Source organism: Streptomyces sp. A0642 (assembly GCF_004795105.1).
Taxonomy (GTDB): Bacteria; Actinomycetota; Actinomycetes; order Streptomycetales; family Streptomycetaceae; genus Streptomyces.
Window position 1 is genome coordinate 1 of record NZ_SSBL01000001.1, and the last position, 57671, is coordinate 57671.

Sequence of the window (57671 nt, forward strand, 5' to 3'; positions counted from 1 at the left end):
GGTGGGTGGCCAGGTCGTGGCCGGCGACGTGGAGGTCGCCGGCGTCGGGGGTGACGAGGGTGGAGAGGATCTTCACGGCGGTGGTCTTGCCGGCCCCGTTGGGACCGAGCAGCGCGAACACGGTCCCGGTCGGCACCGCGAGGTCGATGCCGTCGAGGACCGTCTTGTCCCCGTAGGCCTTGCGCAGCCCCTTGGCGGTGATGGCGAGGGAGTGCGGAGTCGTTGTCGTCATGCCGAGGAGGTTGCGGCAGACCGCATTCAGCGCGGTTTCACCACGGTTTCAGTGCCTTGAAACCGGGCGGGCGCGGCTTTCCTCCGACAGACGGAGGAGGCTTTCCCTCAGGGGCCCGTCGCACGCGTGCACGCAGGGGCCCGCCGTGCGCGCGTATGCAGGGGCCCGCCGTGCGCGTGCACGCATGTCCGCCGTCCCCGCGGAGGGCCGGCATGGAACTGCCACTCGGCCTTGGGTGGGAAGACCTGGCCGTCACCGGTGCCGATGGCCGCGCTTCGCCTTCGCCGCGCGCGCTCGGGCATGCCCTGACATGACCCCTCAGCGGCGATGTACTAGAGTTATCTCGACATCGAGATATATGCCGAAGGCGCACAGAGGGCCATCGCGTAGTAAGGGTTACCTAACTAACCCCTACCTTAGCGGATGACCGGGTCGCCGACGGCGGCACCACGCGGCGCCCGCCGAAGTGAGGCGCGGCGCGGAGTTACGCGCACATTGATGAAGGAGACTGTCGTGTCGGCGAACAGCTTCGACGCCCGCAGCACGCTGCGCGTGGGCGACGAGTCGTACGAGATCTTCAAGCTGGACAAGGTCGAGGGCTCCGCGCGCCTCCCTTACAGCCTGAAGGTGCTGCTGGAGAACCTGCTCCGCACGGAGGACGGCGCGAACATCACCGCCGACCACATCCGGGCGCTCGGCGGCTGGGACTCCCAGGCCCAGCCCAGCCAGGAGATCCAGTTCACGCCGGCTCGCGTGATCATGCAGGACTTCACCGGTGTGCCGTGTGTCGTGGACCTCGCCACCATGCGTGAGGCCGTCAAGGAGCTCGGCGGCGACCCGGCGAAGATCAACCCGCTCGCCCCCGCCGAGCTGGTCATCGACCACTCCGTCATCGCCGACAAGTTCGGTACCAACGACGCGTTCGCGCAGAACGTCGAGCTGGAGTACGGCCGGAACAAGGAGCGCTACCAGTTCCTGCGCTGGGGCCAGACCGCCTTCGACGAGTTCAAGGTCGTCCCCCCGGGCACCGGCATCGTCCACCAGGTCAACATCGAGCACCTGGCCCGCACGGTCATGGTCCGTAACGGCCAGGCGTACCCCGACACCCTCGTCGGCACCGACTCGCACACCACCATGGTCAACGGCCTCGGTGTGCTGGGCTGGGGCGTCGGCGGCATCGAGGCCGAGGCCGCGATGCTCGGCCAGCCGGTCTCCATGCTCATCCCGCGCGTCGTCGGCTTCAAGCTGACCGGCGAGCTCCCGGCCGGCACCACCGCCACCGACCTCGTGCTGACCATCACCGAGATGCTCCGCAAGCACGGCGTCGTCGGCAAGTTCGTCGAGTTCTACGGTGAGGGCGTCGCCGCCACCTCCCTCGCGAACCGCGCCACCATCGGCAACATGTCGCCGGAGTTCGGCTCCACCGCCGCGATCTTCCCGATCGACGACGAGACGCTGAAGTACCTCCGCCTGACCGGCCGTGACGCCCAGCAGGTCGCGCTCGTCGAGGCGTACGCCAAGGAGCAGGGCCTCTGGCTCGACCCGGCCGCCGAGCCGGACTTCTCCGAGAAGCTGGAGCTCGACCTCTCCACGGTCGTCCCCTCCATCGCCGGCCCGAAGCGCCCGCAGGACCGCATCGTCCTCGCGAACGCCAAGGCCAAGTTCGCCGAGGACGTGCGCAACTACGTCACGGACGACATGGAGGCGAGCAAGGAGTCCTTCCCGGCCTCCGACTCCCCGGCCGTGTCCCCCAACGGCGTTCCGTCCAACCCGGTCACCGTGACCGCCCCCGACGGCACCACGTACGAGCTGGACCACGGCGCGGTCACCGTCGCCGCGATCACCTCCTGCACCAACACCTCGAACCCGTACGTCATGGTCGCCGCGGCGCTCGTGGCGAAGAAGGCCGTCGAGAAGGGCCTGACCCGCAAGCCGTGGGTCAAGACCACCCTCGCCCCGGGCTCGAAGGTCGTCACCGACTACTTCGACAAGGCGGGCCTGACCCCGTACCTCGACAAGGTCGGCTTCAACCTCGTCGGTTACGGCTGCACCACCTGCATCGGCAACTCCGGCCCCCTGCCGGAAGAGGTCTCCAAGGCGGTCAACGACCACGACCTGGCCGTGACCTCGGTGCTCTCCGGCAACCGTAACTTCGAGGGCCGGATCAATCCCGACGTCAAGATGAACTACCTGGCGTCCCCGCCGCTGGTCGTCGCGTACGCCATCGCCGGTTCGATGAAGGTCGACATCACCAAGGACGCCCTCGGTGTCGACCAGGACGGCAAGCCCGTCTTCCTCGCCGACATCTGGCCCACCGAGGCCGAGGTGAACGACGTCGTCGCCAACTCCATCGGCGAGGACATGTTCAACAAGTCCTACCAGGACGTCTTCGCGGGCGACGCCCAGTGGCAGGCGCTCTCGATCCCCACCGGCGACACCTTCGAGTGGGACTCCGAGTCGACGTACGTCCGCAAGCCCCCTTACTTCGAGGGCATGACGATGGAGACCACCCCGGTCTCCGACATCACGGGCGCCCGCGTCCTCGCGAAGCTGGGCGACTCGGTCACCACCGACCACATCTCCCCGGCCGGTGCGATCAAGGCCGACACCCCGGCCGGCAAGTACCTCACGGAGCACGGCATCGAGCGCCGTGACTTCAACTCCTACGGCTCGCGCCGTGGCAACCACGAGGTCATGATCCGCGGCACGTTCGCCAACATCCGCCTGCGCAACCAGATCGCGCCGGGCACCGAGGGCGGCTTCACCCGCGACTTCACCCAGGCCGACGGCCCGGTGTCGTTCATCTACGACGCCTCGCAGAACTACCAGGCGGCGGGCACCCCGCTCGTCATCCTGGCGGGCAAGGAGTACGGCTCCGGCTCCTCCCGCGACTGGGCGGCCAAGGGCACCGCGCTCCTGGGCGTCAAGGCCGTCATCGCCGAGTCCTACGAGCGCATCCACCGCTCGAACCTCATCGGCATGGGCGTCCTCCCGCTCCAGTTCCCCGAGGGCCAGACCGCCGAGACCCTGGGCCTGACCGGCGAGGAGACCTTCTCCTTCACCGGCGTGACCAAGCTGAACGACGGCACCACCCCGCGCACGGTCAAGGTCACCACCGACACCGGTGTGGAGTTCGACGGCGTCGTCCGCATCGACACCCCCGGTGAGGCGGACTACTACCGCAACGGCGGCATCCTGCAGTACGTGCTCCGCAGCCTGATCCGCAAGTAGGCATCAGCGGCAGTACGGCGAGAGGGCCGCACCCCCGGCGACGGGGGTGCGGCCCTCTCTCATGCTGCGGGAGTGACTACCGGGCTCAGAAGAGCAGGCGGTAGGTGTTCCAGCCACTCGCGCCGATCTTCACACGGCCCTTGTACGGCGAGGCCGCGTTGCCGGTGCCCGAGTAGCGGTACAGAGCACCGGTCGTGTCACGGGCGATCAGGTCGGCCTTGCCGTCGTAGTCGAGGTCACCCGTCGACACGAGGAGGTTGTACGTGTTCCAGCCGGCACCGATCTTGGTGCGCGAGGCGAACGGGGCCTTGTAGTTGCCGGTGCCCTTGTAGAGCCACAGCACGCCGGCCTTGTCGCGGGCGACGAGGTCGCTCTTGCCGTCGCCGCTCAGGTCGCCGTTGCCCGCGATCTGGTTGTAGGCGTTCCAGCCGGCGCCGACCTTGTAGCGGCCCGTCAGCTTGCCCGTGCCGAGGCCCAGGTAGATGTAGAGCGTGCCGCCGCTGTCACGGGCGAGCAGGTCACCCGCACCGGCACCGCCGAAGTTTCCGGCGGAGACCAGCTTGTTGTAGATGTTCCAGCCACCGCCGATGCGCGTGCTCTGGACCTCCCACGGGAGGTAGTACAGCGAACCGGAGTAGTCACGCGCCCACAGACCGTCGGTCGCGCTGTCCGTGCCGTTGTTGACCTGGAACATGTCCTTGATGTCGGACCAGTCGTCATCGCTGTTCGAATCGCGGGCCTCGAAGCCGCCCGTGCCGTTCTGCGTGTAGCCCCAGGACTTGCCGGCCTTGTCGATGCCGTACAGAGCCGAGGACACGGTGGCGGCGGCAGCGGTCGCCGCGGCGGCCGGCTGCTGCGCCGCGTTGTCGGCGCTCGGCGCCACCGGGCTCGGGGAGTCGGCGGCGACGGCGGAGGTGCCCGTGCCGACGAGTGCGGCGGTGAGTGCCGCTGCTGCCACGCGGGCGGCTATGCGTCTGTGCTTACGGCCAGAGGTTTTGGCCACGAAGTACTCCATGGATCTAGACGAAGGGTGGCCCGCCCGTCCCCAGGAGGGAGGGCAGGCCACGGGTTTCATCTGAATCGTGTCATGACTTCGGGCGGGAATCCCTCACTTTTGATCAGAAGATGAGACGGTACGTGTTCCAGCCACCGTTGCCGATCTTCACGCGGCTCCCGTAGGGGGCCGCGGCATTGCCGGTTCCGGCGTACAGGTACAGTGCGCCGTCGGCGTCCCGGCCGATGAGGTCGGTCCTGCCGTCCAGGTTGATGTCGCCCGGGGCGAAGACGGTGTTGTACGTGTTCCAGCCGGCACCGATCTTGGTGCGCGAGGCGAACGGGGCCTTGTAGTTGCCGGTGCCCTTGTAGAGCCACAGCACGCCGGCCTTGTCGCGGGCGACGATGTCGTTCTTCCCGTCGCCGGTCAGGTCGCCGTTGCCCGCGATCTGGGTGTACGCGTTCCAGCCGCCGCCGACGGTGTACCGCTTGGTGACGGTGCCGTCGCCGTAGCCCAGGTACAGGTACAGGTACCCCGAGGCGTCGCGGCCGAGGAGGTCGCCGGCCTCGCCGCCGCCGACGTTGCCCGCGGAGACGAGCTTGTTGTAGATGCCCCAGCCGTGGCCGACGTTCTCGAGCGGGAGGTTCCCCTCGGCGGCGTAGGACAGCACGCCCGCCGCGTTGGTCTGCCAGCGGCCGTCGGCGAGGTTGTCGGCGTCGTTGTCCACCCGGCCGAGGAACGTGACGTCCTTCAAGCCGGTGTCGTACGCGGCACGGGGCTGCAGGCCGCCCTCGCCGTTCGGTGCGTAGTAGTACGAGGCGCCCGTGCTGTCCACGCCGGCGATGCCGTACATGGGCGCGTCGCCCACCTCCGCGGCGAAGGCGGAGGCGCCGGTGCCGACGAGGGCCGCGGTTATCGCCGCGACGGCGAGGCGGGTGGTCGCCCGCCGGGACAGACGGCCGGAGATCTTGGCCACGTGTGTGCTCCATGGGTGGTGGTGAGAGGCGTGACGCGCCGCGGGATACGGGGACACGCCACGGAATTGAGGGTGATCCTTTCACGAGTCCCTCACCGCTCCAAGGTTTTGACGGAAAGGGGCGAAGGTCACATCTCCGTCCGGCCGCCCGGGTGTTGCGGCGGGATCCGGCTCAGGACCGGGCGGAGAAAGCGGATGACGCGCTGCGCATCTCACCGGCTGTGGTGAGCCGGTGGATACCGTGCAGTTGCGTCATCACGTCCCGCAGCGACCGGCAGTCCCGCGGCCCCGGCCCCGGCGCCGGCCGTGCGACGCGGTGGCCGTCCTCCAGGGCGTCCGCCAGCACCGACAGGGCCGTCGTCACCCGTTCCACCTCGCCGGACGAGGGCCGCGGCACCCCGTTGCCGACCCGCAGCGCGCACGCGGTCGCCGCGTCGACGACCAGCTCGGCGGCCACCGTCACGGCCGACCAGTCGTGGCGCCGCCCGCCGAACGGCCCCGGCAGCTCGGCCGCGACGGTCTCCGCCGCGGCCCGGGCCTCGGCCAGCGCCCGGTACGCGGCGCTGCGCAGCGCCAGCCCCCGCGCGTCGTCCCGCTGACGGCCCCCTGCGCCGCCCGGCAGACGGCTCTCCCCGGCGGGGCCCGGCGCGGCCAGCACATGGCGCAGATACCGCTCCGTGCAGCGCAGGGTGACGGCGAACCGGTGGCCGACCCGTACCCGGGGGTCGGCCACCCGCGGAAGATGCCCGACGAGCAGCACGATGACGCACGCCAGGAACGTCTCCAGCAGCCGGGACGCCGCGGCCTCGGTGTCCCCCGCGGTGTGCACGAACGACAGCACCAGCACGGTGATCACCGCGGTCTGGAACGCGAAGTGGCGGGTGGACAGGGGCACCAGGCCCCCGGCCACGACCACCGCCGCCACGACGAGCGGCGGGCCGAGGCCGCCGGCCGCGGCCATGAGCGCGACGAAGACGAGGACGCCGGCCACGGTCCCGGCGAACCGGTTCACCACCCGCGAGAACAACGGACCCATGTCCGGCTTCACCAGGAACGCCGCGGTGGCCGGCAGCCAGTACCAGTGGTCCTCGTGCAGCAGCAGGGCGACGGCCGCCGTGACCGAGACGCAGAGCGCCACGCGCAGGCCGTACTCACGCCCGGCGGGTGTGAAGAGTCCCGGGCGGAACCCCGCCCTCGTGCCGGTCGCCGGAGGGCGTGCGGGGTCCTGCGGAGCGGGTGAGCCGGCCGTCGTCCGGTCGAAGACCACCGCGGCCTCCAGCACCGCCCGGTCGAAGGCCAGGCGTTCGACGGTGTCCGGCCGGGGGCTCGGCAGGGGCCCCGCCGGTCCGCCGGAACGGACCGCCGCGGCCAGCCGGCGGGGGCCCTCGGCCACGGCGTCCGGGACGGGCCGGCCCTCCCACTGGAGCGCGATGCTCGCCCCGCACAACGCGACCCCCGCGCCGAAGCGTTCGGCGAGGACGTGAGCCGCTCCGCCGGACCGGCGCGGCCACGGAAGCAGCCGCATCAGCCGCAGCGCCTCGTCGGCCTGCTGCTGCGCGGCGACGAGCGCACGCCGCGCGGACGGCGCGCCCGGCCCGCCGAGTGCGCCCAGCGCGTCCGCGAGTGCGTCGAACACGGCGGCGACGGCCTCGCGTTCGCCGCTCCACCGCGTCGAGTCCCGCGACCGCGGGGCGCGCAGCAGGAGCCGCAGGACCACCAGCCAGCCCGCACCGGTCAGGAAGCACAGCGCCTTCAGCCACGCGGGCCCGGCGAGCGGCATCCCCATGCCGATCGTGGTGGCGACCAGCATCTGCAGCGCGGCCGCCGACCAGACGGCACTCCTCGCGCTCAGCGCTCCGGAGACCCAGCCCACCAGGAAGAGCGCGGGGACCGCCGCCCACCGCCCGGCCGACTCCGCGACCCCCGCGCCGGCGAGCAGCCCGAGCGATCCGGCCGCGGCCGGCAGCCCTATGTGGACGAGCCCCTTGCGGCGGGTGCCCGGACGGTCGTTGACCCCCGCGAGCATCGCCCCGAGGGCGGCGAGGACGCCCGGCCCCGGCTGCCCGGCGGCGATCCCGGCCGCGAGCAGGGGGCCCGCGCCGAGCGCCCCGCGCACCATCGCCGTCCGGGGCACGGGAGCGCGGCGCAGCCGGGTCACGTGGGCGAGCCAGGCGGGCGCACGGCGCCGCGGCCTCGTGCTGCGGGCGGGAATGGCCGGAACGTGCACCGCGGACCTCCTCGTTCACCGGCCGGACCAGGGGGTCCGGGGGGATGGAGCGGGCAACGGCGGCCGCGTACGGCCAACGTAACCGGGCGATGTGGCGGGGCCGCTGCGACGGTGTTTCAGGTGTGTGATCACTTGGGGAACGGGCGGCCGGGGAGGGGTCTCACCGGTCGATGAACTGGTGGTCGCTGACGATGAGGCCCGTTGGGTCGAGCACGAGGAAGTCGGAGCCCGCGGACACGGCCGCACCTGTCGCGGTGTCCGCCATCTCCCAGGTGAACCGGACGGCCCCGTGATGTCCGTCGGCGCCGGGTACCGCCCGGAAGTGATGCTTGCCGGGGGCGACCCACTGGGCGTGGGCGTCTCTCACCCGCTCCAGCATGTCCGCGCGGCCACGGACTTCGCGCGTCGGCGTGAAGTGCACGCACGCGGGGGCGAACAATCCGTCGACCAGGGCGCGGCGCAGGTCCGGGTCGGGCTCGTTCCACATCGCGATGTACCGGTGGGCGAGGGCGTCCAGGGCTTCGGTGCCGACGGTGCTCATGCGGGGGCTCCTTCTCGGGCGGACGGTTCGAGGGCGCTGGGCTTCCCGGCTCCGCGGGGGAGCAGCTGTACGAGCGCGGTGAGGACGAGGGCGACGACGATCAGGTGGATCAGCCCGTGCCGGAACGCGAGGGGGACCCCGTCGCCGACGCTGCCGTAGTAGACGATGCCGACCGCCCCCACCCCCAGGGCGCCGCCCACCTGTTGCACCGTGGTGAGCGCGCTCGCGGCTGAGCCGGCGTGCTTCTGGGCGACCCCGGCCAGCACGGTGGTCATGATCGGTCCCAGGGCCAGCCCCATGCCGATGCCGTCGACGATGAGCGCCGGCACGAGCCAGCCGACGGCGGCGCCCTGTCCCGCCATGACCAGCAGCGCGGCCAGGCCGACGGCTCGGGTGAGCCCGCCGATCGCGATCACCTGCCGGCCGAGACGGGCCGCCAGGCGGGGGGCGAGGAGCGAGGCGGCCAGATAGCCGGCCCCGATGGGGACGAAGGCGAAGCCGGCCTCCAGGGCGTCGAGGCCGCGGCCCTGCTGGACGTACAGCGCGAAGATCAGGAAGTAGGCCGCCATGCCCATGGTGAACGCGAGATAGGTGAACAGACCCGCGACGAAAGCACGTTGCCGGAAGAGGGCCGGGTCGATCAGGGGCGAGTGGGGGAGCCGCCGCCGGCCGAAGACGGTGAAGAGTGCCGCGGAGGCGGCGAACGACACCCAGGTCCAGGCGGGCCAGCCCTGTTCGCGGCCCTCGATCAGCGGCAGCAGGGTGGCGGCGAGGGCCGACGTGATCAGAGCGGCACCGGGCAGGTCGAGGCGCGCCGCGTCCGCGGCCCTGCTCTCCGGGACCATCCGCCGGGCGACCGCCAGGACGGTGATGCCGATCGGCACATTGAGCAGGAAACAGGCCCGCCAGCCGAGCCCGAACAGATCGGCGTGGATGAGGACCCCGCCGATCAGCTGCCCGAACACCGCCGCGAGCCCCATCGTCAGGGCGTAGGCGTTGACGGCCCTGCTCCGCGCCGGGCCCGAGTAGGCGGTGCGGATGATGGCGAGGACCTGGGGCGAGAGCAGGGCTGCCGCGGCGCCCTGGGCGACCCGCGCCACGACCAGTGCGGTGGCCGTCGGTGCCAGTCCGCAGGCGACCGAGGCGAGCGTGAACAGGGCCGTCCCGAGCGAGAACATCCGGCGGCGGCCGTGGACGTCCCCGAGCCGCCCGCCGAGGATCAGCCCCGATCCGTAGGCCAGGGCGTATCCGGCGACGACCCACTCGGTGGCGGTCGGGCCCGCGTGCAGATCGCGCTGGGTGGAGGGGATGGCCACATTGACGATGAAGAAGTCGAGAACCGTGATGAACACGCCGGCCAGCACGGTCGGCAGAGTTCCGGAACGGGGCATGGCTGCTCCTTGGAAGCAGGGGAGACGCAGGGCGGACAGAGCAATGGATAGAACAGTCGGTCTACGAAGCGCTGCGCTCAGTAGATAGACTGGTTGTTCTACAGTCAAGCCCGTGCCAGAATCGGGGATGTGACGACGACGAGCCCTGGCCCCCGCGAACGGCAGACGACGAGACCCGGCCCCCGCGAACGGCTGGTCGAGGCCGCCCGCGACCTCACCTACACCCATGGCGTGCACGTCGGCGTGGACGCGATCCTCAAACGGGCGGACGTCGCCCGGCGCTCCCTCTACCAGCACTTCGGCGGCAAGGACGGGCTGGTCGCCGAGGTGCTGCGCAGCCACCCGGCCCGCGCCCGCTACATCGAGGTGATGGACGACGCCGGTGACGACCCGCGGGCGCGCGTCCTCGCGGTCTTCGACGAGTTGGAGGTGATCACCCGGCGCCCGGGCTTCCACGGCTGCCGGTACACCTCGGCGGACGTCGCCCTCACGGATCCGGCGCACCCCGCCCACGCGGAGGTCCGGGCCTTCAAGGACGGCCTGCACGAGCTGTTCGCCGCGGAGCTGACCCGCCACGGGCACCCCGACCCGGAGTGCGGCGCCGACCAGCTCCTGGTGCTCATCGACGGCACCCTGGCCCACGCGGTCACCCGCCCCGACGCGCATCCGGCACTCGCGGCCCGGGGCATCGCCGAGATGGTGCTCGACCGGGCGGAGCGCCCCCGGGACTGACCGCGGTTCCGTGCCGGGGCCGGCCGCGTCCGTGCCGGCGCAGGACGGCCGTGCCGCGAAACCGCAGCTCGGCCCGGGGCGGAGGCGTGACACGGGCGGGCGAGGCCCTACGCTCGGAGATCTGATGACCACGATCCGTCCCCCCTCGCCCGGCGCCAAGTCCGGTACCGAGTCCGTGCGCCGCCACAACCTCGGCCTCGTCCTGCGGGCCGTTCTCGAGGAGGGCGAGGCGACCCGCGCCCGCGTGGCGGCCCGCGTCGGGCTGACCCGGGCCGCGGTGTCCTCGCTCGTCGAGGAGCTGCTGGCGCTCGACCACCTGACCGAGTCGGGCAAGACGTTCAGCGGCAGCGCCGGACGCCCCGGCACCGTGCTGAAGGTGTCGGACACCGGACCGGCCGGACTCGGCGTCGAGATCAACATCGACTACGTCTCGGTGTGCGCGGCCGGGCTCACCGGCACCGACCGGGTCCGGGTCACCGAACACATCGACAACCGCGGCATCCCGCCGGCCGAGGTGCTCGCCCACGCGGCCCGGCTCACCAACCGGGTCATCACCTCCACCGGCGAGCAGGGGCTGCGGGCCGTCGGCGTCGAACTGGCGCTGCCCGGACTCGTCTCCGGCGGAATGGTCCGCCAGGCGCCGAACCTGGGCTGGTACCGGGTCGCGGCCGAAGGCATCTTCGGCCAGGCGCTCAGCACCCTGCGGCCGGCCGGCCGGGCGCTGGCGGTCAGCTCCGACAACGAGGCCAATCTGGCGGCCCTGGCCGAGCTGTGGTTCGGCGGCCTCGGCGACGCCGGCTGCTTCCTCTACCTCACCGGCGAGATCGGCGTCGGCGGTGCACTGGTGCTCCAGGGCGAGTTGCTGCGCGGGGCCCACGGTTTCGCCGGCGAGGTCGGGCATGTCGTCGTCGACCCCGAGGGACCGCTGTGCGGGTGCGGCGCGCGGGGCTGTCTTGAGCAGTACGCGGGTCAGGCGGCCCTGCTGCGGGCCGCCGGCATCGACCCGGCGGCGGGCGTGCGCGGTCTCGGCGAACTGGAGAGGCGGGCGAGAGAGGGCGACCCGGAGACGCTGGAGGTGCTGCGGGCGGCCGGTGACCGGATGGGCGTGGTGCTGGCCGGAGCGGTCAATCTCTTCGACCTGGACACGGTCGTGCTCGGCGGCATCTACCGGGACCTGACGCCGTGGCTCGAAGAGGCGGCCCAGGCGCAGCTCGCGGACCGGGTGGTGTCGGGCCGTTGGCGCGGCGACGGCCGGGGGCTGCGGGCCTCCTCGCTCTCCGGCGACGCGGCCCGGGGCGCCGCGGCGCGCGTGGTGCGCGAGGTCCTGGACGACCCGGCGGCGTACGCCGCGCGCTGAGGACGGGGCCGTACGACAGCCGCCCCCGTGCGCGGTCCGGCGGACGGGGGCGGCTGGGTGACCGGACTACTTCCGGTGCGCCGCGATCAGCTCCTGGTACCACCGGTAGCTGTCCTTCGGCGTGCGCTCCAGCGTGTCGTAGTCGACCCGGATGATTCCGAACCGCTTCGCGTACCCGAGCGCCCACTCGAAGTTGTCCAGCAGCGACCAGACGTAGTAGCCGCGCACGTCCACGCCCGCGTCCATCGCCGTCCGCAGCGCCGTCAGGTGTGTCTGCAGGTACGCGACCCGGTCCGCGTCGTGCACCGAACCGTCCGCCTCCACGGTGTCGAACTCCGCCGAGCCGTTCTCCGTGATGTGCACCGGCGGCAGCGCGTCCCCGTACGTCTGCTTCAGCGCGGTCAGCAGGTCCGTGAAGGTCTCCGGCACGACGGGCCAGTTCATGGCCGTCTTGCGGACGCCCCGGTACTCGCCCTCGCTGTACCGGTTGTCGGTGGCGACGCGCAGCGCCGGGTCGGCCTCGCGGTGCGGGGCGGCGGCGACCACGATGGGGCGGTAGTAGTTGATGCCCAGGAAGTCCATCGGCTGGGAGATCAGCTCCAGGTCGCCCTCGCGCCGGAAGTCCTGCCCGGTGATGAGCTCGCCCCAGGTCTCCTCCTCGGTGGCCGGGTAGCGGCCCGCGAGGATCGGCTCGGTCCACACCAGGTTGTGCTGGGTGTCCGCGCGGACGACCGCGGCGAGGTCGGCGTCCGACTCGGTCGCCGGGACGTTCCGGTCCAGGTTGAGTGTGATGCCCGCCTCGCGGACCCCCGCCGCCCGCAGCGCCTTCATCGCCAGGCCGTGGCCGACGAGCAGGTGGTGCGCGGCGGCCAGGGCCCCGCGCCCCTCCTTCGCGCCCGGCGCGTGCCGGCCGACCGAATAGCCGAGGAAGGCGCTGCACCACGGTTCGTTCAGCGTGATCCAGCGCGGCACCCGGTCGCCCAGGTGGTCCGCCATGATCGCCGTGTACTCCCCGAACCGCTCAGCGGTCTCGCGCACCCGCCAGCCGCCCTTGTCCTCCAGGGCCTGCGGCAGGTCCCAGTGGTAGAGGGTGGCGGCCGGCTCGATGCCCGCTTCGAGGAGCTCGTCGACCAGCCGGGAGTAGAAGTCCAGGCCCTTGGGGTTGACCGCACCGCTGCCCTCGGGCTGGATGCGCGACCAGGCTATGGAGAAGCGGTACGAGTCCACGCCGAGGTCGCGCAGCAGGGCCACGTCCTCGGGGTAGCGGTGGTAGTGGTCGCACGCCACGTCACCCGTGTCACCGCCGTCGGTCTTCCCCGGCGTGTGGCTGTAGGTGTCCCAGATGGACGGCCCGCGGCCGTCTTCATCCACCGCGCCCTCGATCTGGTACGAGGCCGTGGCCGCGCCGAAGACGAAACCGGGCGGGAAGACCGGGAACTCACTCATGGAAACCCTTACTTGACCGAGCCGCCGGTGATCCCGGCGGCGATGTATTTCTGGGACAGGACGAGCAGGACCGCGGCCGGCACGGCCGAGAGGACCGAGGCGGCCATGACCGACCCCCAGTCGCCGACGTGGGCGCCGATGTACTGGTAGATGCCCAGTGTGATCGGCTTGACGTCGTCCGTGGTGTTCAGGGTCAGCGCGAACATGAAGTCGCTCCATGCGTACAGGAACGAGAACAGGCCTGCCGTGATCAGGGAGTTGCGGCTCATCGGCAGGACGACCTGGACGAACGTACGCACGCGTCCGGCGCCGTCGACCTCGGCCGCCTCGATGACCTCGCGCGGGATGGACACCATGAACGAGCGCATCAGCACGATGGCGAACGGAATGCCCAGCGAGGCGTCCGCGAGCATCAGGCCGAAGTAGGAGTTGACCAGGCCGAGGTCCACGTACGCGCTGTACAGGGCGTTCGCGATGACGATGCCCGGCACCATCTGGGTGATGAGCGTGCCGAAGACGATCGTCTTGCTGCCGCGCAGCTTGAACTGCGCCAGCCCGTACGCCGCCGGCGCGGAGATCGCCAGGCAGATGGCCACGGCGCCGAGCGCCACGGCCAGCGAGGTCAGCAGGTTGCCGCCCTGTTCGGTGAGGGCGGAGGTGAATCCGGAGAAGTCCACGCCCGTCGGGACCGGGCCGACGTCGACCAGGCCCGCGTCCGGCTGCAGCGCGGTGTTGATCATCCAGTACAGCGGGAACAGCATCACCGCGAGGACGACGACGCCGAAGACGGTCGCGCCCCAGCGGCGCTTCGGCCGGCGCACGGCGGGAGCCGGGGCGGCGGGGACCTGGGTGGTGGTCGCCATGCCGGTCACTTCCCCTCATTGCGGTTGGCCCGCAGGTAGAACACCGCGAAGACGGCGGAGATCAGGATCAGGATGTTGCCGACCACGGCACCGGCCCCGAAGTCCATCTGGACGAACGAGTTCTGGTACGTGAGCGTGCCGAGCGTCTGGGTGGAGTCGGCGGGCCCGCCGTCGGTGAGGGCGAGGACCAGGTCGAGGATCTTCACCGTCGACATGAAGCCGAGCACGAGCACCACGGTGATGACGGGCCTCAGCATGGGCAGGGTGACCGAGCGGAACGTACGCCAGGCGGACGCGCCGTCGAGCGAGGCGGCCTCGTTCAGCTCCTTGGGGACCTCCTGGAGGCCGCCGTAGAGGATCACCATGTTGAACGGGATGCCGATCCAGATGTTCACCAGGACGACCGAGATCAGCGCCATGCTGGTGCTCGTCAGCCACGGCGTGTCGGCGGGGAGGCCGACCGTGCCGAGGAACGAGTTGAGGACACCGGTGTCCTGGTCGAAGATGCGCCGCCACACGATGCCGGAGACGACCATCGGGACCAGCCACGGCAGCAGGATCAGCGAGCGCAGGATGCCGTTCAGCGGGAAGCGGCGGGTGAAGAAGACGGCGAGGGCCAGGCCGATGCAGAACTGGCCGACGAGCGATCCGACCGTGAACAGGATCGTCTGCCACAGGGCCTTGCCGAACAGCCCGTCGTTGAAGACGTTGCTCCAGTTGTCGAAGCCGTTGAAGGGCGCCTTGCCGGTGAAGAAGGTGGACGGCGAGTAGTCCTGGAAGCTCATCACGATGTTGCGGACGAGCGGGTAGCCGAAGAACAGCGCCATGAAGATCACGGCGGGGGCGATGAACCCCCACTGGGCGAGTGTCCTGCGCCGCTTGGCGCTCCGCGGGTTCACCGGCTTCTTGACCGCACCGGCCGCGGAGGCCTTCGGGCCGGCCGGCGGCGCGGCGGCCGGGGCTGTGGTGGATGACATGGTTCGTATACCTCAGTTCCCGCTCGTGACCTGCTGCTGGGCACGCTTCAGGGCGGCCTCGCTGGACTCACCGGTGAGCGCGGACTGGAAGGCGCTCTGCAGGGCCAGCGACGCCGACGACCACTGCGCGCCGAGCTTGGCGGTACGCGAACGGGCCGTGGCGACCTGGTCGGCGAGGGCGGCCAGCTCCGGGGTCTGCTCGCGCCACTTGGCGGCGGCCTTCCGGTTGGCCGGGACCATCCAGCTGTTGATCGCGTAGGTGATCTCTTCCTGCTCGCCCGACATGCAGCCGATGATCCGGGCGGCCGTCTTCTCCCGCTCGCCGTCTCCGGTGTTCGGCACAGTCAGCACTCCGCCGCCCAGCGGACCGACGGAGTCGTCGCCGGCCTTCGGGACGGGGATCCGGGCGATGCCCCAGTTCAGCCCCTTCTTGGAGTTGAGGGTCTCGACCTGCCACGGGCCGTTGATCATCATGGCGGCGTTGCCGGCCATGAACTGGTCGTTCACATCGGCCTGCGTCCAGTTGACGGTGGACTTGGACAGGGAGCCGTCCTTCAGGAGGCTCTTCCAGTAGTCCAGCGCCCCGGCCACCTGCGGGCTGTCGAGCTTGGTCTCGTCGCCGCCGTTGGACCACATGAACGGGGTGAACTGGAAGACGCCGTCCTCCGCGCCGCCCGCGCTGAGCGCGAGGCCGTACCGCTTGCCCTGGGTCAGCTTGTTCGCGGTGTCCCGCATCTCGGCCCAGGTGGTGGGCACCTTCAGGCCGGCCTTGTCCAGGGTGTCCTTGTTGTAGAACAGCGCCAGGGTGTTCACGGTGCGCGCCGCCCCGTAGTACTGCCCGTCGTACGAACCGAAGTTGACGATCCCCTCCGGTATGTCCTTCGTCGTCAGGCCGAGGTCCTTCAGCGGGATCAGGCCGCCCGCCTCGGCGAACGTCGGCATCTCCGAGGCGTCCAGCTGGAGCACGTCGGGCAGCGACTTCGAGGACGCCATGCGCAGGGCCTTCGTCATCACCTGCGCGGCGGGGACGCTCTGCTGCTCGATCCTCACCCCGAGCTGCTTGCTGCACCGGGCCAGCGTCTGGGCGTCCCAGCGGTGGTAGGACTCGTCGGTCGACGAGTTCATGACGGTGTACACGTCCGGGTCCCGCTGCTGCCCGCAGCCGGACAGGACGACGCCGCCGAGCAGCGCGGAGACGACGGTGAGCGGGACGATGACCCGCCGGTGAGGACGGCGGCGCGGCTGGCGCATGCCGTCCGGAGAAGGTGCTGTCACGATGGTGCCCTTGCGTGAGAGGGGTGCCGGCCCGGGGGGACCCCTGTGTCCCGACGAGGTGGATCCGTCCGCCCGGCGCGGGTCCGGCAGGCCCGCGCGGGGGAGAAGGGGCGCCCGGCGACGACGGTCCGCGCCGGACACCCCACGCGCGTCAGCCGACGCCGAGCAGGTGTTCCATGGCGAGCTGGTCGAGCGCCTCGAAGGCCATCGAGCGCTGGGCGGCGCCGTCCACGTCGAAGTCCTCGTACGCGGTGCGGTCCGCGAGCAGGGCCTTGACGCCGTCGGCGGCGGTGGGCTGCGCCAGCTCGTCCAGACGGGAGGCGGCCAGCGCCTCCTTCACGGCCGGGTCGGCGCGGAACGCCAGCGCGCGCTCCTTGAGGATCAGGTAGTTGCGCATGCAGTTCTTCGCGGACTCCCACACCCCGTCGATGCCGTCGGTGCGCACCGGCTTGAAGTCGAAGTGCAGCGGGCCCGCGTAGTCCGAGCTCTCCAGCAGGTCGACGAGCCAGAAGGCCTGGCGCAGGTCGCCGGCGCCGAAGCGGAGGTCCTGGTCGTACTTGATGCCGGACTGGCCGTTGAGGTCGATGTGGAAGAGCTTGCCCGCCCACAGCGCCTGCGCGATGCCGTGCGCGAAGTTCAGCCCGGCCATCTGCTCGTGGCCGACCTCGGGGTTCACGCCGTACATCTCCGGGCGCTCCAGGCGCTCGATGAACGCCAGGGCGTGGCCGACCGTCGGCAGGAGGATGTCGCCGCGCGGCTCGTTCGGCTTGGGCTCGATCGCGAACCTGAGGTCGTATCCCTGGTCCACGACGTACTCGCCGAGCAGGTCGAACGCTTCCTTCATCCGGTCCAGCGCGACCCGCACGTCCTTGGCCGCGCCGGACTCGGCGCCCTCGCGGCCGCCCCAGGCGACATAGGTCTCGGCGCCCAGCTCGACGGCGAGGTCGATGTTGCGGATGACCTTGCGCAGCGCGAAGCGGCGGACGTCACGGTCGTTGGACGTGAAGCCGCCGTCCTTGAAGACGGGGTGCGTGAAGAGATTGGTGGTGGCCATGGGGACCTTGAGACCGGTGCGATCCAGGGCGGCCTTGAAACGGGTGACGATCGCGGCACGCTCGCTGTCGGGGGCGCCGAACGGGATGAGGTCGTCGTCGTGGAACGTCACACCGTGCGCGCCCAGCTCCGCGAGGCGCTCGACGGACTCGACCGGGTCCAGGGCGGGGCGGGTGGCGTCACCGAAGGGGTCGTTGCCTCGCCAGCCGACGGTCCAGAGCCCGAAGGTGAACCGGTCGGCGGGAGTGGGGGTGAAGCGGTTCGACATTCTGCTGCCTCTTGTCGACATGGCCCGGACGGCTGCACTGCCGCCCGACCGAATTGTTTGCTGACAGAACTAATACGGCATCTCGGCGTTTGTTTCTAGACCATCCCGGTCACACATCGGTCACGCAGGGGCAACACGGCACCTCGCCGGGGGTCTTGCGGCCCGGATCAGGCCGGATGTGGGTGCCTGGAGGCATCGTCGAAGCGCTTCGAAGAATTATTTGTTTTGTGTACGATCAAAACCGGGACCCACAGGAACGAGGTACGACGTGCCGTCGTGCGAGCCCCGAACACGGGGGCAGGCCCCGACGACGTACCCCGCACACCCCCGTACCGGTTAAGGAAGACCCATGAAGTTCACCGACGGCTTCTGGCAGATGCGAGACGGTGTGAACGCCTCGTACGCCACCGAGATCCGCGACCTCCGCCTCGACGCCGACCGCCTCACCGCCCACGCCGCCGTCAAGCGCGTCACGCGGCGCGGGGACACGCTCAACGCCCCCCTGATCACGGTGGAGGCGTACGCCGCCGCCGAAGGCGTCATCGGCGTACGCGTCACCCACCTCGCGGGCAAGCGTCGCCCCGGCCCGGACTTCGCCCTTCCCGGAGCCATCGGTGACACCACGGCCACCACCCGTGACGACGGTCCCACCGCCGAGCTCACGAGCGGGCCCCTCACCCTGCGCCTCCCCACGGAGGGCGGCTTCGGCCTGGAGTTCCTCGACGCGGGCGGCCGCGTACTGACCGCCGCCGGGCGCAAGGGCACCGCCTTCGCCACCGTCCAGGACGGCGGTCACCACATGTTCGCCCAGCTCGCGCTCGGCGTCGGCGAGACGATCCACGGCCTCGGTGAGCGGTTCACGCCGTACGTCAAGAACGGCCAGGTCGTCGACATGTGGCAGGCCGACGGCGGCACCAGCAGCGAGCAGGCGTACAAGAACGTCCCGTTCTACCTCTCCTCACGCGGCTACGGCGTCTTCGTCAACCACCCCGGCAAGGTCTCCTTCGAGGTCGGCTCCGAGGCCGTCGGCCAGGTGCAGTTCAGCGTCGAGGACCAGACGCTGGAGTACTTCGTCGTCGCCGGCCCCACCCCCAAGGACGTCCTCACCCGCTACACCGCACTCACCGGCCGCCCGGCCCTGCCCCCGGCCTGGTCGTTCGGTCTCTGGCTGACCACCTCGTTCACCACCGACTACGACGAGGCCACCGTCACCTCGTTCGTCGACGGCATGGCCGAGCGAGGCATCCCGCTCTCCGTCTTCCACTTCGACTGCTTCTGGATGCGCGAGTACCAGTGGTGCGACTTCGAATGGGACCCGGACACCTTCCCCGACCCGGCCGGCATGCTCGCCCGGCTCAAGGACAAGGGGCTGAGGATCTGCGTCTGGATCAACCCCTACATCGCGCAGAAGAGCGCCCTGTACGCGGAAGGCGCGGAGAAGGGCTACTTCGTCCTCACCACCGACGGCGACATCTGGCAGTGGGACAAGTGGCAGGCCGGCATGGCGCTGGTCGACTTCACCAACCCCGAGGCCACCGCCTGGTTCCAGGCCAAGCTGAAGACGCTCCTCGACCAGGGCGTCGACGGCTTCAAGACGGACTTCGGCGAACGCATCCCGACGGACGTCGTCTGGCACGACGGCTCCGACCCGGAGCGGATGCACAACTACTACACCCACCTGTACAACAAGGCCGTCTTCGAGCTCCTGGAGAAGGAGCGCGGTGCGGGCGAGGCCGTCCTCTTCGCCCGGTCCGCCACCGCCGGCGGCCAGCAGTTCCCCGTCCACTGGGGCGGCGACTGCTGGTCCTCCTTCGAGGCGATGGCCGAGTCCCTGCGCGGCGGCCTCTCCCTGTCCCTGTCGGGCTTCGGCTTCTGGAGCCATGACATCGGCGGCTTCGAGGGCACGCCCGACCCGGCGGTCTTCAAGCGGTGGCTCGCCTTCGGCCTGCTCTCCTCGCACAGCCGGCTGCACGGCTCCTCGTCCTACCGGGTGCCGTGGGAGTTCGGCGACGAGGCGGTCGCGGTCGCCAAGCAGTTCACGGAGCTCAAGCACCGCCTCATGCCGTATCTGTACTGCACAGCCGTCGAGGCCCATCGCATCGGCGTCCCGACCATGCGCCCGATGCTGCTGGAATTCCCCGACGACCCGGCGACCCGCACGGTCGACCGCCAGTACCTGCTGGGCCCGGACCTCCTCGTGGCCCCCGTCTTCAGCGAGGACGGCCGGGTCGAGTACTACGTCCCCGAGGGCGTCTGGACCCACTTCCTGACCGGCGAGACCGTCACCGGCCCCGCCTGGCACCACGGCACCCACGGCTTCGACAGCCTCCCGCTGCTGGTCCGCCCCGGCGCGGTCCTCCCGCTCGGCGCTGACGCCTCCCGCCCGGACGCCGACTGGACGCAGGATCTGGAACTGCGCGTGTACGCCCCCGAGGGCCTGGGCGACTTCATCCGCACGGTGACGGTCCCCGACCTCACGGGAGCCACCGCCGCCACGTACGACCTGGTCCGCGAGGGCGGCACGCTCCGCGTCACGGCGGACACGGACCGGCCGTACACGGTCGTGGTCGTGGGCGACGAGTCGCTGGACGTGGTCAAGGGCTGACGCCTCTCCGGGCCGGGGCCGCCCCGCCGGCGGCCCCGGCCCGGCACGCGCTTCACGCCGTCGCGCGACTCGGCACGAGCAGCGCGCGTAGCCGCATCCGGTCACTCCCGGGCGCGCCCGCCCGCCTCGCCCCGGCCGGAATGCAATCGTGGACCAGGGGGTTCGCACCACCGACAGCACGTGAGCGGTAACAGCACCAAGAGCGGATGGCCTTCACATGGGCGAGTTGATCCTGATCCGGCACGGCGAGACCGAGTGGTCCCGCAACGGACAGCACACCAGCCACACCGACCTGCCCCTGACGCCCCTCGGCGAGCGCCAGGCCCGCGCCCTCGCACCCCTGCTCGCCGACCGCCACATCGCCCTGACCCTGGTCAGCCCCTCGGTACGGGCCCGGCGCACCGCCGAACTGGCCGGGCTGGCCGCGCCCCGCATCACCCCCGAGCTGCGCGAGTGGGACTACGGCGCGTACGAGGGCATCACCACGCGCGAGATCCGCCGCACCCGTCCCAGCTGGAACCTCTGGACCGACGGCGTCGCCCCCGGCCCCGACGCCCACCCCGGCGAGACCCCGGCGGAGGTCGGCGAACGGGCCGACCGGGTGCTGGCCGAGGTCGGGGAAGCCGCCGCGCGGGCGGGTGACGAGGACATCGTGCTCGTCGCCCACTCCCACTTCCTGCGCGTCCTGACGGCCCGCTATCTCGGCCTCACCCCGGCCGAGGGCAAGCTCTTCCAGCTCGCCACGGGCGCCGTGTCCCGCCTCGGCACGGAGCACGGGCAGCCGGTGATCACGGCCTGGAACGTGACCCTGCCGGAGAGCCTGTTCCCCACGGCCGTTCCGGAGACTCCGGAACACGTCTGAGCACGACTCAGAGCGAGCCGTCCCTGAGCGCCGCCATGAAGGGCGCCCAGCAGCCCGTCGCGAACGTGAGGGCGGGCCCGCCGGGGGCGGCCTTGCTGTCGCGTACGGGGACGATGCCGGGGAGGTTGCCGGCGATCTCGACGCACTCGCCGCCGTCCCCGTTGCTGTACGACGACGTACGCCAGGCAGCGGTGCTCAGGTCAGGTGTGGTGCTCATGGCGTCGCGAACTCCTTCGCCGCCGAGGCGATCCGATGCAGGGATGCCTCCGGCGACAGTGCGACAGCCCTCGCCAGATCGTATGCGGAGCGGTACTGCTCCACCAGCGGCGATTCCTCGATGAGTTGGCCGCTGTAGGGGCCTTCCGTGTACACAACGGCGGGAGCGTCGGCGAACTGCATCAGTGTCATGGAGCCATGCAGGAAGGGGTGCGCCCCGGCGGAGAACGGAAGCACCTGCGTCACGACGCGAGGGCGGGACTCCGTCTGTTCGACGAGGTGCGCGAGCTGTTCGGCCATCACCGCGCTTCCGCCCACCGGCAGGAGCAGCGCGGCCTCGTGAAGCACCACCCAAAGCACCGGCGTAGCAGGCGAATCGAGGAGGCTCGTGCGCTCCATGCGCGTCTGGACGTGTCCTTCGACGACTTCTGTAGTGGCGAAGGGGTGCGCGGCCCGCGTCAGAGCCCGCGCGTAGGACTCGGTCTGCAAGAGCCCCAGCACGGTCATCGACGTGTAGCTCCCGATGGACGAGGCATGAAGCTGGAGCTCGGCGGCGTCCGCGAAGTACCCCGCCACCTTCGACTTCTGTGCCAGCCGGCACAGGCGCTGAAGGTGCTCGCCGCTCCCCAGCAACTCGTCCAGGGCCCGGGACATCTCCAACTGGGGCCGACGCGTCGCCGCCTCGAACTGGCCGATGTACGAGCCGGAGCAGAAGACCCGCTCACCCAACTCACCCTGCGACAGCGCGGCCGCCTCGCGCAGACGGCGTAACTCGGCGCCGTAGAAGGCGCGGGCGTCGGTGTACGGGTCCAGGTCCTTCGGATGCGGCATGCCAGGGAATGTAGCGGCCGCCGCCCACCCCCTTCCCCCGAACGGCACACAGCCACCCGCACGAGTGCCTCGGGGAACGCGCCCGGCCGGCGCCCCCGAGGAGGCACCGGCCGGGCGGGTCCTGCGAGGGGTCAGGAGATCAGCTCCACCTCCGCGAGCGTCGCCTCACCGTCGAGCACCAGGCGGTAGTGCGCGTACGAGCCGCGCGCGTTCACCGTGAAGGCCCGGGTCTGCTTGTTCCAGGCGAACGACTGGCCGGACCGCTTGTCGAGGTCCTTCCAGGTCGTGCCGTCCGACGAGCCCTGCAGCACCCAGCCGCCCGGCGCCTTGGCCGCCTCGCCCGAAGTCAGCGTGTACTGGACCGCGTTCGTCGCCGAGGGGACCGGCAGTTCCACCGTGGTGGCGGTGGCGGTGGTGGCCGAGGTGTTGTCGAACAGTGCGCCCGCGCCCTTCAGGACGTCCTTCTGCGGCGCCGGCACCTCGTCGTCCTTGGTGATCGAGACCGGGGCGGCGTCCTTGCCCGTGCCCCAGGCCGACGGCTTCGCGCCCATGTCGAACTCCAGCACCCCGCCCTTGGCCAGCAGGTCGTGCGGCAGCGAGGTGGACGTCCACTTCTTGCCGTTGACCTTCAGGCCCTGCACGTAGATGTTCTTCGCGCTGTTCTTCGGCGCCTTGACGACCAGGTCGTGGCCGTTCTCCAGGTGCACGGTCGTCCTGGTGAACAGCGGGGAGCCGATCGCGTACTCGCCGCTGCCCATGACCAGCGGGTAGAAGCCGAGGGAGGAGAAGAGGAACCAGGCCGACTGCTCGCCGTTGTCCTCGTCGCCGTGGTACCCCTGGCCGATCTCACTGCCCGTGTACAGACGGCTCAGGACCTCACGGACCTTCTCCTGCGTCTTGTACGGCTGCGAGGCCGCGTCGTACATGTACGTGACGTGGTGTGCGACCTGGTTGCTGTGCCCGTACTGGCCCATCCGCACGTCACGGGCCTCCGTCATCTCGTGGATGACGCCGCCGTACGAACCGACGAACTCGGGGCCCGCCGTCTCCGGGGTGGAGAAGTACGTGTCCAGCTTCTTGGCCAGACCGTCCCGGCCGCCGTACAGGTTGGCGAGACCCTTGCTGTCCTGCGGAGCGGTGAAGGCGTAGCCCCAGCCGTTGGTCTCCGTGTAGTCGTAGCCCCAGACCCGCGGGTCGTACTGGGCGGACGGGACCCGCCAGTCGCCCTTGGCGTCCTTGCCCTGGAAGAAGCCCGCCTTGTCGTCGAAGAGCTGGACGTAGTTACGGGCCCGGTTCAGGAAGTACGCGGACTCGTCCTTGTAGTGCTGCTTGTGCGTCTTCTCGTAGAGCGCCCGGCCCATCTGCGCGATGCCGTAGTCGTTGAGGTAGCCCTCCAGCGACCAGGAGAGGCCCTCGTGGGTCGAGGTGTTGGCGTACCCGGCGAACGGGGACGTCTCCATGCCCTTGCGGCCCACGCCCGAGGTCGGCGGGACGACCGTGGCGTTCTTCAGAGCGGCGTCGTACGCCGCCTCGGCGTCGAACTTCACGCCCTTGACGTAGGCGTCGGCGAACGCGACGTCCGAGGAGGTGCCGGTCATCAGGTCCGAGTAGCCGGGGGAGGACCAGCGGGAGATCCAGCCGCCGTCCTTGTACTGCTGGACGAAGCCGTCGACCATCTCGCCGGCCCTCTTCGGCGTGAGGAAGGAGTAGGCGGGCCACGTCGTCCGGTAGGTGTCCCAGAAGCCGTTGTTGACGTACACCTTGCCGTCGACGATCTTCGCGCCGGTGTGCGTCGGGGTGTCCGAGCCGATTTGCGGGGAGAAGGGGGAGGCGTACTGGTCCTTGCCGCCGACCTTCTCGAAGCCCGAGTTCGGGTAGAGGTAGAGCCGGTACATGCTGGAGTACAGCGTGGTCAGCTGGTCGGCGGACGCGCCCTCGACCTCGACCTTGCCCAGCAGGTCGTCCCAGGCGTCCTGTGCCTTGTCCTCGACCTGTGCGAAGGAGCGCGAGGCGGGGATCTCGGCGGCGAGGTTCTGCTTCGCCTGGTCGATGCTGATCAGTGAGGTGGCGAGGCGCAGGTTGACGGTGCGGTCCTTGCCGGCGTCGAAGCGCAGGAAGCCCGTGACGTCGTCACCGCCGCCGCCCGAGAGCTTGCCGCTGTCGGTGACGGGGGCGTCGAAGACGCCGTACACGAAGAGACGGGTGGCACCGGTCGATCCGCCGCTCTTCACGTCGGAGAACCCGGTGAAGGAGCTGTTCTCCGGGGAGAGTGTGAGGCCGCCGTCGTTGGAGACGTTGTCGAAGACCATGCTCGCGTCCTCGCCCGGATACGTGAACCGCATCCGCGCCGCGTGGTCGGTCGGCGTCATCTCGGCCTTGAGGCCGTTCTCGAAGCCGACCCCGTAGTAATGCGGCCTTGCGGTCTCGTTCTCGTGCTTGAACGGGAGCGCACGCGCGGTCCGTGAGGCGTCCGGGGTGCCGGAGACCGCCGACGGCATCAGCTGGAAGGTCTGCCGGTCGCCCATCCAGGGGCTGGGCTCATGACTGGCGCTGAAGGCCTGCAAGGTGGGCAGGTTGTCGTCGTTGTTCGCGCGCGCGTAGTCGTACAGCCAGCTGGTCGATCCGGCGTTGGTGACCGGCGTCCAGAAGTTGAAGCCGTTCGGCACGGCGGTGGCGGGGAAGTTGTTGCCCCGGGAGAAGCCGCCGCTGGAGTTGGTGCCGCGCACGGTCGAGGCGTAGTCCGAGAGGTGCGCCTTGCGCTTCTCGGGCGCCTTCGGGGCGATCCTGACGTCGTCGATCCAGCCCTGGAACTTCGAGGGGCCCTTGGGGGAGTCGTACGCGACGAGGATCCGGTCGACGGTCCTGCCGGCCGCGACGGCGCCGATCCGCGAGTCGACCTTGTTCCACTGGTTGACGTACAGCCGCTTGGCGTCGGCCTGGCCGCCCGGAGTCAGCAGACCGCCGTGGGAGTCGGTGGCGCGCAGATCACTGAGGTACGTCCCGTCGGTGAACGCGAGGTCCACCGCGACGTGCGTGGCCGGATAGGACAGGTCCGTCTGACCCATCTGGGGGTACACCAGGTAGGAAAGCTCGGTGTCCTTGGTGACGGCCGTGTTGACGTCGAAGATCTTGTTGTACGAGTAGGCCCGGCCGTCCGCCTTGTGCGTGCCCGCGTACCGCAGCGCCTTCCTTCCGGTGAAACCCGCACCGGCCTTGGCGGTGGGGGAGCCGGACGGGCCGCGGTCGATCTGGCTGCGCATGTCGTCGGGGGCGGGGGCGGACGTGTTCCCGTCGGAGAACTGGACGTCGGCGAGCTGGGTCGCGTCGGAGGCGCCGTTGTTCTTCGTGATGTCCAGGCGGAAGTGCTGGTACGCCTTGTCCGCGGTGAAGTCGTACGACTTGGTCTGGAAGCGCTCGCCGAAGGTCTGGCCGGTCCTGGTGTCCAGGTCCGTCCAGGTTTTGCCGTCCTCGGACCCCTGGAGGGTCCAGTCCTTCGGGTCGCGCTCATCGTGGTCGTCGGCCGAGGTCAGCGCGTACGTCACGACCTTGACCGGCTCGACGAGGTCGAACTCCACCCAGGCAGTGGGCTCGAAGGACAACCACTTCGTGCCGGACTGTCCGTCGACGAGGTTCTCCTTCACCTCGCCGCCGCCCGTGTTCTCGTCACTGGCGCGGACATCGGTGACCTTATCGGTGACATTGCCCGGTATTCCGGCGGAGAAGCCGCCATCGATCCCTGACGCCCGCTTCTTTCCGTCAGGGCCTTCTTCCACGGTATTGCGCCAGTCCGGCTGCTTTTCGTCCGCTTCGAACGAGGAGCTGAATGTCCGCTCGACGGGTGCTTTCTGACGGTCCGCAACCGTTCCGGCCGAAGAGGCCGCGGCAGCGGTGGGGGCCGTCACGAGGAGGACGAGGGAGGCCGCTATCAGCGCGGCCGTGCTGCTTTGTCTCGTACGAGAACCGTGTCGGGGCTGCATGACGAGCCATTCCTCCCGGGGAGTGCGCTTGGACAACGTTGTCAGTGGGGGGCGCAGGAACCAGTAGGGAGTGAAGTGGCGCTGGGTGTCAAGGGTGTTGGATCAAGGGCCGCGTTCGAATCGACCGGAATGCGGAAATCGTTACATCCGAAGGAGAGCGTGCGGTGCCGAGGTATCCGCGAGGTCTCAACTCGGGAAAGACTGCCGTCCAAACCTGCATTCGATCTTGCTCAGTCGACGACAAGTGGACTATACCTGTCGGCGTCTGCACAGCTTCTTTCCAACTGTGCGGTCAGGGAGACACGGGGGCAGGGCAGCAGGGCGCCGCAGGTGCGTCCGCTGTTCGGGTCCTCGCGCCCCCCACTGCAATGGCTAGCCTGAAAATCTGTACCACCCAAGCGCAACTGACCGCGGTGGCGGGGCCCTTCGCCTGTGGCGAATTTCGACGGGCGACCGGTACACACCGCCTGAGTCCTGGAGAAGGCGAGGACTTGAGCATGGGATCCACCTCCGCCCACAAGAATGAGGGCCTTGGCCGTCGCGATGTGATCAAGCGGTCTGCCGCACTCGGTCTGATCACCGTCCCGACGATGAGCTTCCTGTCGGCCTGTGCGAGCAGCGACAGCGGCAGCGACGACTCGGTCAAGAAGGGCAAGACCAGCGCGAAGAACCCGCTGGGCGTCAACGAGACGGCCGCTCTCGACGTGGTCATCTTCGACGGCGGCTTCGGCCAGCAGTACGCGATCGACGCCGAGAAGAAGTACACCGCGGCCTTCCCGAAGGCCAAGGTCAAGCACTCCGCGACGCAGAAGATCCAGTCGCAGCTCCAGCCGCGCTTCAACGGCGGCACCCCGCCGGACCTGATCGACAACTCGGGCGCCGAGCAGATGGACATGGGTGTCCTCGTCGGCAAGAAGCAGCTGATGGACCTGACGCCGCTGATGGACGCCCCGTCCATCGACGACCCGAGCAAGAAGGTCCGCGACACCCTGCGCCCGGGTGTGCTGGAGATGGGTCAGTTCGACGGTGACCCGGTCTGGATCATGTACTACGCCTACACCGTGTACGGCGTCTGGTACTCGCAGACCGCGCTCGACAACCTGGACGCCGAGTATCCCGAGGACTGGGACGCCATGCTCGCCCTGTGCGAGAAGGCGAAGAAGAAGGGCATCGCCGGCTGGACGTACCCGGGCAAGTACCCGTACTACCTGCCGTTCTCGCTCTACCCGTTCATCGGCAAGATCGGTGGCCGGGAGGTTCTCGACAAGATCGACAACCTGGAGCCGAACGCCTGGAAGGACCCCGCCGTCAAGGCGGCGTTCGAGGCGTACTACGAGCTGTACAAGAAGGGGTACATCCTCAAGGGCACCCCGGGCCTGACCCACATCCAGTCGCAGACCGAGTGGACCAAGGGCAAGGCGCTCTTCATCCCGAACGGTTCGTGGGTGGAGAACGAGGCGGCCCCGACCACGCCCAAGGACTTCAAGATGATGGTCTCGGCCCCCTCGGGCCTCGACTCGTCGGACAAGCTGCCCTTCGGCACCATCTGGGCGTCCGGCGGCGAGCCCTTCGTCGTCCCGGCGAAGGCGAAGAACCCGCAGGGAGGCATGGAGCAGCTGCGCATCATGCTCTCCGAGGAGTCCTCGAAGAACTTCACCAAGCAGGTCAAGTCCCTGAGCGCCTTCAACGGCGGCACCGACGGCCTGACCCTCTCCACGGCCATGCAGGCCGGTGTCGACGCGCTGAAGAAGGCCGGCGACAACGTGGTGAACCCGCGGCTGCAGGACTGGTACGTGAAGCTCCAGAAGGAGCAGATCGGCACCGCCGGCATCGGCGAGATGATGGCCGGGCGTCTGACGCCCGCCGAGGCCATCAAGAAGATCCAGGGCTACGCGGACGCCGCGGCCAAGGACCAGTCCATCAAGCACTACAAGCACTAGTGAGTAACCGTCACCAGCGGCGGCACCCGCGGAAAGATCGGGGTCGGTAAACGATGCAGCACGGCAAGTACCGGTTCATTGTGGGGTTCCTGGTAGCCCCACTGGCGTTGTACGCGGTCTTCGTCATCTGGCCGTTCATCCAGTCCATCTACTACTCGTTCACGGACTGGACCGGCCTGAGCCCGGACTTCAAGATGGTCGGCCTCGACAACTACACGAGGATGTTCAAGGACGACATTTTCTGGAAGTCGCTGCAGCACAGCGTGCTGCTCGTGCTGCTGCTGCCGCTGGTGACGCTGGGCCTCGCGCTCTTCTTCGCCTTCATGCTCAATGTCGGAGGCCGTCGGCGCAAGAACGCCGCGGTCTCCGGCGTGCGGGGCTCGGGTTTCTACAAGATCGCCTATTTCTTCCCGCAGGTGCTCTCGATCGTCATCGTCGCCCTGCTGTTCCAGTTCGCGTACAACCCGCGCAGCGGAATGCTGAATTCGGCGCTCAAGGGAATCGGGCTCGACTCCGTCCAGCCCGACTGGCTGGGTGACCCGAACCTGGCCCTCATCTGCGTCATGGTCGTTCTGGTCTGGTCGACGGTCGGATTCTTCGTCGTCCTCTTCTCCGCCGGCATGGCGTCCATCCCGAAGGACTTCTACGAGGCGGCGCTCCTGGACGGGGCCAGCCGCATCACGACGTTCTTCAAGATCACCGTGCCGCTGCTCTGGGACACCATCCAGTCGGGCTGGGTCTACATGGGCATCCTGGCGCTCGGGGTCGAGGCGTTCACGGCCGTCCAGGTCATGACGGTGGGCCCCGGCGGCCCCGACTACGCGACCTCCGTCCTGCCGCTGTACGTCTACCAGACGGCCTTCCGCGACGGTCAGGCCGGATACGCGACCACGATCGGCGTCGGGCTGCTCATCGTCACCATGGTGTTCGCCGCCATCGTGATGCGTCTGGGCCGGCGCGACCGGCTGGAGTTCTGATGCTGTGCTTCCCGGGACGCGGCGCCCGGATCCCCAGCAGGCAAGACAGCCCGGTCCCGGCGGCCGGCTCGACAGTACGAGGTGAGCACACGTGAAGGCCACTGAAACCCCTCCCGTGGTCACGGTGACGGAACCGGCCCCCGTGTCCAAGTCGCCCGCGCAGGACGGCAAGGAGAAGAGCGGTGAGGGCGGCAAGGTCCTCAACGTCTTCTCGCACGGTGTGCTGATCACCTGGGCGGTCCTGGTGGTCATGCCGCTGCTGTGGGCGGTCATGACCTCGTTCAAGACCGATGACTCGATCCTGTCGACGCCGTGGGCGCTGCCGGACAAGCTCCACTTCGAGAACTGGTCACGCGCCTGGAGCCAGGCGCACATGAGTGAATACTTCTTGAACACCATCGTGGTGGTCGGCGGTTCACTCATCGGCACCCTGCTGCTGGGATCGATGGCGGCGTACGTACTGGCCCGGTTCGACTTCCCGGGCAACCGTTTCGTGTACTACCTGTTCATCGGCGGGATGAGCTTCCCGATCATCCTGGCGCTGGTCCCGTTGTTCTTCGTGATGAACAACATGGGTCTGCTGAACACGACGCACGGGCTGATCCTGGTCTACATCGCCTACTCGCTGCCCTTCACCGTCTTCTTCCTCACCGCCTTCTTCCGGACGCTGCCCGGTTCCGTGGCGGAGGCGGCGATGATCGACGGGGCGTCGCACACCCGGACGTTCTTCCAGGTGATGCTGCCCATGGCGAAGCCGGGCCTGATCAGCGTCGGCATCTTCAACTTCCTGGGGCAGTGGAACCAGTACATGCTGCCGACGGTGCTCAACAGCGACCCCGATCACCGGGTGCTCTCCCAGGGGCTGGTCGAACTGGCCAACAGCCAGGGCTACAAGGGCGACTGGTCCGGACTCTTCGCCGGTCTGGTGATGGCGATGCTCCCCGTCCTCGCCGCCTACATCGTCTTCCAGCGCCAGGTCGTGGCCGGTCTCACCGCGGGAGCGGTGAAGTGATAGCCGGTCCGGCCGCGCCGACGGTGAAGTAGTACCGCGAGCGCCTTCTCCACAGAACCACCGAACCGCCCGCCGGCAGAGATGCCGGCGGGCGGTTCGTCTGTGTAAGGGGGAGTTCGCGGAGCGTGCCGAGCGAGGGTTCCGTGCGCGTCCGGGGCTTCGACTGCTCAAGGTCTTGACGGGGCGTACCCCAAAACGCTCAGCTTAGGGTTCACATGTTGGAGAATATGGCAGGAGTGAGAGAGTCGATGGAGACTCCGGGGTCGCAGACATCTCTGCATCGCGCCAACCTAGAGCGGGTCGTGCGGGCCGTACGTATGGCGGGTTCGCTCACCCAGGCGGAGATCGCCAGGAGCACGGGCCTCTCCGCGGCCACCGTCTCCAATATCGTTCGCGAACTGAAGGAGGGCGGCACCGTCGAGGTGACGCCGACCTCGGCCGGCGGCCGGCGGGCGCGCAGCGTCTCCCTCAGCGGCGACGCGGGCATCGTCATCGGCGTCGATTTCGGCCATACGCACCTGCGGGTGGCGGTCGGCAACCTGGCCCACCAGGTGCTCGCCGAGGAGTCCGAGCCGCTGGACGTGGACGCCTCGTCCGCCGAGGGCTTCGGACGGGCGGAACAGCTGGTGAACCGGCTGATCGAGACCACCGGGATCAGTCCCGGCAAGGTCATCGGGGTGGGTCTCGGTGTACCCGGCCCGATCGACGTCGAGTCCGGCACGCTGGGCTCCACGTCGATCCTGCCGGGGTGGACGGGCATCAACCCCAGCGAGGAGCTCGCCGGACGCCTCGGCGTGCCGGTGTACGTCGACAACGACGCCAACCTCGGGGCGCTGGGCGAGCTGGTGTGGGGGAGCGGGCGCGGGGTCCGCGACCTGGCCTACATCAAGGTCGCCAGCGGTGTCGGCGCCGGTCTGGTGATCGACGGGCACATCTACCGGGGGCCGGGCGGAACGGCCGGCGAGATCGGCCACATCACCCTCGACGAATCGGGCCCCGTCTGCCGCTGCGGCAACCGCGGGTGCCTGGAGACCTTCACGGCCGCGCGGTACGTCCTGCCCCTGCTCAGGCCCAGCCACGGGCCCGATCTCACCATGGAGCGGGTGGTCCAGCTGGCCCGTGAGGGCGACCCGGGCTGCCGCCGGGTGATCGGCGACGTCGGACGCCACATCGGCAGCGGCGTGGCCAACCTCTGCAACCTGCTGAACCCGAGCCGCGTGGTGCTCGGCGGCTCCCTCGCGGAGGCCGGCGAACTGGTCCTCGGGCCCATCCGGGACTCCGTCTCGCGCTACGCCATCCCCAGTGCCGCCCGCCAGCTCTCGGTGCTCCCCGGCGCCCTCGGCGGACGGGCGGAGGTGCTGGGCGCGCTGGCTCTCGTACTGAATGAAATGGGTGATTCGTCCCTTTTGGAGAGCACCCTCCCCGCAGCGACCCCTGCCTTCACTTAGATAACGAATGGCACCGTTGTCGTCTCGTTGCGAATTTACTACTTGACGCCGCTCTCGCGGCCGAGTTGACTTCCAGCCACCTCGGCCGCAACGCTGCGGCCTCGTCAGGGAGGCACACCCGCAATGAACGCAATGACGCGACGCATCGTCATAGGCACGGCCGCCGTCTCGATGGCCGTCTCCCTCGCCGCTTGTGGCAAGGCCGGCGACGACAAGAAGGACTCGGCGGACTCGGGCAGCAAGACCAAGATCGGTCTGCTGCTCCCGGAGAACAAGACCGCTCGCTACGAGACGCTGGACAAGCCGTTGTTCATCGAAGCGGTCAAGAAGGACTGCGCGGACTGCGAGGTCGTCTACAACAACGCGGCCGGTGACGTCGGCCAGCAGAAGCAGCAGTTCGAGCAGCAGATCGCCGATGGCATCAAGGTCATCGCGATCTCCTCGGTCGACGCCGAGAAGTCCGCCTCGTGGATCGCCGCCGCGCACAAGAAGGGCGTCAAGGTCGTCGCGTACGACCGCGCCATCGTCGGTGCCGACGCCTACGTGAGCCACGACAACGAGAAGATCGGCAAGCTCCAGGGCCAGGCCGTCCTCGACGCCCTCGGCTCCAAGGCGGCCGGCTCCAACCTCGTCATGATCAACGGTGACGAGAAGGACCCGAACGCCGGCCTGTTCAAGAAGGGCGCTCACGCGGCCCTCGACGGCAAGATCAAGATCGCCTACGAGGCCTCCGGCGAGTGGGACCCGAAGATCGCCGGCGAGAAGATGACCGCCGCGATCTCCTCGGTCGGCAAGGGCAAGATCAACGCCGTCTACTCCGCCAACGACGGCATGGCGGGCGGCATCATCACGTCCCTGGACAACGCCGGCATCAAGGACATCCCGGTGGGTGGCCAGGACGCCGAACTCCCCGGTATCCAGCGGATCATCGCCGGCACGCAGACCTTCACGATCTACAAGTCGCCGAAGCAGCTCGCCCCGACGGCCGCCCAGTTCGCCGTCAACCTGCTCCAGGGCAAGGACATCGGCGCCTCGGGCAAGACGGACGGCGTTCCCTCCACGCTGCTCGAGCCGACCGTGGTGAACAAGGACAACATCCAGTCCACCGTGATCAAGGACGGCATCTACAAGGTCGCCGATGTCTGCGTCAAGGACATCGCCGCCAAGTGCACCGCACTGGGCATCAAGTAGCCCCTCCGCGCGCCAGGGCCGGCCGGTCCTGGCGCGTACGGGTCTGACCCGCCCCGCACGGCGGAGTCCACCCGCCCCACGACTGTCCGGCCCCGGTCGGCCCACACCCCGCTGCCGGCCGGGTGCCGGACATTCTTCCCCCAGTACTTCCAGTACGTCGACGCTGCCCTCGTGGCGCGGCGTCTCCGCCGGTCAGGCGGCACATCCCCGCCGGTCAGGCGGCGAAGGAGATGGTTCACGTGTCACAGACGCCCGTGCTGGCGTTGCGTGGAGTCTTCAAGCGATTCGGAGCGGTGCAGGTCCTCTCCGGTGTCGATCTCGAAGTCCACGCCGGAGAAGTGGTCGCCCTCGTCGGCGACAACGGTGCAGGAAAGTCCACGCTGGTCAAGACGATCGCCGGCGTGCACCCCATCGATGAGGGCGTCATCGAGTGGGAGGGCGAGAAGGTGGACATCAGCCGTCCGCACGACGCTCAGAACCTCGGCGTCGCCACCGTCTACCAGGACCTCGCGCTCTGCGACAACCTGGACGTCGTCGCCAACCTCTTCCTCGGTCGCGAGATCAAGAAGGGCGGCGTCCTCGACGAGGTCGCCATGGAGAAGCGGGCCCAGGACCTCCTGTCCACGCTCTCCATCCGCATCCCCAGCGTCCGCATCCCGGTCGCCGCGCTCTCCGGCGGTCAGCGCCAGGTCGTGGCCATCGCCCGTGCCCTGGTCGGCAACCCCAAGATCGTGATCCTGGACGAGCCCACCGCGGCCCTCGGCGTCGAGCAGACCGCACAGGTCCTCGACCTGGTGGAGCGGCTGCGCGAGCAGAACCTCGGCGTCATCCTCATCAGCCACAACATGGCCGATGTGAAGGCTGTCGCCGACAAGGTCGCCGTGCTGCGACTCGGCCACAACAACGGCATCTTCCCCGTGGCGACGACCAGCCACGAAGAAATCATCGCCGCGATCACGGGCGCCACCGACAACGCCGTGACCCGCCGCAAGTCCCGCAGCGCGGAGGCATCCAAGTGAGTGAGACCAGCAAGACTTCGGCCGAGGTCCCGGCCCAGGCGAAGGCCACCGAGGCTCCCGTAGCAGCGGCCGGCGCCGTCAGGGTCGTCGACCCCCGCCTGCTCGTCCGCGAGCAGGGCTTCAAGGGCTACTGGACCGAGTTCAAGCGCAAGGTGCGCTCGGGCGAGATCGGCTCGCTGCCCGTCGTGGTGGGCCTGATCATCATCGGGATCGTCTTCCAGCTCGAGACCGGCAACTTCCTCACCTCGTACAACCTCGACCAGATCACGCTGTACGCGGCGGGCCCCGGCATCATGGCCGTGGGCATCGTTTTCGTCCTGCTGCTGGGCGAGATCGACCTCGCGGTCGGTTCCGTGGCGGGTCTCGCGGGCTCGGTGTGGGCCGTTCTCGGCACGGACATGCCCGACTCCCTCGCCATCGTGCTCGGCATCCTGTCCGGCACGGTCATCGGCGCCTTCCACGGCATCGTCTTCGCCAAGATCGGCGTGCCCGCGTTCGTCGTGACGCTGGCGGGCTTCCTCGGCTGGGCCGGTCTGCAGACCTGGGTGATGGGCGACAAGTCCACCATCACCACCCCGCTCGGCAGCTTCGTCCGCGACCTGACCAGCTACTACTTCGCCGACATCGCCGCCGCCTACGGTCTCGCCGTGGTCGTGATCATCGCCTTCTACCTCGCGCAGCTGCGCGACTCGAGCCGCCGCAAGGCCGCCGAGCTGCCGCACCGCCCGCAGAGCGAGATCATTCTGCGCACCGTTCTGCTCGCCGTCCTGTGCCTCCTGGCCGCGTACGCGTTCAACCAGGAGCAGGGCCTCCCGCTCTCCCTGGTGATCTTCCTCGCGATCCTGGTCCTCACCGACTTCGTTCTGCGCCGCACCACCTACGGCCGTCAGATCTTCGCGGTCGGCGGTGGCATTGAGGCAGCGCGTCGTGCCGGCATCAACGTGTCCTGGATCCGCATCTCGGTGTTCATGATCTCCGGCACGCTCGGTGCGGTCGGCGGTCTCTTCCTGGCCTCCGCGACCGGCGGCGCCGACCGCTCGCTCGGTGGCGGCAACCAGCTCATGATGTGCATCGCCGCAGCCGTCATCGGCGGTACGTCCCTGTTCGGCGGACGCGGAAAGGTCTGGTCCGCGCTGCTGGGCATCCTGGTCATCCAGTCGATCGTCCAGGGCCTCAACCAGATGAACCTGTCGTCGAACGCGATCCAGTACATGATCACCGGTGGTGTGCTCCTCATCGCCGTGATCATCGACTCGGTCTCGCGCAAGACCCAGAAGACCGCGGGCCGCGCCTGACCGCGGATCCGCAGGAGCGCCCGGCACCGCACCCGGTGCCGGGCGCTCCTGCGTGCGCCACCCCGGGTGACGCACCACGCACCGCCCGATGAACACGGGCGCGGCCGGAACATTAGACTCGACCAGGTCCGCAGAAGTTCGATCAGGCTAGAACGCAAGGAGGCACGGGTGGCGCTGCTGACCCGCATCACGGGACCGCGCGATCTGGACCGGCTCACCCCGGAGCAGCTGGAGCAGCTGGCCGAAGAGATTCGGACCTTCCTCGTCGACGCCGTCTCCAAGACCGGCGGCCACCTGGGTCCCAACCTCGGGGTGGTCGAGCTGACCATCGCCCTGCACCGGGTCTTCGACTCGCCGAAGGACAAGGTCCTCTTCGACACCGGCCACCAGAGCTACGTGCACAAGCTCCTCACCGGCCGCCAGGACTTCTCGAAGCTCAAGAGCAAGGGCGGCCTCTCCGGCTACCCCTCGCGCGCCGAGTCCGAGCACGACGTCATCGAGAACTCGCACGCCTCCACCGTGCTCGGCTGGGCCGACGGCCTCGCCAAGGCCAACGAGGTGCTGGGCAAGGACGACCACGTCGTCGCGGTCATCGGTGACGGAGCCCTCACCGGCGGTATGGCCTGGGAGGCGCTGAACAACATCGCCGCCGCCAAGGACCGCCCCCTCGTCATCGTCGTCAACGACAACGAGCGCTCCTACGCCCCCACCATCGGCGGCCTCGCCAACCACCTGGCGACCTTGCGGACCACGGACGGATACGAGCGCTTCCTGGCCCGCGGCAAGGACCTCCTGGAGCGCACCCCCGTCGTCGGGAAGCCGCTGTACGAGACGCTGCACGGCGCCAAGAAGGGCCTCAAGGACTTCATCGCCCCGCAGGGCATGTTCGAGGACCTCGGCCTGAAGTACGTCGGCCCGATCGACGGCCACGACCTGGAGGCCCTGGAGTCGGCGCTCCAGCGCGCCAAGCGCTTCGGCGGACCCGTCATCGTGCACTGCCTCACGGAGAAGGGCCGCGGCTACACCCCGGCCCTGCTGGACGAGGCCGACCGGTTCCACGCCGTCGGCAAGATCCACCCCGACACCGGCCTGCCCGTCGCCACCTCCGGTCTCGACTGGACCTCCGTGTTCGGTGAGGAGATGGTCGAACTCGGCAAGGAGCGCGAGGACATCGTCGCGATCACCGCGGCCATGCTCCAGCCGGTCGGCCTGACGAAGTTCGAGAAGGCGTTCCCGGACCGGATCTACGACGTCGGCATCGCCGAGCAGCACGGCGCGGTCTCCGCGGCGGGCCTCGCCACCGGCGGTCTGCACCCCGTCTTCGCGGTGTACGCCACCTTCCTCAACCGCGCGTTCGACCAGGTACTGATGGACGTCGCCCTGCACAAGTGCGGTGTGACGTTCGTCCTGGACCGGGCCGGCGTCACCGGTACGGACGGCGCCTCGCACAACGGCATGTGGGACATGTCGATCCTTCAGTGCGTGCCGTCGCTGCGGATCGCCGCCCCGCGCGACGCCGACCAGGTCCGCGCCCAGCTGCGCGAGGCCGTCGAGGTCGACGACGCCCCGACGGTCGTCCGCTTCTCCAAGGGCGCGGTCGGCCCGTCGGTCAAGGCCGTCGCCACCGTCGGCGGCATGGACGTGCTCCGCGAGCCGGCCGCCGAGCGGCCGGACGTCCTGCTCGTCTCCATCGGGGCCCTCGCCCCGATGTGCCTGGAGATCGCTGACCTGCTCGACGCCCAGGGCATCTCGACCACGGTCGTCGACCCGCGCTGGGTCAAGCCCGTGGACGAGGCCATGGCGCCGCTCGCGGCGAAGCACCGGGTCGTCGTCACCGTCGAGGACAACAGCAGGGCCGGCGGCGTGGGCTCCGCGGTCGCCCAGGCGCTGCGCGACGCCGACGTGGACGTACCGCTGCGGGACTTCGGCATCCCGCCGGTCTTCCTCGACCACGCCTCCCGCAACGAGGTCATGGCCGAGATCGGTCTGACCGCGCCGGACATCGCCCGCCAGGTGACCGGTCTGGTCGCCAGGCTCGACGGCCGGTACGAGACCGAGGCGGAGAGCCGTCCCGTGGTGGAGCCCGCCCGGGACTGACCCGTACCACCGCACGGCCGATTGGGCCGGTTGCCCACCCCTTCGGGTGGTGCGACCGGCCCATTCGCGTGAATTCCGGCGGTGGACGGCGTGCTGCGGACGGCAAGGGTGGACGGGTCCCGATCATGGCGTCCACGACGAGTGCGTGGAGGTACGCCGGTGAGCACACAGCAGGACCTGCCCCCCAGCGGAGACGGACTGTTCAGGACCAAGACGGTCGAACAGTCGATCCGCGACACCGAGGAGCCGGAGCACGCCCTCAAGAAGTCCCTCTCCGCCCTGGACCTCACGGTCTTCGGAGTGGGCGTCATCATCGGAACCGGAATCTTCGTGCTCACCGGCAAGGTGGCCAAGGAGACGGCCGGACCCGCCACCGCCATCGCCTTCGTGGCCGCGGGTGTCGTCTGCGCGCTGGCCGCGCTCTGCTATGCGGAATTCGCCTCCACCGTCCCGGTGGCCGGTTCGGCGTACACGTTCTCCTACGCCTCGCTCGGTGAACTGGTGGCCTGGATCATCGGCTGGGACCTGGTCCTGGAATTCGCTCTGGGCACGGCGGTGGTGGCGGTCGGCTGGTCCGGTTACGTCCGCTCGCTGATCGACAACGCCGGCTGGCACCTGCCGGACGCGCTCTCCGGTCCCGACGTGGCGGACGGATTCGGGTTCGACCTCCTGGCCTTCGTCCTGGTGCTGGTGCTGACCGTCATCCTGGTGCTCGGCATGAAGCTCTCCGCCCGGGTCACGACGGTGGTGGTCGCCATCAAGGTGGCCGTGGTCCTGATCGTGATCATCGCGGGGCTCTTCTTCATCGACACCGCGAACTACTCGCCGTTCATCCCCAAGGCCCAGCCGCAGCCCTCCGGATCGGGCCTGGACGCCCCGCTGATCCAGCTGATCTTCGGATACGCGCCCACGAACTTCGGCGTGATGGGCATCTTCACCGCCGCCTCCGTCGTCTTCTTCGCCTTCATCGGCTTCGACGTCGTGGCCACGGCCGCCGAGGAGACCAAGCTCCCGCAGCGCGACGTGCCCCGCGGCATCATGGCGTCCCTGTTCATCTGCACCGCGCTCTACGTCGCCGTGTCGATCGTCGTCACCGGGATGCAGCACTACACCAAACTGTCGGTCAGCGCCCCGCTCGCCGACGCCTTCAAGGCCGTCGGGCACCCCTTCTACGCCGGGGTCATCAGCTTCGGCGCCGCCGTCGGCCTCACCACGGTCTGCATGATCCTGCTCCTGGGGCAGACCCGGGTCTTCTTCGCGATGAGCCGCGACGGCCTGCTCCCGCGGTTCTTCTCGAAGACGCACCCGCGGTTCCGCACCCCGTACCGCCCGACCATCCTGCTCGGCGTGATCATCGCGATCATCGCCGGCTTCACCAGCATCAACGAGCTCGCGACGCTGGTGAACATCGGCACCCTCTTCGCGTTCGTGGTCGTCGCCCTGGGCGTCATCGTCCTGCGCCGCACCCGTCCCGACCTGCACCGCGCCTTCCGCACGCCGTGGGTCCCGCTGATCCCGGTCCTCTCGGTCGCGGCGTCGGTCTGGCTGATGCTCAACCTGCCGGCGGAGACGTGGCTGCGGTTCGGCATCTGGATGGTCATCGGCGTGATCATCTACTTCGCGTACGGACGCAGCCACAGCCGGGTGAACCGCACCCGGGTGTGAACGACGCCGAAGGCCCCGCCCGCCCGGGACCGGGCGGGCGGGGCCTTCGTGTGATCCGCCGCTGGGTCAGCCGCCGGTGGCGGGGGACTTCTTGGCGGACTCGGGGATGGCGGAGTCCGTGCGGATCGCCTTCCAGAGGGTGTCGGCCTGCGGCTGCGCGGCCACCACGCGGTTCCGGTCGATCTTGTCGTAGTTCACGGGGAGCATGATGGTCTCCATCGTGGACGGGTCGACGCCGTTCATGGAACGCGCGAAGTCGGTCAGCGACGTGAGCGAGGCCAGGCCCTCGTCCGTGGTCAGCGACTTGGTCGCGGAGTTGGCGATCTTGTAGGCGCTGGTCGGACTGCCCAGCAGGTCCTGCTTCTTGACCTCGCTGAGGAGGGCGAACATGAACTGCTGCTGGAGCCCGATGCGTCCGAGGTCGCTGCCGTCACCGATGCCGTGCCGGGTGCGGACGTAGGCGAGGGACTGGGTGCCGTCGAGCTTCTGGGGCCCGGCCTTGACGTCGAGACCGGTGGCCGTGTCGTGGATGTCCTGGGGGACGTCCACGGTGACGCCGCCGATGGCGTCGACGAGACCCTTGAACCCGGCGAAGTTGATCTCCAGGTAGTGGTCGATGCGCACGCCGGACATCTTCTCGACGGTCTTGACCACACAGGCGGGACCGACCTGCGAGTAGACGGAGTTGAACATCTTCCGCTCCGCGGAGGGCACCTTGGTCCCGTCGGCCTTGGTGCACTCGGGCCGGGTCACCAGGGTGTCGCGCGGGATGGATATGGCGACGGCCCTGCTGCGGCCCTCGGGGATGTGCACGACCATCGCCGTGTCGGACCGGGCCCCGCTGATGCTGCCGCCGCCGCCCAGTTCCTTGTTCTCGGCTCCGGCGCGCGAGTCCGAACCGAGGACGAGCAGGTTCTGCCCGCTGGTCGGGAGCTTCTCGGGACGGTCCTCGCCCAGCGCCTTGTTGATGTCGACGCCCTTGATGTTGCCGTCGAGCCGGCTGTAGAGCCAGTAGGCCGTGCCGCCGGCGGCGATGAGCAGGACGAGCAGCACAGCGAGGGTGATCTTGAGTCCGCGGCGCCGCTTACGAGGTCCCCCTCTTCGCTTCCGTCCGCCGCCATGAGATGCCGTACGGCCTTCGTGCGCGTCGTGGGACGTGGCGTCGTGGCTCATCGTGGTCGAGTCCTCAATTCTCGTGGCCCGGGCAGGCTGTGGAGTGCGTGGGACTCGGGTGGGGGGTGTGGCCGGTCCGTGTGTGCATGACTGAGCGTGCACTATAGAACAGACGATCGCCCGAATGGGTGCTTTGGCCGTCGGAGGGCGGCTCCGTCCCGGGGCCGGGACGCGGGCCACCCGCCGCGGGGCACGTCCCTGCTGAGCATATGATGTGGTCGGCCCCGTGCGGGCAGGATGAAGAACTGGTGCAGTGGAGAGGGTGTCACGGGTCATGCGGAGAAGAGGAGCGGACTCCGCGAGCAGTGCCTCACCTCTCGCCCAGCCGTCCGGGCGCCATCGGGTCAGCGGAACGCCGCGCGGCCGCTGGATGCCGCTCGGCAAGGACGGCAGGCTCACGCTCTACGCCCGCACCGACGGCGGCCTGTTGCGCTGGACGCAGCAGAGCCCGGGCGGGGACCGGTGGGACGGTCCGGACTTCGTGGCGGTCGCGGACCTCACCGACGTCACGGTCGTTCAGGGCGCGAACGCCTACGTGCATTTCCTGGGACGGCGCGAGCGTGCCGGTGCCGACGGGCCGAGCGTGGACTTCGTGCACGCCGTCCAGTACCAGACCGGCCGCCCGGTCACCGAATGGCGCTCCCTCGGCAACTTCTACCGTGACGCGGAGACGGGCCGGAAGGTCGGTCCCCCGGCCGGAGTCGTGGACGCACAGGGGACGGTCTTCGTCTTCGTGCGCAACGCGGGCCGTGGTCTGCAGATGCGCCGTGAGGGCAAGGGCGGCAAATGGGGAGCCTGGGAGGACCTCAAGGGGGCCGGGCTCGCCGCCGACCTCGTGCCTTCGGTGACCTCGAGCGGGCTGGTGGAGGTCTTCGCGTCCGGCGAGCGCGGGGTGCAGCAGTGGCGTCAGGGTGAACCGGACGGCAGCCTGGTGATCGGTCCGCCGTCGGCGTTCCACGCCCTGGACGGATCCGTGACGGCTCTGGAGACGGCGCCCGACCGCCTCACCTACTACTGGACCGATCCGAACAGGTCCGGGGTCGTCTCCTACCGCGCCGGCGCCTGGCCCGTGCCCGTGGGCGGACAGCCCGGGGACGGTGCGGTCGTGGCACTGCGCACCCCGCTCGACGGCTATGACTGCACGGTCCTCGCACAGCGCGGGTCGGGCGGCACCCTGCTGATCGGGGTCTGCGGCACCGAGCAGGAGCAGGGCGGCGTCTGGTGGTCGGACACCGCTCAGGAATGCGTCGGTGATCCGGCGCTCGCCCTCGACGGACACGGCCGCGTCGTGGTGGCCCTGCGCGGGCGGGACGGGGCGGTGTCCATCGCCCGCCAGGAGGACGGACCCGGGCTCACCCTCTCGCCCCAATGGCACCGTCTGGCCCCGGATCTGACCTGACGGCACCTCCCGGCCCCCCGGGCGACACCTGCATGTCGCCTCGACTTCCTGTGGCGTTTCCGTGAAGCGGTAAAAGGTTGTACAAACACAGGGTGGGATTCATCACGGATCCGCGCCCTCTATGTCCGCTTTTCTGGCTGGACGCTGATCGGTTCTTTATGTGAAGGTTCTGTGACTGCTCACGAGTGAGCAGATGCGGCCGTCCCATGGGGCGGTCTTAACGGGGATGACAAGTTTCGGTCTCTTACCGTCCGCAGTCCGGGCACGAAGTGGTGCCTGGGCTCGGCAGGCGCTGGGCCGCAGTGGCGTGGGTGGTGGATGCCTCGTGGGCGGTTCCGGCAATCCGGAGGCAGGATCGCTCGTTTCGGCGTACCGGTCGGTGGTGCCCGCGGTCGCGCGAAGGGGCATCGTCCGCAAGGTGCCGGCCCCGCTCCGCTCCGCCGTGAAGTCCTCGTTCACCTCCGTCGACGCCATCCGGTCGGCCACGGTCGTCTGGGCGATGGGCGGCCGCCGCAACGCGCCCCGGCACAGCGCCGCCGCCACGCGCCGGGTGGTGCGCCTCAAGGGCCGGCACGTGCACGCCCTGCTCGTGGAAGGTGCCACGGCGTGGGCCGCCCGGGCGCGCAATCTCCACATCCTCCTCGCCACGCTGGAAGCCGGTGGCATCGAGTACTTCTGCGTCCGTGGGGCCACGAAGGACCTTCCGACGGTGGCGGTGCCCGCCGGGCTGCGCGCGTCCGCGGAGGAGATGCTCCAGATCGCCTTCGAGCAGACTCCGGGCTACGTCGGCGCGGCCAACGCGACGGAGTCCGGCATGCGCGCCGGCGACGAGGAAAGGTCCTGGCGCCAGGTGCGCCGGCACGGAGCCCTCCGGGTCGCCTGGTACGTCACCGACCCCACCCAGCAACTCGTCTTCGGCTCCGATCAGGGCTGTGACCTGGAGTTCTGGCCGGAACGCAACGGCCGGTTGCAGGCGCCGCGCCCCAATCGCGTGGTGGAGGAGGTGCCGGTCGGCGCACCCCGCCACACCGTCCCGCAGGCCCTGTTCGCCCTGGTGCCCGGCGCCTACACCACGGGCAGCGCGCACACCGTGGCCGAATTCACCCAGCCCCTGGCGGAGGACCACCTCTTCCCCATCGACGTCGTCTACACCTGGGTCGACGACTCCGACCCCAAGTGGAGCGCCCAGCGCGACGCCGTCCGCGAGGGACGGATGGGAGCCGCGCCGCAGACCCTGCACGCCCAGGCAGCCAACGACGCGCGCTTCACCAGCCGGGACGAACTGCGCTACTCCCTGCGCTCCCTGCACCAGTACGCGCCCTGGGTCCGCACCGTCTACCTGGTCACCGCCGGACAGGTGCCCAGCTGGCTCGACACCGAGGCCCCCGGCATCAAGGTCGTCGACCACCGGGACATCTTCTCGGACCCCGACGCGCTGCCCACGTTCAACTCGCACGCCATCGAGAGCCAGCTGCACCACATCGACGGCCTGTCCGAGCACTTCCTCTACCTCAACGACGATGTGTTCTTCGGCCGCCCGCTCAGCCCCGGACTCTTCTTCCACACCAATGGCCTGACCAAGTTCTTCCAGTCCAAGGCCCTCATACCGAGCGGCCCCGCGGACACGGACGACCTGCCGGTGAACGCGGCCGGCAAGAACAGCCGGGCACTGATCGAGCGCTCCTTCGGCACCCGTATCGCGCAGAAGATGAAGCACACCCCGCACCCCCTGCGCCGCAGCATCCTCGCCGACATCGAGCTGGTCTACGGCGAGGAGCACCGCCGCACCCAGCACTCCCGCTTCCGGTCTCCCGAGGACGTCCCGATCGCCTCGTCCCTGCACCACTACTACGGCTTCCACACCGGCCGTACGACCGCCGGGAACCTGCGCTACCAGTACATCGACCTCGCCGCCGAGCAGGCCCGGCGGCGTCTGGACAACCTCCTGGCCCACCGGAACTTCGACACGTTCTGCCTGAACGACACCGTCGAGCATCCCGACCCGGAGGCCCAGGAACGCATGGTCAGGCAGTTTCTCGACGCCTACTTCCCCGTGCCCAGCCGCTTCGAGCGCGCGGACTCGGACGAGTACCGCAACGCGACCCGGCCGATCCCGTCGCAGAAGGCCGAAATCCGGCGGTGAGCCAACCGCTCCTCCCGCCCCGCACCCGCACCCGTCCCCGGAACGAAAGTGAACCGAGTGTTTGACACCTCCAGCCGAGAACCGGCTGGCGAGACCTCGATGGGCACCGGCCGCCGCCCGGCGCCGGCACCGGCGCAGCTGCGCAGGGGCCGTACGGAGCGGCGGGTCATCGTGGACATGCACAAGCGTGTCGCGCTGGTACACGACCGTCTCACCCCGCTCGCCGCGCGTGAGCTGAACAACCTGGAAGTCCGTCGCGCCCTGGAAGCCGGGGGGATCGACTGGTTCGCGGTACCGGGCCTCGACGACACCGCCTCCGCCGTCGGCGTCGACGCCCGCCACCGCGCCCAGGCCCTGGCGGCGCTCCGCGCCCGCCTGTCCGCGAGCAGGGGCTACATCGCCCGCCCCAAGGCCGGAATGGCCCCCGGCGACGGTGCGTGGGAAGGCTCCTCGGACAAGACCTGGGAGCGGGCGAGCGGCCTGTCCGTCGTACGCGCCTTCTGGTTCCGCACCACGCAGGAGGGGCACCTGACGCACGGTGCCGACACGGGCTGCGACATCGAGTTCTGGGAGCCCGAGGAGAGCGTGCCCGGCCAGGGATTCGACCGCCTCGCCGCGCCCCGCCGCAACCGCGCCAGCGAACACGTCTCCCTCGGCCACCAGCAACTCGTCGTCCCCGGGGAACAGATGACCCGGCTCGTCGGCCGGGCCCACGGGTCCGAGGTGCCGCAGCTTCGCCCGACCCGCACCCGTCCCGAGCTGGACATCGCCTTCCCCGACGAGCACCCCTTCCCCATCGACGTCGTGTACACCTGGGTGGACGGCGACGACCCGGCCTGGCAGAAGCGCCGCGCCGAGAGCCGCGGTGAGGTCTTCCACGCGGAAGCGGCGAGCCTGGCCCGCTACGTCTCCCGTGACGAGCTGAAGTACAGCCTGCGCTCGGTGCGGATGTTCATGCCGTGGGTGCGGAACATCTACATCGTCACCGACCAGCAGACACCGCACTGGTGGGCCGCCGGCGACGGCAGAGCCCGCGTGGTCGACCACCGGGAGATCTTCGACGACCCCTCCCACCTGCCCACCTTCAACAGCCACGCGATCGAGTCCCGGCTGCACCACATACCCGGACTCTCGCGTCACTTCGTCTACTTCAACGACGACATGTTCATCGGGCGGACCCTCACGCCCTCGGCGTTCTTCCACCCGAACGGCATCGCCAAGTTCTTCCCCTCCCCGGCCCAGGTCCCCTACGGACCCCCGGAGCCCGACGAGGTGCCCACCTCGGTCGCCGCGAAGAACAACCGCCGCCTCATCCAGGAGCGGTTCGGACGCACGCTCGTACAGAAGATGAAGCACGTGCCGTACGCGCTCAACCGGGACATCCTCGCCGCCATCGAACGCGACTTCCCCGAAGAGCACCGGCGCACCTCCGCCAGCGCCGTGCGGAGCGCCTCCGACCTGTCCATAGCCTCCTCGCTGCACCACTACTACAGCTACTACTCCGGGTGCAGCCTGCCCGGCGACCTCCGGTACGGCTACTTCGCGCTGGACGATCCCGAGCTGGAGCACAAGCTGGAACTGCTGCTGCTGCGCCGGGACCGCGACACCTTCTGCCTCAACGACTCGGCGAGCGACCCCGCCGAGATCGAGCACCAGAGCGTGCTGCTGCACCGCTTCCTCGAGGCGTTCTACCCGGTGGCGAGCCCGTACGAGAAGACGGCGGCCTGAGCCATGCACATCGAGATACTGGCCCACACCGTGGCCACCGATTCCGTCGGCGCGCGGGCGGCGGCCCGGCTCGCCCAGACGCTGGCCGCCGGGCACCGGGTGACCGTCGTCGCCGTGCGCGGCGCCGCCGAGCCGCATCCGGCGCTGCGTCTCCCGGAGAACGTGGACGTCGTGGCCCTGGCCCCCTCGGTCGGGTCCGGCGACCGGGACGACGACGAGACCTCCCAGCTCGTCATCGCCGGCGACCCCGAGTTCCGGCGCTACAACCGCGCCGACGACGGACGGCTCAAGAAGCACCTGTCCGCGAGCGGAGCCGACGCGGTGGTGGCGCTCAGCTCCGCCCTCGGCGCGGCCCTGGCCCAGTGCCGCGTGCCCCACGCGCGGCGCATCGCCCGCCAGCCGGCGCCCGTCGAGCGGCTCCCGGAGTCGGTGCGCGCCCGCTGGACGGAGCTCTACCGCGAACTGGACGCGGTCGTCCCGCTCACCGAGCACGACGCCGCCGCCCCCGAGTACCAGGCGCTGCGCGCCGCCGGTGTGGAGGTCTGCCGGATCCCGGAACCGGTGCTGCTCGCCGAGAGCCCGGACAAACCCACGACGGGTGTGGTGATCAGCGCCGGACGCCTGGTCTCGCACCGCCGCGTCGAGCTGGCGCTGCACGCCTTCTCCCAGACCCGTGCGGCTCAGCCGGGCTGGCAGCTGCGGGTGTTCGGCACCGGGCCGCTGCGCCGTGAGACCCGCGAACTGGTCATGGCGCTGGGGCTCCACGACCACGTGCTGCTGGTCGACCGGGAAGCCGGCGAAGAGGACTTCTACGACGCCGACATCGCGTTGGTGACCGCGGAGCGCGTGGACAGCGCCCGCCCCGTGCTGGAGGCGCTCGCCCAGGCCACGCCCGTGGTCGCCACGGAGGTGCCCTTCGGAGCCTCCGAGGTGCTGGCCGAGGGCCACGGCGGGCTGCTGGTGCCGGTCGGTGACGTCCACGGCACCGCCGCCGCCCTGGAGCGCTACATGGCGGACGAGCAACTGCGCTCCGCGCACCGGGCCCAGGCCCTGCGGACCGCGCGGTCCGCAGGCGCGGAGCAGGTCGCCGAGGCGTACGAAGAACTGTTCACGTCGGTCAAGGCCGGGGTACGAGGCCGCTGGGGCAAGGGGCGGCGTGCGGGCGGCGGCGCGCCCGCCGAGGACCGTCCCCGGCCCACCGCCGACTGCCGGGTCCTGACGAACGGCGTCTGGGAGCTCACCTTGCGCGGCGTGTCCGGCGCCCGCACGGTACGCGTCAAGGAACAGGGCAAGGGCCGCAAGGAAGTGGTCGACTTCGCCGTCGAGGGCGGCGGTACGCGGGCCCTGATCGACGCCCGCGAGCTGGCCGTGCTCGGGGAGGGCCGCGCCGACCTCTACGCCGTGGACGGCAAGGGCAGGGAGAGCCGCCTGCGCTACGGGCTGTGCACGCTCGGCGGGGCACGCGACGTCGGGCACCTGGGCGACCTGGACCACTTTCACTGGGTGCTGCCGTACGCCTCCGAGGGGGGGTATCTGCGTCTGCGCGTCTGGTCCCGGCAGAGCCACGCCGAGCTGGTGACCGTCGACTACAGCGACACCAGCCTGTGGCTGACGGGCTGGCTCCAGGGCGAGTGGCAGCTCGGCGGCGAGCTGTTGCTGTTGCTGCGCCGGCGTCAGGAGCCCGCGCGCACGCTGGCGGCCGGCCGGGTGCGCTTCGAAGGCGGCTGGTTCGGCGCGGAGCTGGTCATGGACGAGGCCATGAGGGCCCGGCTGCTCCTGCGTGAGAACTGGGACGTGCTGCTCGCCGACAGCAGCGGGAGGGAGCCGGTCAGGGTCGCGCGCATCGCCGACGACCAGGTGGTGCGGCGCGATGTGCAGCGCTTCCCCGAGCTGGTGCGGGAGGAACCGACGGACCTGTTCGGCCCCGACGTCGGCCGTGCCGTCGTGGGGCTGCGCCCCTACTTCACAGCCGACAACGAACTCTCGCTCGTGGTGACCGAGCATCACTGACAGGGGCCCTCACGGACCTCGAGAATCCCGAAGGACACTTGTGCGGATCTCCTTCCTGCTCCACAGCATCGACAATTTCGGCGGAGTGCCGCGGGCGACCAGCAGTCTGGCCTCCGCCCTGGCGGTCCATCACGAGGTGGAGATCGTCTCGGTGTTCCGCACCGCGGACCGGGCGTCCTTCCCGCCCTCCGGCGATGTGACCGTGCGCTATCTGGCGGACCGGCGCGAGGGGGCGGCGAAGGGCAGCGGCAAGCCGTCCCGGATCATGCCGCGGGAGGACGACTGGGCCAAGCAGTACAGCCCGGAGGTCGACGACCTGATCCTCGGTCATCTCGGCAGGTGCGGCGCCGATGTCGTCATCGCCGCCCGGCCGACGTTCGCCGCGTACTTCCTCGCTCACGGCCGGCACGGCTACGGGCGCGTGGTCATCGACCACGAGGGTTCGATGGTGCCTTCCGAGGAGCTGCGCGCGCGCACGCTGGAGCTGTACCGCGAGATGGACGGCGTCGTCTGCCTCACCCAGGCCGACATGAACAACTACCAGCGGCAGATGGGCGACCAGGCGCCCCCGTTCGCCGCCATCGGCAACATCGTGCCGCCGCCGCCCCGGCACGCGCCCGTGCACGGCCTTCCGCTGATCGCCGCCGCGGGGCAGCTCGTGCCGCGCAAGGGCTTCGACACCCTGATCAACGCGTTCGCCCAGGTCGCCCCCCACCACCCGCAGTGGCGGCTGCGCATCTTCGGCCGCGGGCCCGAGCAGGCACGGCTGCACGAACTCGTGCACGCGCACGGACTCAGCGACTCGGTCCGTCTCATGGGCGCGCTTCCCGACCTCGCTGCGGAGTGGGACAAGGCCGCGTTCTCGGTGAGCGCGGCCCGCCGCGAGTCCTTCGGCCTGACCCTGGTGGAGGCCATGCACCACGGGCTTCCGGTTCTCGCGGCCGACGCGCCCTTCGGCCCCGGCGAGATCGTCGCCCCCGGCCGCAACGGCATCCTGGTCCCCGTCGGGGACGAGGACGCCCTGGCGCACGGGATGCGTTACCTCATCGAACAGCCCGCCGAGCGCGAAAAGCTCTCCCAGGGCGCCTACGCGACGGCCCCGCTCTTCAGCGCGGAGCGCATCGCCTTCCGCTACGACGCGTTCCTGCGGGACGTGGCGGCCTCGGTGCCGAAGGAGCGCGCCGCCGCGGAGCCGGCCCCCGCCCCGTCCGGCGTCCCGGCGGAGGTGCTGGTGCGCGGCGACGGCGCCATCGAGGTCCGTGCGGTCCTGACCCCCGGTGCGGAGCCCCCCGCGCTGACCATCACTCCGCGCAGGGGCGAGACCCTGATCAGACTGGCCGCCCTCGGCACGTCGGTGGACGAGATGACGGGCACGCTCCGGGCCGTGTACGCGGTCCCGGCCGAACCGCCGGTCCTCGCCGAGGGCCGGTACGACATCGACCTGGAGCTGCCGGACGGCCGCCGCTCGCCGCTCGCCGTGGAGGGCGTGCACACCGGTGGTCTCCTGGTCCGCCGGATCGCGCCGGGCGGCCCCGCGTACTGGCCCGTGCCCTACCGCACCGCGGACGGCCATCTGTCGGTTTTCGTGCGTCATCGCGTGGAGCACGCCGAGGTGCACTCCGTGCTGGTGGGGCAGGACGGCTGGCTCGTGCGCGGCAGCCTGGTCGCACCGCCGGGCGCCGACCTGTCGGGGCTGCGGCTGGCTGCCGTACCCCGCAAGGGGATCGCCGCGTCGACGGTGGCGGGCCGGGTCACCGTCGGGCACGACGGAGTCTTCGAGGCGCATCTGCCGTTCGCCGGGGTGGTGGCCGCCTCCTCGGGTGGCCACGACGACTGGGACCTGTGGCTGGAGCGCGACGCCGGTCATTCGCGCATCCGCCTGGCGCGGTTCTTCGACGACCTCCTCGAGCGCAAGCGGATCGACGTCTATCCCACGCAGCGCTGGCACCACCCGACGCAGGGGCCGGCGCGCGGAAAGGTCTTCTTCACGCCCGGCAACGAGCTTTCGTTCACCGTCAGCCCCGACCGGGCCTGATCCCTCTTCCTCCGGAGTGCACACGTTCATGCCCACGCACCACCGCCGTACCCGTAAGGCCGTCATCCCGGCCGCGGGTCTGGGTACCCGCTTCCTCCCCGCGACCAAGGCGACTCCCAAGGAGATGCTTCCGGTCGTGGACCGGCCGGCCATCGAGTACGTGGTGGCGGAGGCCGTACGCAGCGGACTCGATGACGTGCTCATGGTCACCGGCCGCAACAAGCGGGCCCTGGAGGACCACTTCGACCGTGCTTATGAACTGGAGCACCTGCTGGAGCTGAAGGGGGACGACGGCAAACTGCGCCAGGTCCGCGAGTCGAGCGAACTGGCCGACGTCCACTACGTGCGGCAGGGCAACCCGCTCGGCCTGGGCCACGCCGTCCTCTGCGCGGAACCGCACGTCGGTGACGCCCCGTTCGCGGTGTTGCTCGGCGACGACCTCATCGACGAGCGCGACCCGCTGCTCGCCCGGATGCTGGAGGTCCAGGAGCGGTACGGCGGCAGCGTCGTGGCGCTCATGGAGGTCGAGGACGACCGCACGCACCTGTACGGATGCGCGGCCGTGGCCCCCTCGGGCGAGGGGGACGACGACGTCCTGGCCGTCACCGACCTGGTGGAGAAGCCGGAGCCCGGCACCGCGCCCAGCAATCTTGCCGTGATCGGGCGGTACGTCCTCGCCCCGCAGATCTTCGGGATCCTGCGCGACACCCCGCCGGGCCGCGGCGGAGAGATACAGCTGACCGACGCCCTGCGCCGGCTGGCCCTGGACCCGGCACTCGGCGGTCCCGTGCACGCGGTGGTCTTCGACGGCCGTCGTTACGACACCGGGGACCGCGGCGACTACCTCCGCGCCGTCGTCCGGCTGGCCTGCGAGCGCGAGGACCTCGGCCCGGACTTCCGCGCCTGGCTGGGCGAGTTCGTGCAGGAAGAGGGCATCCGCTGACACGGCGGACCCGGCAGAGCCCGCGCTCACCGCGCCGGTGAGCGCGAGGCCCCGACCCGGGCGCCGAAAGCCGCGAGGGCCGTACGGGATCGCTCCCGTACGGCCCTCGCCGCATGCACCGAGGTGGCGTTACGCCGGAACGCTGGCCACACCGGGCTCCAGGAACTTCTTCCCGTTCACCCGCTCCGAGACGCCCTCACGGTCCAGGTACGGCGTGATGCCGCCCAGGTGGAAGGGCCAGCCCGCGCCGGTGATCAGGCAGAGGTCGATGTCCTGGGCCTCGGCGACGACGCCCTCGTCCAGCATCAGGCCGATCTCCTGCGCCACCGCGTCCAGGACGCGGTCGCGGGCCTGCTCCTCGGACAGGACGACATCGCCCTGCTTGAGGAGTGCGGCGACCTCGGGGTCCAGCTCCGGCTTTCCGGAGTCGTAGACGTAGAAGCCGCGCTTGCCGGCCTTGACGACCGCGGCCAGGTTCTCGGAGACGGTGAAGCGCTCCGGGAAGGCGCGGTTCAGGGTCTCGGAGACGTGCAGGCCGATGGCCGGGCCGACCAGCTCCAGGAGGACCAGGGGCGACATCGGCAGACCGAGGGGCTCCACGGCCTTCTCGGCGACGGCGACCGGGGTGCCCTCGTCGATGATGTTCTGGATCTCGCCCATGAAGCGGGTCAGGATGCGGTTGACGACGAACGCCGGGGCGTCCTTCACCAGCACCGCGGTCTTCTTCAGCTTCCGCGCGACGCCGAAGGCCGTGGCCAGCGACGCGTCGTCGGTCTGCTCACCGCGGACGATCTCCAGGAGCGGGAGGATCGCGACCGGGTTGAAGAAGTGGAAGCCGACGACCCGCTCGGGGTTCTTCAGCTTCGACGCCATCTCGGTCACCGAGAGGGACGAGGTGTTGGTGGCGAGGATCGCGTGCGCCGGGGCGACCGCCTCGACCTCCGCGAACACCTGCTGCTTGACGCCGATCTCCTCGAAGACGGCCTCGATGATGAAGTCGGCGTCGGAGAAGCCCTCCGCCTTGTCCAGCACACCGGAGACCAGGGCCTTCAGGCGGTTGGCCTTGTCCTGGTTGATGCGGCCCTTGCCGAGCAGCTTCTCGATCTCGGCGTGGACGTAGCCCACGCCCTTGTCGACGCGTGCCTGGTCGATGTCCGTCAGGACGACCGGCACCTCCAGGCGGCGCAGGAAGAGCAGGGCGAGCTGGCTGGCCATCAGGCCCGCGCCCACCACGCCGACCTTGGTGACCGGACGGGCCAGGGCCTTGTCCGGTGCGCCGGCCGGGCGCTTGGCGCGCTTCTGGACCAGATTGAAGGAGTAGATCCCGGAGCGCAGCTCGCCGCCCATGATCAGGTCCGCGAGGGCCTGGTCCTCGCGGTCGAAGCCGGCGCCCAGGTCGCCGTCCTTGGCCGCGGCGATGATCTCCAGCGCGCGGTAGGCGGCCGGGGCGGCGCCGTGCACCTTCGAGTCGGCGACGGCCTTGCCGCGGGCGACGGCCTGGTCCCACGCGTCACCGCGGTCGACCTCGGGACGCTCCACCGTGACCGTGCCGTTCAGCACGTTCGCGGTCCAGATCAGCGACTGCTCCAGGAAGTCAGCACCCTCGAAGAGAGCGTCGGCGATCCCGAGCTCGAAGACCTGCTTGCCCTTGAGCTGACGGTTCTGGTTCAGCGAGTTCTCGATGATCACCGAGACCGCGCGGTCGGCGCCGATCAGGTTGGGAAGCAGCGCGCAGCCGCCCCAGCCGGGGACCAGGCCGAGGAAGACCTCGGGCAGCGAGAACGCGGGCAGCGCCTTGGAGACGGTGCGGTACGAGCAGTGCAGACCGACCTCGACACCGCCGCCCATCGCCGCACCGTTGTAGTACGCGAACGTCGGGACCGCGAGGCCGGAGAGGCGGCGGAAGACGTCGTGGCCGCCCTTGCCGATGGCGAGCGCGTCCTTGTGCTCCTTCAGCAGTTCGACGCCCTTGAGGTCGGCGCCGACCGCGAAGATGAACGGCTTGCCGGTGATGCCGATACCGGTGATCGCACCCTCGGCGGCCTCCTTCTCGACCTGGTCGATCGCGGCGTTCAGGTTCGCCAGCGACTGCGGTCCGAAGGTGGTCGGCTTGGTGTGGTCCAGGCCGTTGTCCAGCGTGATGAGGGCGAAGCGCCCCGCACCGGCCGGAAGGTCCAGGTGGCGTACGTGCGCCTGGGTGACGACCTCGCCGGGGAACAGCTCGGCCGCACCCTTCAGAAGCTCAGTGGTGGAACTCACTTGTTGCCTCCGTCGAAATTCGGGTTCTCCCAGATGACCGTGGCGCCCATGCCGAAGCCGACGCACATGGTCGTCAGGCCGTAGCGGACCTCCGGCTGCTCCTCGAACTGACGGGCCAGCTGGGTCATCAGCCGGACACCGGAGGAGGCGAGCGGGTGGCCGTAGGCGATCGCTCCGCCGTACTGGTTGACGCGGGCGTCGTCGTCGGCGATGCCGTAGTGCTCCAGGAAGGCGAGCACCTGCACGGCGAACGCCTCGTTGATCTCGAAGAGACCGATGTCCGAGATGGACAGGCCGGCCTTCGCCAGGGCCTTCTCCGTCGCCGGGATCGGGCCGTAGCCCATGACCTCCGGCTCGACGCCCGCGAAGGCGTAGGAGACGAGGCGCATTCTGACCGGGAGGCCGAGCTCGCGCGCGACGTCCTCGGCGGCGAGCAGCGAGGCGGTGGCGCCGTCGTTGAGCCCCGCGGCGTTGCCGGCCGTTACGCGGCCGTGGGCCCGGAACGGGGTCTTCAGACCGGCCAGGGACTCCATCGTGGTGCCCGGGCGCATCGGCTCGTCGGCGGTGACCAGGCCCCAGCCCGTGTCCCCGGCCTCCGGGTTGGTGCGGCGCACGGAGACCGGCACCAGGTCCTGCTGGATCTTGCCGTTGGCGTACGCCTTGGCGGCCTTCTCCTGCGAACGCACCGCGTACTCGTCGGCGCGCTGCTTGGTGATCGTGGGGTACCGGTCGTGCAGGTTCTCCGCGGTCATGCCCATGAACAGGGCGGACTCGTCGACCAGCTTCTCCGACACGAAGCGCGGGTTCGGGTCCACGCCCTCGCCCATCGGGTGGCGGCCCATGTGCTCGACGCCACCGGCGACGACGACGTCGTACGCGCCGAAGGCGATGGAACCGGCCGTCGAGGTGACGGCGGTCAGGGCGCCGGCGCACATGCGGTCGATGGAGTAACCGGGGACCGACTGGGGCAGCCCGGCCAGGATTCCGGCGGTGCGGCCGAGCGTCAGGCCCTGGTCACCGATCTGGGTGGTCGCGGCGATGGCGACCTCGTCGATCTTGGCGGGGTCCAGGTCCGGGTTGCGGCGCAGCAGCTCCCGGATGGCCTTCACGACGAGATCGTCGGCGCGGGTCTCGTGGTAGATGCCCTTCGGGCCCGCTTTGCCGAACGGGGTGCGGACGCCGTCGACGAAGACGACGTCCCGGATGGTACGAGGCACGGTGGCTCTCCTCCAGGGTGCGGGATGGCACTGCTGCGGGGCACGCCCGGAAGCGTGCCGCCACCCACATGCTACTTGCGGGTAACCAGACTGCCCAGTCCTTGCGGCGGGAGCGGCGAAGGTCACATCCACATATGGCCCGGTCGGCCCCACGAGGGGACCGGCCGGGCCATGAGGAGAAGGGCCGTGAAGACCGCGGCGCGAGGGGCGAGGGCTGCGCCAACCTGGCGTGAATACGCCCCTCCCGGATGCCCGCTCAGGCCTCCGAAGCGAGCGCACGCAGGAGGAGCGGGGCGACCTGTGCGATCTGCCAGTGCCGCGCCCCGTACCCGGCGAGTGCGCTTTCGACCGTTTCCGGCGTCAGGTTCTTCGGCGGCTCCCAGCACACGCGGCGCACGGTGTCCGGGGTGATGAGGTTCTCCTGCGGCATGTGCAGGCGCTCCGCGAGCGCGGAGACCGCCGTCCGGGCGGCCGACAGACGGGCCGCGGCGGCCGGGTCCTTGTCCGCCCAGGCGCGGGGCGGCGGCGGTCCGGCCAGGGGCTGGCCGGGCTGCGGGAGCTCCGCGTCGGGCAGTGCCTTCGCCCGGTCCACGGCCGCCTGCCACTGCTCCAGCTGGCGGCGGCCCATGCGGTGGCCGAAGCCGGGCAGGGCGGTCAGTGCCTGCACGTTCGGCGGAAGCGCCAGGGCGGCTTCCACGATCGCGGCGTCGCCGAGCACCTTGCCGGGGGAGATGTCGCGGCGCTGGGCGATGTGATCACGCATGGTCCACAGTTCGCGGACCACCGCCATCTGCCGGCGGCGGCGGACCTTGTGCATGCCGGACGTGCGGCGCCACGGGTCCAGGCGCGGCGGAGCGGGCGGCGCCGACGCGATGGCGGAGAACTCCTCCTGCGCCCACTCCAGCTTGCCCTGCCGGTCGAGCTCCTCCTCCAGGGCGTCGCGCAGGTCGATCAGCAGCTCGACGTCGAGTGCCGCGTAGCGCAGCCAGGGGTCGGGCAGCGGGCGGGTCGACCAGTCGACCGCCGAGTGCCCCTTCTCCAGCGAGTAGCCGAGCACGCTCTCGACCATCGCGCCGAGGCCCACCCGGGGGAACCCGGCGAGCCGTCCGGCCAGCTCGGTGTCGAAGAGCCGGGTCGGCGTCATGCCTATGTCCCGCAGACAGGGCAGGTCCTGGGTCGCCGCGTGCAGGATCCACTCGGTGCCGCGGAGCGCCTCTCCGAGCCCGGAGAGGTCGGGGCAGCCCACGGGGTCGACGAGCGCGCTGCCCGCGCCGTCACGGCGCAGCTGTACGAGGTAGGCGCGCTGCCCGTACCGGTAGCCGGAGGCGCGCTCGGCGTCCACGGCCACCGGGCCGGAGCCCGCGGCGAAGGCCGCGATCACCCGGGCCAGGGCATCGTCGGAGGCCACCACCGGCGGAATGCCCTCGCGAGGTTCGAGCAAGGGGATCGGCGCCGGGGCGACGTCGTCCGGGGGAGCGCCCCCGGTGGTTCGCAGTGAAGTGTCTGCTGCGGTCTCTTGGGCGTCGGTCACGTGTCAAGGGTATCTGTGTATGTACGGAGCCCGTCGACGGAATGATCCGTCGACGGGCTCCGATGCATGTAATCCAGCCGCTTCCGCATCTCCGCACACCGGCGGGGGTACGGATGCGGGGGAATCAGTGGATGATGCCCGTCCGCAGGGCGACGGCGACCATGCCTGCGCGGTCTCCGGTGCCGAGCTTGCGGGCGATTCGGGCGAGGTGGCTCTTGACGGTGAGGGCGGAGAGCCCCATGGAGACGCCGATGGCCTTGTTGGACTGCCCTTCGGCGACGAGCCGCAGGACCTCCACCTCGCGGCCGGACAGTTCGCGGTAGCCGCCCGGGTGGCTCGGGGTGCCGGGGGGCCGGCGGTGCATACGGGCGGCGGTGGCGCCGATGGGTGCGACGCCGGGACGGGTGGGGTGGCCGATGTTGGTACGGGTGCCGGTGACGACATAGCCCTTCACGCCGCCCGCGAGGGCGTTGCGCACGGCGCCGATGTCATCGGCGGCGGAGAGGGCGAGGCCGTTCGGCCAGCCGGCGGCTCGGGTTTCGGACAGCAGGGTCAGCCCGGAACCGTCGGGCAGGTGGACGTCGGCTACGCAGATGTCGCGCGGGTTGCCGACGCGGGGACGGGCCTCCGCGATGGACGACGCCTCGATGACGTCACGTACTCCGAGGGCCCACAGATGGCGGGTGACGGTGGAACGGACGCGCGGGTCGGCCACGACGACCATGGCCGTCGGCTTGTTCGGGCGGTAGGCGACCAGGCTTGCGGGCTGCTCGAGGAGAACGGACACCAGGCCTCCTGGGGAGTGGCGGGACGGGCCGGCTCGGGGATGAAGCCGGGGCGAACCGTGCTTGAAGGGTCATTGACTCCTTCGGCAGCAGACCCCTGCTCCTTTAGAGGAAGATCACTATTTGGTGAGTAACAATTCGGGCAAATAGGACGCGCGATCGATTGTACGAAAAGAGAGCCGGTAGCTGTACGAAGTTTGTGTGACGCTCTGTCACGGGCAGGGAAGGGCGACCCGGAGCCCCCGGGGCCGGGGAACCGAACGCCCTAGGAGACCTGCGGCCCGCGCCGCTGCGGAAGCGTCACCACCGCCGCGTCCACCGGCTCCGAGGGCGGCAGCCCGGCGATCTGGCACAGCAGGTCGCCCCACGCCATCAGATGGGCCGCCGTGTCCGGCACACCGGCGCGCCCCTCGCGCGGCGTCCACGAGGCCCGGATCTCGATCTGCGTCGCCGGACGCCGGGTCGCCAGCGCCCCGAAGTAGTGCGAGCCCGCCCGGGTGACCGTGCCGCCGGCCTCCCCGTACGACAGACCGCGCGCCTCCAGCGCACCGGTCAGCCACGACCAGCACACCTCCGGCAGCAGCGGGTCGGACGCCATCTCCGGCTCCAGCTCGGCGCGCACCAGCGTCACCAGCCGGAAATTGCCCTGCCACGCCTCGTGCCCGGCCGGGTCGTGGAGCAGGACGAGCCGGCCGTCCGCGAGATCGTCCTCGCCGTCGACGACCGCCGCCTCCAGCGCGTACGCGTACGGAGCCAGGCGCTTCGGAGGCCGCGTCGGCTCCACCTCCAGCTCGGGACGCAGGCGCGCCGAGCGCAGCGCGTCGACCGCCGAACCGAACGCGGGCGGGACGGAACCACCCTCCGCACTGTCCGTGCCGTCAGCACCATCGGATTGATCGGAGAAGTGTCCCTGCGCCGGAGCCATGCGGGGAAGAGTAGGCGGAACCGGAGCCTCGCGCGCGGAAGGACACCCGTGCGGGGCGGGGCTCATTCGGCACGCATGCGAAGATTCGGTGCGTGAGTGCCATTGACCGCCCCTCGGGCCACCAGACGAAGACCTCCGCCACCCACGACTCGGTGTTCCTGAAGGCGTGCCGCCGCGAGCCCGTGCCCCACACGCCGGTGTGGTTCATGCGCCAGGCGGGGCGCTCGCTGCCCGAGTACCTGAAGGTGCGCGAAGGCATCCCGATGCTCGAGTCCTGCACGATGCCGGAGCTCGTCGCCGAGATCACGATGCAGCCCGTCCGCCGCCACAAGGTGGATGCCGCGGTCTACTACAGCGACATCGTCGTCCCGCTCAAGGCCATCGGCATCGACCTCGACATCAAGCCCGGCGTCGGCCCGGTGATCGCCGAGCCGATCCGCACCCGCGCCGACCTCGCCCGGCTGCGCGACCTCACCCCCGAGGACGTCCCGTACGTCACCGAGGCCATCGGCCTGCTCACCGCCGAGTTGGGCGCCACGCCGCTCATCGGCTTCGCCGGCGCTCCGTTCACTCTTGCGAGCTACCTCGTGGAGGGCGGCCCGTCCCGCAACCACGAGCACACCAAGGCCCTGATGTACGGCGACCCGGAGCTCTGGGCCGACCTGCTCGACCGCCTCGCCGAGATCACCGGCGCCTTCCTCAAGGTCCAGATCGACGCCGGCGCCTCCGCGGTGCAGCTCTTCGACTCCTGGGTGGGCGCCCTGGCCCCCGCCGACTACCGCCGCTCCGTGCTGCCCGCCTCGGCGAAGGTCTTCGACGCCGTCG

At 70.0% G+C, this 57671-nt stretch carries 41 protein-coding genes (1 of these 41 running past the window's edge); 21 read left to right on the forward strand and 20 right to left on the reverse strand.

Features of this window, described 5'->3' with window-relative positions; genetic code table 11:
* Window positions 1–232 (reverse strand): ATP-binding cassette domain-containing protein (locus E6R60_RS00005; RefSeq protein ID WP_136324241.1); only part of this gene is annotated, 232 nt, incomplete at its 3' end.
* Between the two features lie 498 nt (window positions 233–730).
* Between E6R60_RS00005 and acnA the strand changes: the two genes are divergently transcribed.
* Window positions 731–3463: an aconitate hydratase AcnA gene (acnA, locus tag E6R60_RS00010; RefSeq protein WP_136324242.1), complete on the forward strand. Its 2733-nt coding sequence runs from the start codon at window positions 731–733 to the stop codon at window positions 3461–3463.
* An 85-nt stretch (window positions 3464–3548) separates the two neighbouring features.
* Here the strand turns inward: acnA and E6R60_RS00015 are convergent, their stop codons facing one another.
* From E6R60_RS00015 to E6R60_RS00035, 5 genes are all read right to left on the reverse strand, one after another.
* Window positions 3549–4421 carry a VCBS repeat-containing protein gene (locus tag E6R60_RS00015; protein ID WP_346766052.1) on the reverse strand — a complete coding sequence of 291 codons (873 nt, stop codon included), beginning with the start codon at window positions 4419–4421 and terminating at the stop codon, window positions 3549–3551.
* Between the two features lie 160 nt (window positions 4422–4581).
* Window positions 4582–5433 (reverse strand): VCBS repeat-containing protein, encoded by an 852-nt coding sequence (locus tag E6R60_RS00020; RefSeq protein ID WP_136324244.1) that lies wholly within the window; start codon window positions 5431–5433, stop codon window positions 4582–4584.
* 172 nt (window positions 5434–5605) lie between these two features.
* Window positions 5606–7660, reverse strand: coding sequence for an FUSC family protein (locus E6R60_RS00025; RefSeq protein ID WP_240802325.1), 2055 nt, complete (start codon window positions 7658–7660; stop codon window positions 5606–5608).
* 160 nt (window positions 7661–7820) lie between these two features.
* Window positions 7821–8201 (reverse strand): nuclear transport factor 2 family protein, encoded by a 381-nt coding sequence (locus E6R60_RS00030; RefSeq protein WP_136324245.1) that lies wholly within the window; start codon window positions 8199–8201, stop codon window positions 7821–7823.
* A complete protein-coding gene (locus E6R60_RS00035) occupies window positions 8198–9592 on the reverse strand; it encodes an MFS transporter (protein ID WP_136324246.1) in 1395 nt (464 codons plus the stop codon). The genes E6R60_RS00030 and E6R60_RS00035 overlap by 4 nt, the downstream gene beginning before the upstream one ends.
* Window positions 9593–9721: 129 nt before the next feature.
* On the opposite strand from E6R60_RS00035, the gene E6R60_RS00040 reads away from it, so the two are divergent.
* Both E6R60_RS00040 and E6R60_RS00045 read left to right on the forward strand, forming a co-directional pair.
* Window positions 9722–10324 (forward strand): TetR/AcrR family transcriptional regulator, encoded by a 603-nt coding sequence (locus E6R60_RS00040; protein ID WP_136324247.1) that lies wholly within the window; start codon window positions 9722–9724, stop codon window positions 10322–10324.
* Between the two features lie 124 nt (window positions 10325–10448).
* Window positions 10449–11681 (forward strand): ROK family protein, encoded by a 1233-nt coding sequence (locus E6R60_RS00045; RefSeq protein ID WP_136324248.1) that lies wholly within the window; start codon window positions 10449–10451, stop codon window positions 11679–11681.
* 66 nt (window positions 11682–11747) lie between these two features.
* Here E6R60_RS00045 and E6R60_RS00050 read toward each other — a convergent pair whose 3' ends face one another.
* From E6R60_RS00050 to xylA, 5 genes are all read right to left on the reverse strand, one after another.
* A complete protein-coding gene (locus E6R60_RS00050; protein ID WP_136324249.1) occupies window positions 11748–13127 on the reverse strand; it encodes a GH1 family beta-glucosidase in 1380 nt (459 codons plus the stop codon).
* Between the two features lie 8 nt (window positions 13128–13135).
* Complete coding sequence (locus tag E6R60_RS00055; protein WP_136324250.1) at window positions 13136–13990, reverse strand: carbohydrate ABC transporter permease; 855 nt, start codon at window positions 13988–13990, stop codon at window positions 13136–13138.
* A 5-nt stretch (window positions 13991–13995) separates the two neighbouring features.
* Window positions 13996–14967: a sugar ABC transporter permease gene (locus E6R60_RS00060; RefSeq protein WP_136324251.1), complete on the reverse strand. Its 972-nt coding sequence runs from the start codon at window positions 14965–14967 to the stop codon at window positions 13996–13998.
* Between the two features lie 12 nt (window positions 14968–14979).
* The gene (locus E6R60_RS00065; RefSeq protein WP_136324859.1) at window positions 14980–16218 is read right to left on the reverse strand and encodes a sugar ABC transporter substrate-binding protein; all 1239 of its coding nucleotides are present in this window, start codon (window positions 16216–16218) and stop codon (window positions 14980–14982) included.
* Between the two features lie 175 nt (window positions 16219–16393).
* On the reverse strand, window positions 16394–17563 hold the full coding sequence (gene xylA, locus E6R60_RS00070) for a xylose isomerase (protein WP_136324252.1): 1170 nt from the start codon (window positions 17561–17563) through the stop codon (window positions 16394–16396).
* A gap of 349 nt (window positions 17564–17912) precedes the next feature.
* On the opposite strand from xylA, the gene yicI reads away from it, so the two are divergent.
* Both yicI and E6R60_RS00080 read left to right on the forward strand, forming a co-directional pair.
* Window positions 17913–20168, forward strand: a complete 2256-nt coding sequence (yicI, locus tag E6R60_RS00075; RefSeq protein ID WP_136324253.1) for an alpha-xylosidase — start codon at window positions 17913–17915, stop codon at window positions 20166–20168.
* Between the two features lie 217 nt (window positions 20169–20385).
* Window positions 20386–21030, forward strand: a complete 645-nt coding sequence (locus tag E6R60_RS00080) for a histidine phosphatase family protein (protein WP_136324254.1) — start codon at window positions 20386–20388, stop codon at window positions 21028–21030.
* Between the two features lie 7 nt (window positions 21031–21037).
* Here the strand turns inward: E6R60_RS00080 and E6R60_RS00085 are convergent, their stop codons facing one another.
* The 3 genes from E6R60_RS00085 to E6R60_RS00095 all read right to left on the reverse strand — a co-directional run bounded on the left by E6R60_RS00085 (window position 21038) and on the right by E6R60_RS00095 (window position 26054).
* Complete coding sequence (locus tag E6R60_RS00085) at window positions 21038–21247, reverse strand: DUF397 domain-containing protein (protein ID WP_136324255.1); 210 nt, start codon at window positions 21245–21247, stop codon at window positions 21038–21040.
* Window positions 21244–22077, reverse strand: coding sequence for a helix-turn-helix transcriptional regulator (locus tag E6R60_RS00090; RefSeq protein WP_136324256.1), 834 nt, complete (start codon window positions 22075–22077; stop codon window positions 21244–21246). Before E6R60_RS00090 ends, E6R60_RS00085 begins: the two co-directional genes overlap by 4 nt.
* 131 nt (window positions 22078–22208) lie before the next feature.
* Window positions 22209–26054, reverse strand: a complete 3846-nt coding sequence (locus E6R60_RS00095; protein WP_136324257.1) for a GH92 family glycosyl hydrolase — start codon at window positions 26052–26054, stop codon at window positions 22209–22211.
* A gap of 497 nt (window positions 26055–26551) precedes the next feature.
* On the opposite strand from E6R60_RS00095, the gene ngcE reads away from it, so the two are divergent.
* The 9 genes from ngcE to E6R60_RS00140 all read left to right on the forward strand — a co-directional run bounded on the left by ngcE (window position 26552) and on the right by E6R60_RS00140 (window position 38698).
* Window positions 26552–27994, forward strand: coding sequence for an N-acetylglucosamine/diacetylchitobiose ABC transporter substrate-binding protein (gene ngcE, locus E6R60_RS00100; protein WP_136324258.1), 1443 nt, complete (start codon window positions 26552–26554; stop codon window positions 27992–27994).
* 53 nt (window positions 27995–28047) lie between these two features.
* Window positions 28048–28971 (forward strand): sugar ABC transporter permease, encoded by a 924-nt coding sequence (locus tag E6R60_RS00105; RefSeq protein ID WP_136324259.1) that lies wholly within the window; start codon window positions 28048–28050, stop codon window positions 28969–28971.
* Between the two features lie 91 nt (window positions 28972–29062).
* Window positions 29063–29983 carry a carbohydrate ABC transporter permease gene (locus tag E6R60_RS00110; RefSeq protein ID WP_136324260.1) on the forward strand — a complete coding sequence of 307 codons (921 nt, stop codon included), beginning with the start codon at window positions 29063–29065 and terminating at the stop codon, window positions 29981–29983.
* A gap of 248 nt (window positions 29984–30231) precedes the next feature.
* Window positions 30232–31431 carry an ROK family transcriptional regulator gene (locus E6R60_RS00115; RefSeq protein ID WP_136324860.1) on the forward strand — a complete coding sequence of 400 codons (1200 nt, stop codon included), beginning with the start codon at window positions 30232–30234 and terminating at the stop codon, window positions 31429–31431.
* 123 nt (window positions 31432–31554) lie between these two features.
* Window positions 31555–32622: a substrate-binding domain-containing protein gene (locus E6R60_RS00120; RefSeq protein WP_240802326.1), complete on the forward strand. Its 1068-nt coding sequence runs from the start codon at window positions 31555–31557 to the stop codon at window positions 32620–32622.
* A gap of 230 nt (window positions 32623–32852) precedes the next feature.
* Window positions 32853–33641, forward strand: coding sequence for an ATP-binding cassette domain-containing protein (locus E6R60_RS00125; protein WP_136324261.1), 789 nt, complete (start codon window positions 32853–32855; stop codon window positions 33639–33641).
* A complete protein-coding gene (locus E6R60_RS00130; protein WP_136324262.1) occupies window positions 33638–34936 on the forward strand; it encodes a sugar ABC transporter permease in 1299 nt (432 codons plus the stop codon). Before E6R60_RS00125 ends, E6R60_RS00130 begins: the two co-directional genes overlap by 4 nt.
* A gap of 168 nt (window positions 34937–35104) precedes the next feature.
* Window positions 35105–37033, forward strand: a complete 1929-nt coding sequence (dxs, locus tag E6R60_RS00135) for a 1-deoxy-D-xylulose-5-phosphate synthase (RefSeq protein WP_136324263.1) — start codon at window positions 35105–35107, stop codon at window positions 37031–37033.
* 159 nt (window positions 37034–37192) lie between these two features.
* Window positions 37193–38698 carry an amino acid permease gene (locus E6R60_RS00140; protein WP_136324264.1) on the forward strand — a complete coding sequence of 502 codons (1506 nt, stop codon included), beginning with the start codon at window positions 37193–37195 and terminating at the stop codon, window positions 38696–38698.
* A 66-nt stretch (window positions 38699–38764) separates the two neighbouring features.
* Here the strand turns inward: E6R60_RS00140 and E6R60_RS00145 are convergent, their stop codons facing one another.
* Window positions 38765–39871 (reverse strand): LCP family protein, encoded by a 1107-nt coding sequence (locus tag E6R60_RS00145; RefSeq protein ID WP_136324265.1) that lies wholly within the window; start codon window positions 39869–39871, stop codon window positions 38765–38767.
* Window positions 39872–40145: 274 nt separating this feature from the next.
* Between E6R60_RS00145 and E6R60_RS00150 the strand changes: the two genes are divergently transcribed.
* The 6 genes from E6R60_RS00150 to galU all read left to right on the forward strand — a co-directional run bounded on the left by E6R60_RS00150 (window position 40146) and on the right by galU (window position 50129).
* Window positions 40146–41270 (forward strand): hypothetical protein, encoded by a 1125-nt coding sequence (locus E6R60_RS00150; protein ID WP_240802327.1) that lies wholly within the window; start codon window positions 40146–40148, stop codon window positions 41268–41270.
* Window positions 41271–41649: 379 nt separating this feature from the next.
* Entirely contained in the window at window positions 41650–43413 is a 1764-nt protein-coding gene (locus E6R60_RS00155) for a stealth family protein (protein ID WP_136324863.1), read from the forward strand.
* Window positions 43414–43470: 57 nt separating this feature from the next.
* Window positions 43471–45141, forward strand: a complete 1671-nt coding sequence (locus tag E6R60_RS00160; RefSeq protein ID WP_136324266.1) for a stealth family protein — start codon at window positions 43471–43473, stop codon at window positions 45139–45141.
* Window positions 45142–45144: 3 nt separating this feature from the next.
* Window positions 45145–47151: a glycosyltransferase gene (locus tag E6R60_RS00165; RefSeq protein ID WP_136324267.1), complete on the forward strand. Its 2007-nt coding sequence runs from the start codon at window positions 45145–45147 to the stop codon at window positions 47149–47151.
* A gap of 40 nt (window positions 47152–47191) precedes the next feature.
* Window positions 47192–49186 carry a glycosyltransferase gene (locus tag E6R60_RS00170; protein ID WP_136324268.1) on the forward strand — a complete coding sequence of 665 codons (1995 nt, stop codon included), beginning with the start codon at window positions 47192–47194 and terminating at the stop codon, window positions 49184–49186.
* Between the two features lie 28 nt (window positions 49187–49214).
* Window positions 49215–50129 (forward strand): UTP--glucose-1-phosphate uridylyltransferase GalU, encoded by a 915-nt coding sequence (galU, locus tag E6R60_RS00175; RefSeq protein ID WP_136324269.1) that lies wholly within the window; start codon window positions 49215–49217, stop codon window positions 50127–50129.
* Between the two features lie 129 nt (window positions 50130–50258).
* Here galU and E6R60_RS00180 read toward each other — a convergent pair whose 3' ends face one another.
* The 5 genes from E6R60_RS00180 to E6R60_RS00200 all read right to left on the reverse strand — a co-directional run bounded on the left by E6R60_RS00180 (window position 50259) and on the right by E6R60_RS00200 (window position 56846).
* Window positions 50259–52388 carry a 3-hydroxyacyl-CoA dehydrogenase NAD-binding domain-containing protein gene (locus tag E6R60_RS00180; protein WP_136324270.1) on the reverse strand — a complete coding sequence of 710 codons (2130 nt, stop codon included), beginning with the start codon at window positions 52386–52388 and terminating at the stop codon, window positions 50259–50261.
* Window positions 52385–53605 carry an acetyl-CoA C-acyltransferase gene (locus tag E6R60_RS00185; protein WP_136324271.1) on the reverse strand — a complete coding sequence of 407 codons (1221 nt, stop codon included), beginning with the start codon at window positions 53603–53605 and terminating at the stop codon, window positions 52385–52387. The genes E6R60_RS00180 and E6R60_RS00185 overlap by 4 nt, the downstream gene beginning before the upstream one ends.
* 256 nt (window positions 53606–53861) lie before the next feature.
* Window positions 53862–55136: a ribonuclease D gene (locus E6R60_RS00190; protein ID WP_206309284.1), complete on the reverse strand. Its 1275-nt coding sequence runs from the start codon at window positions 55134–55136 to the stop codon at window positions 53862–53864.
* Between the two features lie 124 nt (window positions 55137–55260).
* Window positions 55261–55923, reverse strand: coding sequence for a response regulator transcription factor (locus tag E6R60_RS00195; RefSeq protein WP_093899280.1), 663 nt, complete (start codon window positions 55921–55923; stop codon window positions 55261–55263).
* 263 nt (window positions 55924–56186) lie between these two features.
* Entirely contained in the window at window positions 56187–56846 is a 660-nt protein-coding gene (locus tag E6R60_RS00200; protein WP_136324272.1) for a DUF3000 domain-containing protein, read from the reverse strand.
* Between the two features lie 92 nt (window positions 56847–56938).
* Here E6R60_RS00200 and hemE point away from each other — a divergent pair, with 92 nt between their 5' ends.
* Window positions 56939–57671 carry the 5' portion of a uroporphyrinogen decarboxylase gene (hemE, locus tag E6R60_RS00205; protein ID WP_136324273.1) on the forward strand. It continues 341 nt past the right edge of the window, so the window shows 733 of its 1074 coding nt (coding positions 1–733); the start codon lies at window positions 56939–56941; its stop codon lies beyond the right edge, outside the window.

Excerpts from the sequence above, each read along its gene's own strand:
- acnA (WP_136324242.1), top strand. The coding sequence starts at position 731 with ATGAAGGAGACTGTCGTGTCGGCGAACAGCTTCGACGCCCGCAGCACG.
- E6R60_RS00030 (WP_136324245.1), bottom strand. The coding sequence starts at position 8,201 with ATGAGCACCGTCGGCACCGAAGCCCTGGACGCCCTCGCCCACCGGTAC.
- E6R60_RS00035 (WP_136324246.1), bottom strand. The coding sequence starts at position 9,592 with ATGCCCCGTTCCGGAACTCTGCCGACCGTGCTGGCCGGCGTGTTCATC.
- E6R60_RS00045 (WP_136324248.1), top strand. The coding sequence starts at position 10,449 with ATGACCACGATCCGTCCCCCCTCGCCCGGCGCCAAGTCCGGTACCGAG.
- E6R60_RS00050 (WP_136324249.1), bottom strand. The coding sequence starts at position 13,127 with ATGAGTGAGTTCCCGGTCTTCCCGCCCGGTTTCGTCTTCGGCGCGGCC.
- E6R60_RS00055 (WP_136324250.1), bottom strand. The coding sequence starts at position 13,990 with ATGGCGACCACCACCCAGGTCCCCGCCGCCCCGGCTCCCGCCGTGCGC.
- E6R60_RS00060 (WP_136324251.1), bottom strand. The coding sequence starts at position 14,967 with ATGTCATCCACCACAGCCCCGGCCGCCGCGCCGCCGGCCGGCCCGAAG.
- E6R60_RS00065 (WP_136324859.1), bottom strand. The coding sequence starts at position 16,218 with ATGCGCCAGCCGCGCCGCCGTCCTCACCGGCGGGTCATCGTCCCGCTC.
- xylA (WP_136324252.1), bottom strand. The coding sequence starts at position 17,563 with ATGTCGAACCGCTTCACCCCCACTCCCGCCGACCGGTTCACCTTCGGG.
- yicI (WP_136324253.1), top strand. The coding sequence starts at position 17,913 with ATGAAGTTCACCGACGGCTTCTGGCAGATGCGAGACGGTGTGAACGCC.
- E6R60_RS00080 (WP_136324254.1), top strand. The coding sequence starts at position 20,386 with ATGGGCGAGTTGATCCTGATCCGGCACGGCGAGACCGAGTGGTCCCGC.
- E6R60_RS00085 (WP_136324255.1), bottom strand. The coding sequence starts at position 21,247 with ATGAGCACCACACCTGACCTGAGCACCGCTGCCTGGCGTACGTCGTCG.
- E6R60_RS00090 (WP_136324256.1), bottom strand. The coding sequence starts at position 22,077 with ATGCCGCATCCGAAGGACCTGGACCCGTACACCGACGCCCGCGCCTTC.
- E6R60_RS00095 (WP_136324257.1), bottom strand. The coding sequence starts at position 26,054 with ATGCAGCCCCGACACGGTTCTCGTACGAGACAAAGCAGCACGGCCGCG.
- ngcE (WP_136324258.1), top strand. The coding sequence starts at position 26,552 with ATGGGATCCACCTCCGCCCACAAGAATGAGGGCCTTGGCCGTCGCGAT.
- E6R60_RS00105 (WP_136324259.1), top strand. The coding sequence starts at position 28,048 with ATGCAGCACGGCAAGTACCGGTTCATTGTGGGGTTCCTGGTAGCCCCA.
- E6R60_RS00115 (WP_136324860.1), top strand. The coding sequence starts at position 30,232 with ATGGAGACTCCGGGGTCGCAGACATCTCTGCATCGCGCCAACCTAGAG.
- E6R60_RS00120 (WP_240802326.1), top strand. The coding sequence starts at position 31,555 with ATGAACGCAATGACGCGACGCATCGTCATAGGCACGGCCGCCGTCTCG.
- E6R60_RS00125 (WP_136324261.1), top strand. The coding sequence starts at position 32,853 with ATGGTTCACGTGTCACAGACGCCCGTGCTGGCGTTGCGTGGAGTCTTC.
- E6R60_RS00145 (WP_136324265.1), bottom strand. The coding sequence starts at position 39,871 with ATGAGCCACGACGCCACGTCCCACGACGCGCACGAAGGCCGTACGGCA.
- E6R60_RS00150 (WP_240802327.1), top strand. The coding sequence starts at position 40,146 with ATGCGGAGAAGAGGAGCGGACTCCGCGAGCAGTGCCTCACCTCTCGCC.
- E6R60_RS00165 (WP_136324267.1), top strand. The coding sequence starts at position 45,145 with ATGCACATCGAGATACTGGCCCACACCGTGGCCACCGATTCCGTCGGC.
- galU (WP_136324269.1), top strand. The coding sequence starts at position 49,215 with ATGCCCACGCACCACCGCCGTACCCGTAAGGCCGTCATCCCGGCCGCG.
- E6R60_RS00200 (WP_136324272.1), bottom strand. The coding sequence starts at position 56,846 with ATGGCTCCGGCGCAGGGACACTTCTCCGATCAATCCGATGGTGCTGAC.